The sequence below is a fragment of the Pseudomonas bharatica CSV86 genome, assembly GCF_000319305.2.
GTDB classification, from domain to species: Bacteria; Pseudomonadota; Gammaproteobacteria; order Pseudomonadales; family Pseudomonadaceae; genus Aquipseudomonas; species Aquipseudomonas bharatica.
The window spans coordinates 1,522,338-1,579,608 of record NZ_AMWJ02000001.1 but is presented as its reverse complement, the minus strand read 5'-3'; the positions used below and the strand labels follow the sequence as shown (position 1 = coordinate 1,579,608).

Annotated in this window: 51 protein-coding genes and 2 pseudogenes (2 of these 53 only partly in view); 39 read left to right on the top strand and 14 right to left on the bottom strand. The window is 62.6% G+C overall.

Annotated features, from left to right (window positions below; genetic code table 11):
• The 3 genes from aat to infA form a co-directional block, all read left to right on the top strand.
• A protein-coding gene (gene aat / locus CSV86_RS06970; protein ID WP_009397609.1) for a leucyl/phenylalanyl-tRNA--protein transferase crosses the window boundary here: on the top strand, positions 1-651 show its 3' portion. It extends 45 nt beyond the left edge of the window; the window shows 651 of its 696 coding nt (coding positions 46-696); its start codon lies beyond the left edge, outside the window; the stop codon is at positions 649-651.
• 53 nt (positions 652-704) lie between these two features.
• On the top strand, positions 705-1,412 hold the full coding sequence (locus CSV86_RS06965) for an arginyltransferase (protein WP_009397611.1): 708 nt from the start codon (positions 705-707) through the stop codon (positions 1,410-1,412).
• A 102-nt stretch (positions 1,413-1,514) separates the two neighbouring features.
• Positions 1,515-1,733, top strand: a complete 219-nt coding sequence (gene infA, locus CSV86_RS06960) for a translation initiation factor IF-1 (protein ID WP_002553999.1) — start codon at positions 1,515-1,517, stop codon at positions 1,731-1,733.
• Between the two features lie 106 nt (positions 1,734-1,839).
• Here the strand turns inward: infA and CSV86_RS06955 are convergent, their stop codons facing one another.
• Both CSV86_RS06955 and CSV86_RS06950 read right to left on the bottom strand, forming a co-directional pair.
• Entirely contained in the window at positions 1,840-3,117 is a 1,278-nt protein-coding gene (locus tag CSV86_RS06955) for an ISL3 family transposase (protein WP_000610830.1), read from the bottom strand.
• Positions 3,118-3,129: 12 nt separating this feature from the next.
• Complete coding sequence (locus CSV86_RS06950; RefSeq protein ID WP_040363373.1) at positions 3,130-4,134, bottom strand: permease; 1,005 nt, start codon at positions 4,132-4,134, stop codon at positions 3,130-3,132.
• 141 nt (positions 4,135-4,275) lie between these two features.
• On the opposite strand from CSV86_RS06950, the gene CSV86_RS06945 reads away from it, so the two are divergent.
• A complete protein-coding gene (locus CSV86_RS06945) occupies positions 4,276-4,590 on the top strand; it encodes an ArsR/SmtB family transcription factor (protein WP_000349485.1) in 315 nt (104 codons plus the stop codon).
• Between the two features lie 317 nt (positions 4,591-4,907).
• Here the strand turns inward: CSV86_RS06945 and clpA are convergent, their stop codons facing one another.
• The gene (gene clpA / locus CSV86_RS06940) at positions 4,908-7,178 is read right to left on the bottom strand and encodes an ATP-dependent Clp protease ATP-binding subunit ClpA (RefSeq protein ID WP_009400966.1); all 2,271 of its coding nucleotides are present in this window, start codon (positions 7,176-7,178) and stop codon (positions 4,908-4,910) included.
• A 30-nt stretch (positions 7,179-7,208) separates the two neighbouring features.
• Positions 7,209-7,571: an ATP-dependent Clp protease adapter ClpS gene (gene clpS / locus CSV86_RS06935; protein WP_009400967.1), complete on the bottom strand. Its 363-nt coding sequence runs from the start codon at positions 7,569-7,571 to the stop codon at positions 7,209-7,211.
• 229 nt (positions 7,572-7,800) lie between these two features.
• Here clpS and cspD point away from each other — a divergent pair, with 229 nt between their 5' ends.
• On the top strand, positions 7,801-8,052 hold the full coding sequence (cspD, locus tag CSV86_RS06930) for a cold shock domain-containing protein CspD (protein WP_037060661.1): 252 nt from the start codon (positions 7,801-7,803) through the stop codon (positions 8,050-8,052).
• 58 nt (positions 8,053-8,110) lie between these two features.
• Here the strand turns inward: cspD and icd are convergent, their stop codons facing one another.
• On the bottom strand, positions 8,111-9,367 hold the full coding sequence (gene icd, locus CSV86_RS06925; RefSeq protein ID WP_009400972.1) for an NADP-dependent isocitrate dehydrogenase: 1,257 nt from the start codon (positions 9,365-9,367) through the stop codon (positions 8,111-8,113).
• Between the two features lie 417 nt (positions 9,368-9,784).
• Between icd and CSV86_RS06920 the strand changes: the two genes are divergently transcribed.
• The 23 genes and pseudogenes from CSV86_RS06920 (at position 9,785) to nuoN (ending at position 36,385) form a co-directional block, all read left to right on the top strand.
• The gene (locus tag CSV86_RS06920) at positions 9,785-12,010 is read left to right on the top strand and encodes an NADP-dependent isocitrate dehydrogenase (protein ID WP_009400973.1); all 2,226 of its coding nucleotides are present in this window, start codon (positions 9,785-9,787) and stop codon (positions 12,008-12,010) included.
• A 132-nt stretch (positions 12,011-12,142) separates the two neighbouring features.
• Positions 12,143-12,583 carry an NUDIX hydrolase gene (locus CSV86_RS06915; RefSeq protein ID WP_009400974.1) on the top strand — a complete coding sequence of 147 codons (441 nt, stop codon included), beginning with the start codon at positions 12,143-12,145 and terminating at the stop codon, positions 12,581-12,583.
• Between the two features lie 71 nt (positions 12,584-12,654).
• The gene (gene mnmA, locus CSV86_RS06910) at positions 12,655-13,779 is read left to right on the top strand and encodes a tRNA 2-thiouridine(34) synthase MnmA (protein WP_009400975.1); all 1,125 of its coding nucleotides are present in this window, start codon (positions 12,655-12,657) and stop codon (positions 13,777-13,779) included.
• Positions 13,776-14,396, top strand: coding sequence for a high frequency lysogenization protein HflD (hflD, locus tag CSV86_RS06905; protein ID WP_009400976.1), 621 nt, complete (start codon positions 13,776-13,778; stop codon positions 14,394-14,396). The genes mnmA and hflD overlap by 4 nt, the downstream gene beginning before the upstream one ends.
• Positions 14,397-14,485: 89 nt before the next feature.
• The gene (purB, locus tag CSV86_RS06900; protein ID WP_009400977.1) at positions 14,486-15,856 is read left to right on the top strand and encodes an adenylosuccinate lyase; all 1,371 of its coding nucleotides are present in this window, start codon (positions 14,486-14,488) and stop codon (positions 15,854-15,856) included.
• An 82-nt stretch (positions 15,857-15,938) separates the two neighbouring features.
• Entirely contained in the window at positions 15,939-17,108 is a 1,170-nt protein-coding gene (locus CSV86_RS06895; protein WP_009400978.1) for a ribosomal protein uL16 3-hydroxylase, read from the top strand.
• Positions 17,101-17,532, top strand: coding sequence for a GNAT family N-acetyltransferase (locus CSV86_RS06890; protein ID WP_009400980.1), 432 nt, complete (start codon positions 17,101-17,103; stop codon positions 17,530-17,532). Before CSV86_RS06895 ends, CSV86_RS06890 begins: the two co-directional genes overlap by 8 nt.
• A gap of 128 nt (positions 17,533-17,660) precedes the next feature.
• Positions 17,661-18,425: a secretin N-terminal domain-containing protein gene (locus CSV86_RS06885; RefSeq protein ID WP_080604771.1), complete on the top strand. Its 765-nt coding sequence runs from the start codon at positions 17,661-17,663 to the stop codon at positions 18,423-18,425.
• 525 nt (positions 18,426-18,950) lie between these two features.
• Positions 18,951-20,276: an isocitrate lyase gene (gene aceA / locus CSV86_RS06880; RefSeq protein ID WP_009400984.1), complete on the top strand. Its 1,326-nt coding sequence runs from the start codon at positions 18,951-18,953 to the stop codon at positions 20,274-20,276.
• Between the two features lie 137 nt (positions 20,277-20,413).
• Positions 20,414-21,076: a lysoplasmalogenase gene (locus tag CSV86_RS06875; RefSeq protein ID WP_009400985.1), complete on the top strand. Its 663-nt coding sequence runs from the start codon at positions 20,414-20,416 to the stop codon at positions 21,074-21,076.
• Between the two features lie 355 nt (positions 21,077-21,431).
• A complete protein-coding gene (locus CSV86_RS06870) occupies positions 21,432-21,845 on the top strand; it encodes an NADH-quinone oxidoreductase subunit A (RefSeq protein ID WP_009400986.1) in 414 nt (137 codons plus the stop codon).
• Positions 21,846-21,855: 10 nt separating this feature from the next.
• Positions 21,856-22,533: an NADH-quinone oxidoreductase subunit B gene (locus CSV86_RS06865; RefSeq protein WP_009400987.1), complete on the top strand. Its 678-nt coding sequence runs from the start codon at positions 21,856-21,858 to the stop codon at positions 22,531-22,533.
• A 77-nt stretch (positions 22,534-22,610) separates the two neighbouring features.
• A pseudogene (gene nuoC, locus CSV86_RS06860) lies at positions 22,611-24,391 on the top strand (NADH-quinone oxidoreductase subunit C/D).
• Between the two features lie 2 nt (positions 24,392-24,393).
• A complete protein-coding gene (nuoE, locus tag CSV86_RS06855; protein WP_009400989.1) occupies positions 24,394-24,891 on the top strand; it encodes an NADH-quinone oxidoreductase subunit NuoE in 498 nt (165 codons plus the stop codon).
• Positions 24,888-26,252 carry an NADH-quinone oxidoreductase subunit NuoF gene (gene nuoF, locus CSV86_RS06850; RefSeq protein ID WP_009400990.1) on the top strand — a complete coding sequence of 455 codons (1,365 nt, stop codon included), beginning with the start codon at positions 24,888-24,890 and terminating at the stop codon, positions 26,250-26,252. The genes nuoE and nuoF overlap by 4 nt, the downstream gene beginning before the upstream one ends.
• Positions 26,253-26,385: 133 nt before the next feature.
• On the top strand, positions 26,386-29,100 hold the full coding sequence (gene nuoG / locus CSV86_RS06845; protein WP_009400991.1) for an NADH-quinone oxidoreductase subunit NuoG: 2,715 nt from the start codon (positions 26,386-26,388) through the stop codon (positions 29,098-29,100).
• Positions 29,097-30,103: pseudogene (gene nuoH / locus CSV86_RS06840) on the top strand (NADH-quinone oxidoreductase subunit NuoH). Before nuoG ends, nuoH begins: the two are co-directional and overlap by 4 nt.
• Before the next feature lie 11 nt (positions 30,104-30,114).
• Positions 30,115-30,663, top strand: a complete 549-nt coding sequence (gene nuoI / locus CSV86_RS06835; protein ID WP_009400993.1) for an NADH-quinone oxidoreductase subunit NuoI — start codon at positions 30,115-30,117, stop codon at positions 30,661-30,663.
• Between the two features lie 9 nt (positions 30,664-30,672).
• Positions 30,673-31,173, top strand: a complete 501-nt coding sequence (gene nuoJ, locus CSV86_RS06830; protein ID WP_009400994.1) for an NADH-quinone oxidoreductase subunit J — start codon at positions 30,673-30,675, stop codon at positions 31,171-31,173.
• A gap of 4 nt (positions 31,174-31,177) precedes the next feature.
• Positions 31,178-31,486, top strand: a complete 309-nt coding sequence (gene nuoK, locus CSV86_RS06825; protein ID WP_009400996.1) for an NADH-quinone oxidoreductase subunit NuoK — start codon at positions 31,178-31,180, stop codon at positions 31,484-31,486.
• A complete protein-coding gene (nuoL, locus tag CSV86_RS06820; protein WP_009400997.1) occupies positions 31,483-33,336 on the top strand; it encodes an NADH-quinone oxidoreductase subunit L in 1,854 nt (617 codons plus the stop codon). Before nuoK ends, nuoL begins: the two co-directional genes overlap by 4 nt.
• A gap of 39 nt (positions 33,337-33,375) precedes the next feature.
• The gene (nuoM, locus tag CSV86_RS06815; protein ID WP_009400999.1) at positions 33,376-34,908 is read left to right on the top strand and encodes an NADH-quinone oxidoreductase subunit M; all 1,533 of its coding nucleotides are present in this window, start codon (positions 33,376-33,378) and stop codon (positions 34,906-34,908) included.
• 7 nt (positions 34,909-34,915) lie between these two features.
• Positions 34,916-36,385, top strand: coding sequence for an NADH-quinone oxidoreductase subunit NuoN (nuoN, locus tag CSV86_RS06810; RefSeq protein WP_009401000.1), 1,470 nt, complete (start codon positions 34,916-34,918; stop codon positions 36,383-36,385).
• Between the two features lie 76 nt (positions 36,386-36,461).
• Here the strand turns inward: nuoN and CSV86_RS06805 are convergent, their stop codons facing one another.
• Positions 36,462-36,740 (bottom strand): Ogr/Delta-like zinc finger protein, encoded by a 279-nt coding sequence (locus CSV86_RS06805; protein WP_009401001.1) that lies wholly within the window; start codon positions 36,738-36,740, stop codon positions 36,462-36,464.
• Positions 36,741-36,991: 251 nt separating this feature from the next.
• On the opposite strand from CSV86_RS06805, the gene CSV86_RS06800 reads away from it, so the two are divergent.
• Positions 36,992-37,411 (top strand): helix-turn-helix domain-containing protein, encoded by a 420-nt coding sequence (locus CSV86_RS06800; protein ID WP_080604772.1) that lies wholly within the window; start codon positions 36,992-36,994, stop codon positions 37,409-37,411.
• Here the strand turns inward: CSV86_RS06800 and CSV86_RS06795 are convergent.
• Positions 37,406-37,756 carry a putative holin gene (locus tag CSV86_RS06795; RefSeq protein WP_009401003.1) on the bottom strand — a complete coding sequence of 117 codons (351 nt, stop codon included), beginning with the start codon at positions 37,754-37,756 and terminating at the stop codon, positions 37,406-37,408. The genes CSV86_RS06800 and CSV86_RS06795 overlap by 6 nt on opposite strands.
• A gap of 12 nt (positions 37,757-37,768) precedes the next feature.
• Complete coding sequence (locus CSV86_RS06790; protein WP_080604773.1) at positions 37,769-38,029, bottom strand: helix-turn-helix domain-containing protein; 261 nt, start codon at positions 38,027-38,029, stop codon at positions 37,769-37,771.
• Between the two features lie 228 nt (positions 38,030-38,257).
• On the opposite strand from CSV86_RS06790, the gene CSV86_RS06785 reads away from it, so the two are divergent.
• Positions 38,258-40,348: a TonB-dependent receptor family protein gene (locus CSV86_RS06785; RefSeq protein ID WP_009401005.1), complete on the top strand. Its 2,091-nt coding sequence runs from the start codon at positions 38,258-38,260 to the stop codon at positions 40,346-40,348.
• A 115-nt stretch (positions 40,349-40,463) separates the two neighbouring features.
• Complete coding sequence (locus CSV86_RS06780) at positions 40,464-40,826, top strand: DUF5064 family protein (RefSeq protein WP_009401006.1); 363 nt, start codon at positions 40,464-40,466, stop codon at positions 40,824-40,826.
• Positions 40,827-40,853: 27 nt separating this feature from the next.
• Here CSV86_RS06780 and CSV86_RS06775 read toward each other — a convergent pair whose 3' ends face one another.
• Positions 40,854-41,918: an AI-2E family transporter gene (locus CSV86_RS06775; RefSeq protein WP_009401007.1), complete on the bottom strand. Its 1,065-nt coding sequence runs from the start codon at positions 41,916-41,918 to the stop codon at positions 40,854-40,856.
• A 234-nt stretch (positions 41,919-42,152) separates the two neighbouring features.
• Here CSV86_RS06775 and trhP point away from each other — a divergent pair, with 234 nt between their 5' ends.
• A complete protein-coding gene (gene trhP / locus CSV86_RS06770) occupies positions 42,153-43,469 on the top strand; it encodes a prephenate-dependent tRNA uridine(34) hydroxylase TrhP (protein ID WP_009401009.1) in 1,317 nt (438 codons plus the stop codon).
• Here the strand turns inward: trhP and pvdQ are convergent.
• On the bottom strand, positions 43,459-45,768 hold the full coding sequence (pvdQ, locus tag CSV86_RS06765) for a bifunctional acylase PvdQ (RefSeq protein ID WP_009401011.1): 2,310 nt from the start codon (positions 45,766-45,768) through the stop codon (positions 43,459-43,461). The two genes, trhP and pvdQ, sit on opposite strands and share 11 nt — an antisense overlap.
• A gap of 213 nt (positions 45,769-45,981) precedes the next feature.
• Here pvdQ and CSV86_RS06760 point away from each other — a divergent pair, with 213 nt between their 5' ends.
• Positions 45,982-46,374, top strand: a complete 393-nt coding sequence (locus CSV86_RS06760) for a hypothetical protein (protein WP_009401012.1) — start codon at positions 45,982-45,984, stop codon at positions 46,372-46,374.
• Between the two features lie 41 nt (positions 46,375-46,415).
• Here the strand turns inward: CSV86_RS06760 and CSV86_RS06755 are convergent, their stop codons facing one another.
• Positions 46,416-46,604 carry a hypothetical protein gene (locus CSV86_RS06755; RefSeq protein WP_009401013.1) on the bottom strand — a complete coding sequence of 63 codons (189 nt, stop codon included), beginning with the start codon at positions 46,602-46,604 and terminating at the stop codon, positions 46,416-46,418.
• Between the two features lie 163 nt (positions 46,605-46,767).
• Between CSV86_RS06755 and CSV86_RS06750 the strand changes: the two genes are divergently transcribed.
• From CSV86_RS06750 to CSV86_RS06735, 4 genes are all read left to right on the top strand, one after another.
• A complete protein-coding gene (locus tag CSV86_RS06750; RefSeq protein ID WP_009401014.1) occupies positions 46,768-47,226 on the top strand; it encodes a hypothetical protein in 459 nt (152 codons plus the stop codon).
• Positions 47,227-47,524: 298 nt separating this feature from the next.
• Entirely contained in the window at positions 47,525-47,905 is a 381-nt protein-coding gene (locus CSV86_RS06745) for a Mor transcription activator family protein (RefSeq protein WP_009401015.1), read from the top strand.
• A 76-nt stretch (positions 47,906-47,981) separates the two neighbouring features.
• The gene (locus CSV86_RS06740) at positions 47,982-48,626 is read left to right on the top strand and encodes a DUF2589 domain-containing protein (RefSeq protein ID WP_009401016.1); all 645 of its coding nucleotides are present in this window, start codon (positions 47,982-47,984) and stop codon (positions 48,624-48,626) included.
• 75 nt (positions 48,627-48,701) lie between these two features.
• Positions 48,702-49,265, top strand: a complete 564-nt coding sequence (locus CSV86_RS06735; RefSeq protein WP_009401017.1) for a DUF2589 domain-containing protein — start codon at positions 48,702-48,704, stop codon at positions 49,263-49,265.
• A gap of 1 nt (position 49,266) precedes the next feature.
• On the opposite strand, the gene CSV86_RS06730 is transcribed toward CSV86_RS06735, so the two are convergent.
• From CSV86_RS06730 to CSV86_RS06720, 3 genes are read right to left on the bottom strand one after another with little or no spacing between them, the layout of a single operon-like run.
• Positions 49,267-52,947, bottom strand: a complete 3,681-nt coding sequence (locus CSV86_RS06730; protein ID WP_009401018.1) for a translocation/assembly module TamB domain-containing protein — start codon at positions 52,945-52,947, stop codon at positions 49,267-49,269.
• Positions 52,944-54,686: an autotransporter assembly complex protein TamA gene (locus tag CSV86_RS06725; RefSeq protein WP_037060671.1), complete on the bottom strand. Its 1,743-nt coding sequence runs from the start codon at positions 54,684-54,686 to the stop codon at positions 52,944-52,946. Before CSV86_RS06725 ends, CSV86_RS06730 begins: the two co-directional genes overlap by 4 nt.
• Positions 54,687-54,741: 55 nt before the next feature.
• Positions 54,742-55,392 (bottom strand): GNAT family N-acetyltransferase, encoded by a 651-nt coding sequence (locus CSV86_RS06720; protein WP_009401021.1) that lies wholly within the window; start codon positions 55,390-55,392, stop codon positions 54,742-54,744.
• Positions 55,393-55,605: 213 nt separating this feature from the next.
• Between CSV86_RS06720 and xthA the strand changes: the two genes are divergently transcribed.
• Together xthA and CSV86_RS06710 are read left to right on the top strand one after the other, a co-directional pair.
• On the top strand, positions 55,606-56,418 hold the full coding sequence (xthA, locus tag CSV86_RS06715; protein WP_009401023.1) for an exodeoxyribonuclease III: 813 nt from the start codon (positions 55,606-55,608) through the stop codon (positions 56,416-56,418).
• A gap of 244 nt (positions 56,419-56,662) precedes the next feature.
• Positions 56,663-57,271 carry the 5' end (the start) of a substrate-binding domain-containing protein gene (locus CSV86_RS06710; RefSeq protein ID WP_009401024.1) on the top strand. Its footprint extends 681 nt past the window's final position, so the window shows 609 of its 1,290 coding nt (coding positions 1-609); its start codon is at positions 56,663-56,665; its stop codon lies beyond the right edge, outside the window.

Genomic DNA, 57,271 nt, shown 5'->3' with positions numbered 1-57,271 from the left:
GAAAAGGCCCTGCAGGAACCCAACGGCCTGCTCGCCGCCGGCGGCGACCTGCGCCCCGAGCGCCTGGTCCAGGCCTATCGCCATGGTTGTTTCCCCTGGTACCAGGACGGCCAGCCGATCCTCTGGTGGTCTCCGGATCCGCGCACGGTGATGTTCCCCGACGAGCTGCATATCTCGCGCTCGCTGCGCAAGTTCATCCGCCAAGGGCATTACCAGGTCAGCTTCGACCAGGACTTTCCCGCCGTGATTGCCGCCTGTGCCGCGCCCAGGGCCTATGCCGACGGCACCTGGATCACCGACAGCATGCAGGTGGCCTACGTGGAGCTGCATCGTCAAGGCCTTGCCCACTCCGTGGAAGTACGCCACGACGGTGAACTGGTCGGCGGACTCTATGGCCTGGCCATGGGCCGGCTGTTCTTCGGTGAATCGATGTTCAGCCGGGCAGACAACGCTTCCAAGGTCGGTTTCGTCGCGCTGGTCGAGCACCTGCGCCAGGCCGGTTTCGTCCTGATCGACTGCCAGATGCCTACCGAGCATCTGCACAGCCTGGGTGCTCGCGCCATCTCCAGGGCAACCTTCGCCGACTATCTGCGTCAATATCTGGACCAGCCCAATGACGCCACCTGGACCTGCACCCAGGCCGTTTGCTAGGCGAGTTTCCAGAGCTGGCTTACAATTAGTAAAAATCTGCCGAGGGGTTGATCATGACTGAGCTGGCGCGGTTGAAGTTTTATGCCACTCAACCCCATGCCTGCAGTTACCTGCCTGACGAGCAGGCTACTACGCTGTTTCTTGACCCGAGCCAGCCAATGGACGCCACCGTCTACGCGGACCTGTCGGAAATGGGCTTTCGTCGCAGTGGCGACCACCTGTACCGTCCTCACTGCCAGAACTGCAATGCCTGCGTGCCGGCACGCATTCCGGCTGCGCGCTTCACGCCGAACCGGCAGCAGAAGCGCATCATCAAGCGCAATGCCGACCTGGTGGTGAGCGCTGCCCGCCCCGCCTTCAACGAAGAATACTTCGACCTGTACCGGCGCTATATCGAACAGCGCCACGCCGATGGCGACATGTACCCGCCGAGCCGGGACCAGTTTTCCACCTTCCTGGTCAGGGACCTGCCGTTTTCGCGCTTTTACGAATTCCGTCTGCAGGGGCGACTGGTTGCCGTAGCGGTCACCGACCTGCTGCCAAACGGCCTGTCTGCGGTCTATACATTCTACGAACCGGCCGAAGAGCGACGCAGCCTCGGCCGCTACGCCATCCTCTGGCAGATCGGCGAAACCCTGCGCCTGGGCCTGGACGCCGTGTACCTTGGTTATTGGATCAAGAACTGCAAAAAAATGAACTACAAGACCCAATACCGCCCTATTGAATTGCTGATCAACCAGCGCTGGGTCACCCTGAACTGAAATCCTTGGCTTGACCTCCCTTTTTCGGGCACAATGCACGCCACTTTTTGTAGCCGGGTGCTTCTGTGGCCGGCCATAACTGAACACCGAGGGCTTTACTGCATGTCGAAAGAAGACAGCTTCGAAATGGAAGGCACTGTCGTCGACACCCTGCCCAACACCATGTTCCGCGTGGAGTTGGAAAACGGGCACGTCGTAACCGCGCACATCTCCGGAAAGATGCGCAAGAACTACATCCGTATCCTGACTGGCGACAAGGTCCGCGTCGAACTGACGCCGTACGACCTGAGCAAAGGGCGCATCACCTACCGCGCCCGCTAAAAGTCGATACGAACGAAAAAGCCCGGCATATGCCGGGCTTTTTTGTTTGGGTATACGGATTTAATGGTTGATGGGGCACCTTTACCCCACCAACCTGATACCATTATCAGATGGTTGATAGATCGACTCCGTAGTTGAGTTCCTCTGCGAAGTCCGGCAGTCCGTAACCGATGGTTTTCTTGTAGAAAGGAGAGACCTTCGCAGTCGGTGCCTTCTTCTTGTGCTTCGTGGTGTAGAGCATTCGTGCCCGCATCACCTCGAAGGAGTAACCGCGCCCTTCACGGTTCTTGTCCTTGGCCAGTCGGTTGATGGACTCCGTGTAAGCGTTGGTGACGGGCATGTCCGTCTCGAAGTAGGTCATGGTCTCTTCGCGCCAGTTTCCCACTGCCCTGACCAGATCGCTCCAGACTTCCTTTTGGCCCTTCGGGATGGTGGCTATCCACTCGTCCAGGGCGGCTTCTGCCTGGAGCCGTGTGGTGGCGTCCCAGATGCCGTAGAAGCGCTCCTTGTGCTCGTAGGCGGCCAGCAGTTGCGGGAACGCGCCTGTCCAGGTCTCCATGATGAGGCGCTCCCGGTCTGAGACTTCGTGAGCGCGTTTCAGCAGGATTTTCCGGTCTCCCTTGAGAGTCCGGCTCTGGGACGGTTTCAGCTCCTTTCTGAGGCCCTTGCGCACTCTCTCTAGGGCATCGTTGGCCATGCGCACCACATGGAACTTATCGACCACGATACGGGCCTGGGGCAGCACAGCCTTGACCGCTGCCCGGTAGGGGTTCCACATGTCCATGCTGACGATCTCGACCTTCTGCCGGTCTTTCAGCTTCATCAGGTAGTTGGTCACCACGTCCTGGCGGCGGGTGGCCAGCAGGTCGAGCAGGGTTCGCTCCTCAATGTTGGTCAGAATGCAGCGGTAGCGCTTGTTCAGGTATAGCTCGTCAATGCCCAGGATGCGGGGCGTCTCGAAGCGGTGCCAGCGCCCCAGGAACTCGGCGCGGGCGTTGAAGATGTCGCGCACCGTCTTCTCGTCCAGGCCGGTCTGTGCCGCCACAAAGGTGTAGGGGTGGTTGAAGGATTCCTTCTCCACGTACTCATGCAGCCGCAGTGTCATACGGAATCCGTCCACCATCTCCGGTAGCTGGGGCCTGAATGTTGTCTTGCAGGCCCGGCAGGTGTATCGGCGGCGGACCACCCAGAGAGTGACCCGCTTGCCGTGGATGGGCAGATCACGATAGGGAACGTCACGCTTGCCGAACCGCACGAACTCACCCTGCACGCCGCACCCCTCGCAGGCTACTGGTGTAGGTGCTTCAAGCCGAAAATGTATGTCTTCATTCTGCTCATCAGAATCCACCAACTGGTACCCAGGAAGGCTTAACGAATTAATCATCTCCCGCCTTGATCAGAAAAACAGGTAGGTGGCGTAACCGGCAATCATCGCCATAGCAAAAATGACTGCTAAAAACGCCGCTAAAAGCTTCAGCGTGAACAAAGAGCGCAACAGAATGAGCTCAGTCAGGCTGGCTCCGGCACTGCCGATGATCAACGCTAGCACCGTCCCGGCACCCACGCCTTTGGCCATCAGAGCCGCTGCCAGAGGTATGACGGCTTCAGCGCGAATATACAACGGCACGCCGATGACAGCGGCAACTGGAATGGCAAAGGGATTATCTGGGCCTGCATACTGCTCCAATAAGTCAGTGGGCATGAAACCATAGATCACGCTGCCAATCGCAATACCGATGAGCAGGTAAGGCAACACATCGATAAAGTCCGACCAAGCTTCCCGCCACACACCACTGTACTTCCCTTCTTTCTTAACCGTGACAGTGGGTTGACTGTCACAGCATTCGCTAGACGTAGAGACTGTTGTCTTCCTATCAGCCCCGCAAGAAGCCGTCTTCGGAGTGGTGTCGCAGCTGTTGGTGCCGCAACTCGATGCGGTCGATGTAGCACTGCACGGGCTTGCTGATGAACTACATCCACTGCTCTCTTGTGTCGCCGTCCGGCGCACATAACGCTCGAAGCCAAGCGTGTGAAGCAGCCATCCGGCACCTACCGCGACCACCAAAGCGGCGAGCACATAGATAGCAGTAAGTGTCCATCCAAACGTGGCAACCAGCAGGCCGACGACGATAGGATTCAGCAACGGAGATGAGAAAAGAAACACCATCATCGGCCCAAAACCGGCCCGTGCCCGAATCAACCCTTTCAACATGGGGATAGTCGAGCAACTACAGAAGGGCGTTATAGCTCCTAAACCAGCAGCAAGAAAATAGCCTCGCTTCCCACTGGAAGTCAGTAACGCTTCCACCTTGGATGGTGGGATGTGACGTTGAAGAACTCCGACCAGCAAGCTAATGCCAATGAATAAAACCGATAGCTCGATAGCGAGAAAGGCGAACATGCCTAGAGCGTCTTGGAGTTGAGATGACATTCAATATTACTCCTATATTTCTAGTATTGTCGAAATGATGTACGCAGCCTACTTGCGTTTATCCGACCTGTCAACTATAATTCTAGAAACATCGAATTATTGGGGCGTGCTATGGATCACGAAAAGGTTGCAGCCAGCTTAGCTGAGCTAGGGAATAGTCACCGACTGTCCGTGTTCCGCTTTCTGGTCAAAGCTGGCCATGATGGGGCTTCGGTCGGAGATATCCAGAAGGGGCTGGGTATTCCTGCTTCGACGCTATCACATCACCTTGCGCGCATGGCCAAGGTAGGGCTGATCCGGCAGGAGAAACATAGCCGCACGATTGTCTGTATACCCGAGTATGGGCACCTAGAGAATTTGATCGGTTTCTTACAAGAGGAATGTTGTGCAGGTGTCCGGATTGCGCATGAACCAGAACCGCTTTGACGCTTGCCCAGCTCTCGCTGTCCTCCCTAGTCAGCATCGCTATGAAGACTCAGGCGAAGGTGGAAACAGAAAATTGGCAGTAGAGTAGGCTGAAGAGGATCAATCAGATAATCCGCTGAGAAAGATTTTCTTCTTTACATCTTTGGCATTTTATCAACCAGAAATTCCGGATACCCTTTTGTTTTTGCTGTTTTTGTGGTGAGGCTGATGGCCCTATCGCTGGCAAGCCAGCTCCCACAGGATTGGCGGCGCATTCGAGACCTGTGGGAGCTGGCTTGCCAGCGATGAGGCCGGACCTGCCCCCACAGGATTCGAAGTCAGGCCATCTCCGCCGTGGTCTCGAAGTCGAAGACCAGTTCGCCATCGCGGATATCGACATGAACCACACCGCCATGCTCGGCCAGCTCGCCGAACAGGATCTCCTCGGCCAGTGGCCGCTTGATCTTGTCCTGGATAAGCCGGGCCATCGGCCGGGCGCCCATCTGGGCGTCGTAGCCACCGGTCGCCAGCCAGCTGCGCGCCGCGTCGGACACTTCCAGAAGAACACGCTTGTCCTCCAGTTGCGCCTGCAGTTCGGTGAGGAACTTGTCCACCACGCTCTTGATAGTTTCGTGAGTAAGGCGACCGAACTGGATGATGGTATCCAGGCGGTTGCGGAACTCCGGCGTGAAGCTCTTCTTGATCACTTCCATGGCATCGGAAGAGTGATCCTGGTGGGTAAAGCCGATCGAGGCCCGCGCCGCGGTTTCCGCACCAGCGTTGGTGGTCATGATCAGGATCACGTTGCGGAAGTCCGCCTTGCGCCCGTTGTTGTCAGTCAGGGTGCCGTGGTCCATCACCTGCAACAGCAGGTTGAAGACTTCCGGATGCGCTTTCTCGATCTCGTCGAGCAGCAACACGCAATGCGGCTGCTTGGTGATCGCCTCGGTGAGTAGGCCACCCTGGTCGAAACCGACGTAGCCCGGCGGCGCACCGATCAGGCGGGAGACGGTATGCCGCTCCATGTACTCGGACATGTCGAAGCGCACCAGTTCGACCCCCAGGGCCTTGGCAAGCTGCCGCGCCACCTCGGTCTTGCCGACCCCGGTCGGCCCGGAGAACAGGAAGGAACCGACCGGCTTGTCCGGCGCCTTCAAGCCGGCCCGGGACAGCTTGATTGCCGTGGCCAGCGAGTCGATGGCTGCATCCTGGCCGAACACCGTCAGCTTCAGGTCGCGCTCTAGGTTGCGCAGCAACTCCTTGTCGGAACTGGTGACATGTTTCGGCGGAATGCGCGCGATCTTGGCGACGATGTCCTCGACCTGCGGAACTTCGATGCGTTTGACCCGCGCCTCCACCGGCTGCAGACGCTGGAAGGCGCCCGCCTCGTCGATGACGTCGATGGCCTTGTCCGGCATATGCCGGTCGTTGATGTAGCGGGCTGCCAGCTCAGCAGCGGCACGCAAGGCCTCATCGCTGTATTCGATGCTGTGGTGCGACTCGAAGCGACCCTTGAGCCCGCGCAGGATACCCACGGTGTCTTCCACCGAGGGCTCGCTGACATCGACTTTCTGGAAGCGCCGCGCCAGGGCACGGTCCTTCTCGAAGATGCCACGGAACTCCTGGAAGGTGGTCGAGCCGATGCAGCGGATGTCGCCGGAGGACAGCAGCGGCTTGAGCAGGTTGGACGCATCCATCACCCCACCGGATGCCGCGCCGGCACCGATGATGGTGTGGATTTCGTCGATGAACAGGATCGCCTGGGGACGCTTGCGCAGTTCGCCGAGCAGCGCCTTGAAGCGCTTCTCGAAATCGCCGCGGTACTTGGTACCCGCCAGCAGTGCGCCCAGGTCCAGCGAATAGACGACGCTCTGGGCCAGCAGGTCCGGCACCTGGCCATCGACGATGCGCTTGGCCAGGCCCTCGGCGATGGCCGTCTTGCCGACACCGGCCTCACCTACCAGCAGCGGGTTGTTCTTGCGGCGGCGAGCAAGGATCTGCGCGACGCGCTCGACTTCGGTTTCCCGACCGACCAGCGGATCGATGCGGCCCTGGCGGGCAAGCTCGTTGAGATTGCTGGCATAGGCGTCGAGCGGATTGCTCGAGGAAGAGGTTTCGCCTCCTTCCTCGTCCTGCATCTCCTGCTCGCCATCCTGGTGTTCACCATGACCTGGAACCTTGGAAATGCCGTGGGCGATGTAGTTGACCACATCGATGCGAGCCACGCTTTGCTGCTTGAGCAGGAACACCGCCTGGCTTTCCTGCTCGCTGAAAATGGCCACCAATACATTGGCGCCGGTCACTTCTCGCTTGCCGGAGCTCTGCACATGGAAGACGGCACGCTGCAGTACCCGCTGGAAGCCCAGGGTTGGCTGGGTTTCACGGTCCTCGTCATGAACGGGGATCAATGGCGTGGTGGAGTCGATGAACTCCTGCAGATCGTGTTTGAGCTTGTCGAGATTTGCCCCGCACGCACGCAAAACGGTGGCGGCGGCCTCGTTGTCCAGCAATGCCAGGAGAAGGTGCTCGACCGTCATGAACTCATGACGCTTGGAGCGCGCCTCCTTGAAGGCCAGATTGAGGGTGACTTCGAGCTCGCGGTTTAACATAGCTTCACCTCATACCCAAGTGGTCGGCGATTAACCGTCCTTCTCGATTTCACAGAGTAGCGGATGCTGGCTTTCCCTGGCGTATTGGTTGACCTGCATGGCCTTGGTTTCGGCGATGTCGCGGGTAAACAATCCGCAGACTGCCCGTCCTTCGGTATGGACGGCCAGCATGACCTTGGTCGCCAGCTCGCGGTTCAGGTTAAAGAACACTTCGAGCACTTCGACGACGAAATCCATCGGTGTGTAGTCATCGTTGAACAAAACCACCTTGTACATCGGTGGCGCCTGCAGCGCCGGCTTGGCTTCCTGTACTGCCAACCCGGAGCCATCGTCCTCATGCGATTGCGGGCGATCCTGATTGAATGTTAGTCGAATCTGGCTATGTGCATGCATGGAAAGAATTTCATCATTTCGACAGGTTAAGGTTGTGGGTTGGCCGCTGGAACCGGCGCGGATTACGGCCCGTCGCCTGACCTTGACTATCGGTAAAACGGTGTTACAACCAATAAGAACCCACCGTGGTCAATTAGATCCGCGCAGTCAACCAGGAATTTCGCAGGTTCGTATGCGGATGGAGTGGATGATACTCCAGTGATGGAGTCCTTTGCAGAGGGATATGAGGATGGCAAGCGGTAAAGTCAAGTGGTTCAACAATGCGAAGGGTTACGGCTTCATCAATGAAGACGGCAGCACCGAAGACCTCTTCGCACATTACTCGGCGATCCAGATGGATGGTTACAAGACCCTGAAAGCGGGTCAGTCGGTCATCTTCGAGGTCATCCAGGGCCCCAAGGGCAATCACGCGGTCAACATCCATGCCGCGCCCGTCACTGTGGAGGCCAGGGTCCCGACCAACTTGACCATGAACGCTTGATCCATAGCGGTATTACGAACGAAGGCCCGCCTCATTTATATGAGGCGGGCCTTTTTTCTTACATGTGTTTGATCAGCGCCTCGCCGAAGCCCGACGACGAGACCAGGGTTGCCCCGTCCATCAGCCGCTCGAAGTCATAGGTCACGGTCTTGGCGCGGATCGCACCATTGGTGCCCTTGATGATCAGGTCGGCCGCCTCGGTCCAGCCCAGGTGGCGCAGCATCATTTCCGCGGAAAGAATCACCGAACCCGGGTTGACCTGGTCCTTGCCGGCGTACTTCGGCGCGGTGCCGTGGGTCGCCTCGAACATGGCCACGGTATCGGACAGGTTGGCGCCCGGGGCGATACCGATCCCGCCCACTTCCGCCGCCAGGGCGTCGGACAGGTAGTCTCCGTTGAGGTTGAGGGTGGCGATGACGTCGTACTCCGCCGGGCGCAGCAGGATCTGCTGGAGCATGGCGTCGGCGATGGCGTCCTTGACGATGACTTCACGACCGGTCTTCGGATTCTTGAATTTCATCCACGGGCCGCCATCGAGCAGTTCGGCGCCGAATTCATTCTTGGCGACCTCGTACCCCCAGTCCTTGAAGGCGCCTTCGGTGAATTTCATGATGTTGCCCTTGTGCACGATGGTCAGCGACTTGCGGTCGTTGTCCACCACATACTGCAAGGCCTTGCGCACCAGGCGCTGGGTGCCTTCCTTCGACACCGGCTTCACGCCGATCCCGCAATCCTGGTCGAAACGGATCTTGGTAACGCCCATTTCCTCCTTGAGGAACTTGATGACCTTGTTGGCCTCGGGCGAACCGGCCTTCCATTCGATACCGGCGTAGATGTCCTCGGAGTTCTCGCGGAAGATCACCATATCGACGTCGCCTGGCTTTTTCACCGGGCTGGGCACGCCATCGAACCACACCACCGGGCGCAGGCACACATAGAGATCGAGCTGCTGGCGCAAGGCGACGTTGAGGGAGCGGATGCCGCCACCGACCGGCGTGGTCAGCGGGCCCTTGATGGAAACCACGTAATCCTTCACCGCATCGAGGGTTTCCTGGGGCAGCCAGGTGTCCTGGTCGTACACCTGGGTAGCCTTTTCGCCGGCATAGACCTCCATCCAGGAGATCTTGCGCTTGCCGCCGTAAGCCTTCTCGACCGCAGCGTCGACCACCTTGATCATGACCGGGGTGACATCGACGCCGATGCCGTCGCCTTCGATGAACGGGATGATCGGATTGTCTGGAACATTGAGAGAATGGTCTGCGTTGACGGTGATTTTGTCGCCGACTGCCGGAACCTCGATTTTCTGGTATCCCATGCTGCACTCCGCTTTTTCTTGGTTTGAAGTCATGCAATCCATTGAGCCTAACCCAGTTGGCGAAGAACGGAAACCTTGGCGAAAAAACCGTCACGAAGCCGAAAAAAGCTCTACATCTTTCGTCTATAAATGCTCATCCGCCATGTTCGCCTTGCTGATTAGGACCAAGGAATTGGTATACTGCGCGCCGGTGACCCAAGGGTCACTCGGGGCGAGACGTCCGCCACAGGACCCACGGCCCCGACAAGACTGGACTGTTACAGCAGTGCAGCCGTTTGACACTCGACTGATGCAACCCACCATCACAGCCTGGAATCCTCGACTTTCCGCTTATGGATGTGTCTGAGCGAAGCGCTTACCCTGCGCGCCCTACCGAGATTCCGAGCACGCTCAGCAAAACAGAGAGTTAACCCGAATATGTCCACCCGTTCGAAGATCATCTATACCTTCACCGACGAAGCTCCCGCCCTCGCCACCTTCTCCCTGCTGCCCATCGTCGAAGCCTTCACCGCTACCGCCGAAATCTCGGTAGAAACCCGGGACATCTCTCTCGCCGGCCGCATCCTCTCCGCCTTCCCAGAACAGCTCGGCGCCGACAAGCAAGTGGCCGACCACCTGGCGGAACTGGGCCAACTGGCGACCACGCCCGAAGCCAACATCATCAAGCTGCCGAACATCAGCGCCTCGGTTCCCCAACTGAAAGCCGCGATCAAGGAGCTGCAAGGCAAGGGCTTCAACGTCCCCGACTATCCGGACACCGCGACCACAGACGCCGAGAAGGAAGCCCGCGCTCGCTACGACCGCATCAAGGGCAGCGCCGTGAACCCGGTCCTGCGTGAAGGCAACTCCGACCGCCGCGCCCCGCTGTCGGTCAAGAACTACGCGCGCAAGCATCCGCACAAGATGGGCGCCTGGGCCGCCGATTCGAAGTCCCACGTCGCTCACATGAGCAGCGGCGACTTCTACGGCAGCGAAAAGGCCGCCCTGATCGAAGCCGATGACAGCCTGCGCATCGAACTGCTGGGCAAGGACGGCTCCACCACCGTCCTCAAGGAAAAGACCGCTGTCAAGGCTGGCGAAATCATCGACTGCGCCGTGATGAGCACCAAGGCCCTGCGCGCCTTCGTCGCTGCCGAGATCGAAGATGCCAAGGCCCAGGGCGTGCTGCTGTCGGCGCACCTGAAAGCCACCATGATGAAGGTTTCCGACCCGATCATGTTCGGCCAGATCGTCGCCGAGTACTACGCCGACGCCCTGAACAAGCACGCTGCGGTCCTCGAAGAGATCGGCTTCAACCTGAACAACGGCATCGGCGACCTGTACGCCCGCATCAAGACCCTGCCGGCCGAGCAGCAGGCGCAGATCGAAGCCGACATCCAGGCCGTCTACGCCGTCCGTCCGGCGCTGGCCATGGTCAACTCCGACAAGGGCATCACCAACCTGCACGTGCCGAGCGACGTGATCGTCGACGCCTCGATGCCGGCGATGATCCGCGATTCGGGCAAGATGTGGAACGCCCAGGGCGAGCTGCAGGACACCAAGGCGCTGATCCCGGATCGTTGCTACGCGACCATCTACCAGGCCGTCATCGAAGACTGCAAGAAACACGGTGCCTTCGATCCGACCACCATGGGCAGCGTGCCCAACGTCGGCCTGATGGCACAGAAAGCCGAAGAATACGGTTCCCACGACAAGACCTTCCAGGCCAAGGCCGACGGCACCATCCGCGTCCTGGACAGCAAGGGCAACCTGCTGCTGCAACAGGAAGTGGAAGCGGGCGACATCTTCCGCATGTGCCAGACCAAGGACGCGCCGATCCGCGACTGGGTCAAGCTGGCCGTCAACCGCGCCCGCGCCAGCGCCACCCCGGCGATCTTCTGGCTCGACCCGCAACGCGCCCACGACGGCGTGCTGATCGAGAAAGTGCAGAAGTACCTGCAGGACCACGACACCAGCGGCCTGGACATCCGCGTCCTGGCACCGGTCGAGGCGATGAAGGTTTCCCTGGAGCGCATTCGCGCCGGCAAGGACACCATCTCGGTCACCGGCAACGTGCTGCGCGACTACCTGACCGACCTGTTCCCGATCATGGAGCTGGGCACCAGCGCCAAGATGCTGTCGATCGTTCCGCTGATGAACAACGGCGGCCTGTTCGAAACCGGCGCTGGCGGTTCGGCACCGAAGCACGTCCAGCAACTGGTCGAGGAAAACTTCCTGCGCTGGGACTCGCTGGGTGAATTCCTCGCCCTGGCCGCTTCCCTGGAGCACCTGGGCAACGCCTACGCCAACCCGAAAGCCAAGGTACTGGCTGCCACCCTCGACCAGGCCACCGGCCAGTTCCTGGACAGCAACAAGTCCCCAGCGCGCAAGGTCGGCGGTATCGACAACCGCGGCAGCCACTTCTACCTGACCCTGTACTGGGCCCAGGCACTGGCTGCCCAGACCGAAGACACTGCCCTGCAGGCACGCTTCGCTCCGCTGGCCAAGACCCTGACCGAGAACGAAGCGACCATCGTCGCCGAGCTCAACGCAGTTCAGGGCAAGCCAGCCGAAATCGGTGGTTACTACTTCACCGACGTCGAACTGACCAGCAAGGTGATGCGCCCAAGCCAGACCTTCAACAACGCGATTGCCGCGCTGTAAGAACGCCAGCTTGAAGCAATGAAGGAAAACCCCGGCCACGCACCGGGGTTTTTCTATATCAGCTACACGCCGAACCCTGTGGGAGCTGGCTTGCCAGCTCCCACAGGGTTCGGCGCCATCAAAGGACCGAACATGACCTGGCAACCCCACATCACCGTCGCCACCGTCGTCGAAGACCAGGGCCGCTTCCTCTTCGTCGAGGAGTTCAAGGCCGGCAAGCATGTCTTCAACCAGCCCGCCGGGCACCTGGAGGCCAATGAAACCCTGCTCGAAGCGGCCTTGAGGGAAACCCTCGAAGAAACCGCCTGGGACGTCGAGCTGACCGGCGTGGTCGGCATCTATCTCTACACCGCCCCCAGCAGCGGCGTGACCTACCAGCGCATCTGCTTCGCCGCCAGGCCCGTCAAGCACCACGCCGAACGCGCCCTGGACAGCGATATCGTGCGTGCCGTGTGGCTGACCCGCGAAGAACTCCTGGCCGACCCGCAACGCTGGCGCAGCGAACTGGTGCCGCAATGCCTCGACGACTACCTCGCCGGGCCGTTGCACAGCCTCTCGCTGATCCGTAACTGAGCGCGCCTTTCGCCTTGCAGGGCGCAGCCTGATAGAATCGTCGTCTTTTTCCAGATACGCATCCCATACCTATGTCCGAAACAGCTCTTCCAGCTCCCGAAAAGACGCGCGTCATCGTCGGCATGTCCGGCGGCGTGGACTCTTCCGTTTCCGCCCTCCTGCTGATGGAGCAGGGCTACCAGGTGGAAGGCCTGTTCATGAAGAACTGGGAAGAGGACGACGGGACCGAATACTGCACCGCCCGCGAAGACCTGGCCGACGCCCAGGCCGTGTGCGACCGCATCGGCATCAAGCTGCATACCGCCAACTTCGCCGCCGAGTACTGGGACAACGTCTTCGAACACTTCCTCGAAGAGTACAAGGCCGGACGCACGCCGAACCCGGATATCCTCTGCAACCGGGAAATCAAGTTCAAGGCGTTCCTCGACTACGCGCTGTCCCTTGGCGCCGACATGATAGCTACCGGCCACTACGTGCGCCGCCGCGATATCGATGGCCGCACCGAGCTGCTCAAGGGCCTGGATCCGAACAAGGACCAAAGCTACTTCCTCCATGCCGTCGGCGGCGAGCAGATCGCCCGCACCCTGTTCCCGGTGGGCGAACTGGAGAAGCCGGAAGTCCGCGCCATCGCCGAGAAACACGGCCTGGCCACGGCGAAGAAGAAGGACTCCACCGGCATCTGCTTCATCGGCGAGCGCCGTTTTAGCGATTTCCTCAAGCAATACCTGCCGGCCCAGCCGGGTGAGATCCAGACAACCGAAGGCGAGGTCATCGGCCGCCATCACGGCCTGATGTACCACACCATCGGCCAGCGCCAGGGCTTGGGGATCGGCGGCTTGAAGGATGCCGGCGACGAACCGTGGTACGTGCTGGAAAAGGACCTGGCGCGCAATGTGCTGGTGGTCGGCCAGGGCAATGAACATCCATGGCTGTTCTCCCGCGCCCTGCTCGCCTCGGAAATCTTCTGGGTCAACCCGATCGACCTGTCGGCGCCGCGCCGCCTGACCGCCAAGGTGCGCTACCGCCAGAGCGACCAGGACTGCACCCTGGAGCGCACCGGAACCGGTTATCGGGCGGTATTCGACGAACCGCAGCGGGCCGTCACTCCCGGCCAGTCGGTGGTGTTCTACGACGGCGATATCTGCCTCGGCGGCGGCGTGATCGAAATCGCCGAACCGTGGAGCGCCCGCGGATGAACCAGACCCAGGAGCAACTGATCGCCCTCGGCGGCGTGTTCCAGGCCGCCGTACTGGTGGATCGCATTGCCCGCACCGGCACCGCCAGCGAGGCCGATGTCGGCTGCATGCTTGGCAGCCTGCTGGTACGCGACCCCAAGGACACCCTGGAAGTGTTCGGTGGCGACGACCTGAACCTGCGCGACGGCTACCGCGCCCTGGCCAGCGCCCTGGAGCGCGACCCCGGCAGCCTGCAGCGCGAACCCCTGCGCTACGCCCTGTCGATGCTCGGCCTGGAGCGCCAGTTGGCCAAGCGCGGCGACATGCTGGAAACCATCGGCAACCGCCTGCCGCAGATCCAGGCCCAGGCCGACCACTTCGGCCTGGCTCACGAAAACGTCATCGCCTCCAGCGGCGCGCTGTACCAGGATACCTTGAGCACCCTGCGCCAGCGCATCCAGGTCCATGGCGACATGCGCCACCTGCAGCAGACCAACAATGCTTCGAAGATCCGTGCCCTGCTCCTGGCCGGCATCCGTGCCGCGCGCCTCTGGCGCCAGCTCGGCGGGCATCGCTGGCAACTGGTGTTCAGCCGCCGCAAGCTGTTGCGCGAGCTCTACCCAATGCTTCGCGGCTGATAAATACCTTTTGTCAGCCACCCGACCCGGGCGTGATTTTCATGTATGATATGCGCCCTCTTAAAAGCCTGACTGTCCGAGAACACCCCATGCAGCTCTCCTCGCTCACTGCGGTTTCCCCTGTAGACGGCCGCTACGCCGGCAAAACCCAGGCCCTGCGCCCCATTTTCAGCGAATACGGCCTGATCCGTTTCCGCGCCCTGGTCGAAGTCCGCTGGCTGCAGCGTCTGGCTTCCCACCCGCAGATCGCCGAAGTCCCGGCCTTCTCCGCCGAAGCCAACGCACTGCTCGATGGCCTGGCCAATGAATTCGCCCTTGAGCACGCCGAGCGCGTCAAGGAAATCGAACGCACCACCAACCACGACGTCAAGGCCATCGAATACCTGCTCAAGGAGCAGGCGGCGAAGCTGCCGGAACTGGCCAAGGTCAGCGAGTTCATCCACTTCGCCTGCACCAGCGAGGACATCAACAACCTGTCCCACGCCCTGATGCTGCGCGAAGGCCGCGATACCGTGCTGCTGCCGCTGATGCGCCAGATCGCCCAGTCGATCCGTGAACTGGCCCACCGTTTCGCCGAAGTGCCGATGCTGTCGCGCACCCACGGCCAGCCGGCTTCGCCGACCACCCTGGGCAAGGAACTGGCCAACGTGGTCTACCGCCTGGAGCGTCAGATCGCCCAGGTTGCGGCCGTACCGCTGCTGGGCAAGATCAACGGCGCCGTGGGCAACTACAACGCCCACCTGTCGGCCTACCCGCAGATCGACTGGGAAGCCAACGCCCGCGCCTTCATCGAGGACGAGCTGGGCCTGGTGTTCAACCCCTACACCACCCAGATCGAGCCGCACGACTACATTGCCGAGCTGTTCGACGCCATCGCCCGCTTCAACACCATCCTCATCGACTTCGACCGTGACGTCTGGGGCTACATCTCGCTGGGCTACTTCAAGCAGAAGACCGTTGCCGGCGAAATCGGCTCCTCGACCATGCCGCACAAGGTCAACCCGATCGACTTCGAGAACTCCGAAGGCAACCTGGGCATCGCCAACGCCCTGTTCCAGCACCTGGCCAGCAAACTGCCAGTTTCCCGCTGGCAGCGCGACCTGACCGACTCCACCGTGCTGCGCAACCTCGGTGTCGGCTTCGCCCACAGCGTGATCGCCTACGAAGCCAGCCTGAAAGGCATCGGCAAGCTGGAAATCAACACCGCGCGCATCGCCGACGACCTGGACGCCTGCTGGGAAGTCCTGGCCGAGCCGATCCAGACCGTGATGCGTCGCTACAACATCGAAAACCCCTACGAGAAGCTCAAGGAGTTGACTCGTGGCAAGGGCATCAGCCCGGAAGCCTTGCAGACTTTCATCGAAGGCCTGGACATGCCTGCCGAGGCTCGCGAAGAGCTGAAAAAGCTCACCCCTGCCAGCTACATCGGCAACGCTGCCGAGCAAGCCAAGCGCGTCTGATCCACACCCCGCGTTTTAACGCCCGGCCGAGCCGGGCGTTTTTATTCCTGAAAGAAAATTGTCTTTTTTCAATAGGTTAACCATGAATCCTGATATCCCACTGCAACTTCTCGGCGGTTTGACTGCGCGCCAGTTCATGCGCGACTACTGGCAGAAAAAACCGTTGCTGGTCCGTCAGGCCTTTACCGATTTCGAAAGCCCCATCGATGCCGACGAACTGGCCGGCCTCGCCCTGGAAGAAGAGGTCGAGTCGCGACTGGTGCTTGAACACGGCGAAACCCCGTGGGAGCTGCGCCGTGGCCCGTTCACCGAAGACACCTTCGGCACCCTGCCGGAACGCGACTGGACCCTGCTGGTGCAGTCGGTCGACCAGTTCGTCCCGGAAGTCGCCGAGCTGCTGGAGCACTTCCGCTTCCTGCCGAGCTGGCGCATCGACGACGTGATGATCAGCTTCGCCGCACCAGGCGGCAGTGTCGGCCCCCACTTCGACAACTACGACGTGTTCCTGCTCCAGGGCCACGGCAAACGCAACTGGAAAGTCGGGCAAATGTGCAATAGCGACAGCCCGCTGCTGGAACACGCCGACCTGCGCATCCTCGCCGACTTCGAACAGAGCGACGAATGGGTCCTGGAGCCGGGCGACATGCTCTACCTGCCGCCGCGCCTGGCCCACTACGGCGTTGCCGAAGACAACTGCCTGACCTACTCGGTCGGCTTCCGCGCGCCAAGCGCCGCCGAGGTGCTGACCCACTTCACCGATTTCCTCGGCCAGTTCCTGACCGATGAAGAACGCTACAGCGACGCCGACGCCCAGCCGGTCAGCGACGACCCGCACCAGATCCAGCATGACGCCCTCGGTCGCCTGAAGTCCCTGCTCAACGAACACATGGGCGACGAGCGCCTGCTGCTGACCTGGTTCGGCCAGTTCATGACCGAGCCGCGCTATCCGGAACTGGTCAGCGGTGAAGAACTGAGCGAAGAAGAGCTGGTGGACAGCCTGGAACAGGGCGCGATCATCATCCGCAACCCGAGCGCACGCCTGGCCTGGTCCGAGGTGGACGATAACCTGCTGCTCTTCGCCAGCGGACAGAGCCGCCTGCTGCCGGGCAACCTGCGTGAACTGCTGAAGCTGATCTGCTCGGCCGACGCCTTGCATATCGACAACCTGGCCGACTGGCTGGGCGACGAAGTCGGCCTGGAACTGGTTTGCCAGTTGGTCAAGCAGGGAAGCCTGGGGTTCGCCAATGAATAAGATCAAGGTCCGCCTGGCCGACTGGCACAAGGACAATGCGGACATCCGCCGCATCCGCGAGGCAGTGTTCATCGCCGAGCAGAGCGTACCGCCGGAACTGGAATGGGACTCGGACGACAACCAGGCCATCCACTTCCTGGCCATGGAAGACGACTACGCCATCGGCACCGCCCGCCTGCTGCCAGACGGCCAGATCGGCCGGGTATCGGTACTCAAGGACTGGCGCGGCCTGAAAGTCGGCGATGCGTTGATGCAGGCGGCGATCCTCGAAGCGCAGAACCGCGACCTGCGCCAGCAGATGCTGACGGCCCAGGTGCATGCCACGGCATTCTACGAGCGCCTGGGGTTCCGGGTGGTCAGTGAGGAATTCCTGGAAGCGGGCATTCCTCATGTCGACATGGTGCGTGACTCGAAACCGTTGTGACCCCAATCGCTGGCAAGCCAGCTCCCACAGGGATCGTGTACACCGCACCCTGTGGGAGCTGGCGTTGCCAGCGATGAGGCCCGCAAATCCACAGCAAATCCTCCCGACCGCAAACAATCTTTGCCATCATGTCCACTCCACCCGCGGAGATCATGGACATGCCGCTACGCCCCCTGCTCGCCTCCCTGCTTCTGGCCTTCAGCCTCAACGCTGTCGCTGCCACCGAAGTCCTGCCCCTGAACCACCGCACCAGCGCGGAGATCCTGCCCACGGCCCAGGCCTTCATCGGCAGGGACGGCACGGTCAGCGCCTTCGAGAACAAACTCATCGTCAAGGCCGAACCCGGCAAGATCGACGAACTTCGCACCCTTCTGCGCGATCTGGACACAGCTCCGAAACGCCTGCTGATCAGCGTCGACAACGACGACAGCCATTTTCAGGACAGCCGTGGCGATGCCCGGATAATCCACTACGGCACCACCAATCGCGACGGTGGCCTGCAGCAGGTCCAGGCCAGCGAAGGCACTCCCGCACTGATCCAGATAGGCCAGAGCATCCCCATCACCAGCACCCAGACCGATAGCTACGGCCGCCTGCAAAGCCAGACCGAGTACCGCAACGTCACCCAGGGCTTCTACGTCACCGCCAGCGTCTCGGGTGAAACCGTTCACCTAGCCATCAGCACCAACAATGACCGGATGAGCCAGGAACGTCCCGATGTAGTGAAAGTACAAAGCACCGACACGAAAGTCACCGGCAGGCTGGGTGAGTGGCTTACCCTGGCAGGATTCAATCAGCAGAGTCAGGCCAACCGCTCTGCTTCGGACATCTCCTACTCCACCCAACGCGGTGAAAACATGACTTTGCGGGTAAAAGTCGATGTTCTGGACTGAACCCAGGGAAATCAAGGCCTCGACCAAAGGCCTTGAAACTGACTAAGGAGTCGCATTAGACCAAAGATGTAGTGGAGTGAAAAAACCACTACAAAACATTTGACGCCCTCGGATCGCAGAGGCATGATGGCCCCGCTCCCGCTAATCAGGGGCCCTGGCAAGGGCCTTCGGGTCGCGCTTCGATCTACCCCCGAGGCCGATTCGTGTCTGTACAGCCCACAAGGCGCGTTGGACGTGATCACGACTGGAACGAGGTTGTCCCGAGGGACGGAAGCGCATCAAACGGTACATGGCACACCCTGATCGAAGCAGCACGGCAACCACGAGCCAACCTGCCCGACGGACGCCCGCACCTGCTCACTTCCCCTCCGAGCCCCATCGTTCACCGTCGCGATTTCGCCCGACCGGACTGATTCAACGCCAGCGTCCCTGAGCTGCGAGCATTCGGTGCTGCCCCTGTACGACACAGCGCAGCCGACAGAGCGAACACTTTTCACCAAGACCTATGCGACGAGGTTTATTTCCATGGCACTGACACGCGAACAGCAAATTGCAGCCCTCGAAAAAGACTGGGCCGAGAACCCGCGCTGGAAAGGCGTGACCCGTACCTACACCGCTGCCGATGTCGTCCGTCTGCGTGGTTCGATCCAGCCAGAGCACACCCTGGCTCGCCTGGGTGCGGAAAAACTGTGGAACCTGGTGACCAAGGGCGCACACCCGCCCTTCCGCCCTGAGAAAGATTTCGTCAACTGCATGGGCGCCCTGACCGGCGGCCAGGCAGTACAGCAGGTCAAGGCCGGCATACAGGCCATCTACCTGTCCGGCTGGCAAGTGGCTGCCGACAACAACTCGGCCGAATCCATGTACCCCGACCAGTCGCTGTACCCGGTGGATTCGGTTCCGACCGTGGTCAAGCGCATCAACAACTCGTTCCGTCGCGCCGACCAGATCCAGTGGAAAGCCGGCAAGAACCCGGGCGACGAAGGCTACATCGATTACTTCGCGCCAATCGTGGCTGACGCCGAAGCCGGTTTCGGCGGCGTACTGAACGCCTACGAGCTGATGAAGAACATGATCGAAGCAGGCGCCGCCGGCGTTCACTTCGAAGACCAGCTGGCTTCGGTGAAGAAGTGCGGCCACATGGGCGGCAAGGTACTGGTTCCGACCCAGGAAGCCGTACAGAAGCTGACCGCTGCCCGCCTGGCAGCCGACGTTGCCGGCGTACCGACCATCATCCTGGCCCGTACCGACGCCAACGCCGCTGACCTGCTGACCAGCGACTGCGACCCGTACGACCAGCCGTTCGTAGTCGGCGACCGTACTCCGGAAGGCTTCTACAAAGTCCGCGCCGGCCTGGACCAGGCGATCGCCCGTGGCCTGGCCTACGCTCCATACGCCGACCTGATCTGGTGCGAAACCGCCAAGCCGGACCTGGACGAGGCCCGTCGCTTCGCCGAAGCGATCAAGAAGGAATACCCGGACCAGATCCTGTCCTACAACTGCTCGCCTTCCTTCAACTGGAAGAAGAACCTGGACGACGCGACCATCGCCAAGTTCCAGCGCGAACTGTCGGCCATGGGCTACAAGCACCAGTTCATTACCCTGGCTGGTATCCACAACATGTGGCACGGCATGTTCAACCTGGCGCACGATTACGCCCGCAACGACATGACTGCCTACGTCAAGCTGCAGGAGCAAGAGTTCGCTGACGCTTCGAAGGGCTACACCTTCGTCGCCCACCAGCAGGAAGTCGGCACCGGCTACTTCGACGACATGACCACCGTGATCCAAGGTGGCAAATCTTCGGTAACCGCCCTCACCGGCTCCACCGAAGAAGAGCAGTTCCACTGATCTGACCGATCGGTGACTTTCGGGTAACACCTGCGGCCCGGGACCTGTGATGGGGTTCCGGGCCGCGGCTTTTTGCCTCGCCCCTATGCAAAATTCACGGCTATGCTTGCCCGCACAGCACCGGACAAGGATAGGCCATGACCCGCCCCGCAGCGCTTTGCACCTTTGCCGTAGCCGGCTGCGCTTTCTATATATATGCAGTGAACAGTGGCGCCACCTGGCTGGCCTTCGCGAGCAAGCCGGTGCCCGTGCTGACCATGATCCTCTGGCTTTTCGACGCACCTGCCGGAACCTACCGGCGCTGGATCCTGATCGGCCTGGGCTTTTCGATCCTGGGCGACCTGGCCCTGGCCTGGCCAGCCGACCTGTTCGTCGTCGGTCTCGCCGCCTTCTTTTGTGCGCACCTGGCGTACCTGCGCGCCTACCTGGAAGACCAGCGCAAAACCGCCCCGTGGGCGCTATTGATCGCTGGCACCTGCGGCATCGGGCTATTCACCCTGCTGGCCTGGCACGACCTGGGCGACCTGTTGGTCCCGGTGGCGGCCTATGCCCTGGTCATCAGCGCAATGCTCTGGCGCGCCCTTGCCTGCGCAGGCTTCGCAGCCATTGGCGCCATCAGCTTCGTACTGTCGGACAGCCTGATCGGCATCGACCGTTTCGTCAGGCAGTTCGGCGCAGCGCCCACGCTGATTATCCTGTTCTACTGGCTCGGGCAATGGGCGATCAGCGCTTCGGCGCAGCGCCAGCAATCCACCACACCCTTGACCCATGACCGGACGCCATCGACAAAAAGCGTCTAGAACGCAGATTGCCGATAACTTTCAGGAAGAACGCCGATGAACTTCTTGGTTGACTTGAACAGTAGGAATAACAGCAGACCAACAAATGATATTAATTATCATTTCGAAACTTGCAATTCTTTACAGCCTGCAAGAAACATAATTAACGAAAGCGCGGCGAATCCCCGAAATACAAGGGCTACAGGGAGTTACGAGGTTTTTTTGTTCTTAATCCTACGAATAAATTTGCTGTAGAAATTTTACTTGCACCGGCTTTACCCATAAAATCAGCGCGATAGATCCAGCTGCGACATATCGTCACTGCTCCAACTCTTTTACGCTCAGAGACCACCGTGCTCTGTTAAGGATTCTCAGCATGCCCGATTCGACCGGACTGATCGCCCACAACTGGGGTTTCGCCATTTTCCTGTTGGGTGTCGTCGGCCTCTGCGCCTTCATGCTCGGCCTGTCCAGCCTGCTCGGTAGCAAGGCCTGGGGTCGCAGCAAGAACGAGCCGTTCGAATCCGGCATGCTGCCTACCGGCGGCGCCCGCCTGCGCCTGTCGGCCAAATTCTATCTGGTCGCGATGCTGTTCGTGATCTTCGATATCGAAGCCCTCTTTCTCTTTGCATGGTCTGTGTCCGTCCGCGAAAGCGGCTGGACCGGATTCGTCGAAGCTCTCGTTTTCATAGCAATTCTGTTGGCAGGTCTTGTCTACCTTTGGCGGGTCGGGGCGCTCGATTGGGCTCCCGTGGGTCGCCGCAAGCGGCAAGCGAAGCTGAAACAATGAGGCTTTGGCAATGCAATACAATCTCACCAGAATCGATCCGGACGCGCCCAACGAGCAGTACCCAATCGGAGATCGGGAAACCGTCTCCGATTCGCTGCTAGAGGACCAGGTCCACAAGAACATCTTCATGGGCAAGCTCGAGGATGTGCTCAGTGGTGCGGTCAACTGGGGTCGCAAGAACTCCCTGTGGCCCTACAACTTCGGCCTATCCTGCTGCTACGTGGAGATGACCACGGCGTTCACCGCGCCGCACGACATCGCCCGTTTCGGCGCCGAAGTGATCCGGGCATCTCCGCGTCAGGCCGACTTCATGGTCATCGCCGGCACCTGCTTCATCAAGATGGCGCCGATCATCCAGCGCCTGTATGAGCAGATGCTGGAACCGAAGTGGGTCATTTCCATGGGTTCGTGTGCCAACTCCGGTGGCATGTACGACATCTACTCGGTCGTCCAGGGGGTCGACAAGTTCCTCCCCGTGGATGTCTACGTACCTGGCTGCCCGCCTCGCCCTGAAGCATTCCTGCAAGGCCTGATGCTTCTGCAGGAGTCGATTGGCCAGGAGCGACGCCCTCTTTCCTGGGTCGTTGGCGATCAAGGCGTGTACCGCGCCGAGATGCCGGCCCAGAAAGATCTGCGTCGTGAACAGCGCATGCAGGTGACCAACCTGCGCAGCCCCGACGAAGTCTGATCCAGCGACCTGCCGCCCGTTCCCCGGAACCGGCGGCCTGGCTTCATTCTCTACGTTGACCGAAAGCGACCGAGACCATGACAGCGGACACCGCTATTTACATTCCGCCTTACAAGGCTGACGACCAGGATGTGGTCGTCGAACTGCACAACCGTTTTGGCGCCGAGGCGTTCACCGCCCAGGACACCCGCACCGGCATGCCGGTACTGTGGGTCGACCGCGCCCGCCTGATTGAAATCCTGACGTTCCTGCGCAACGTCGCCAAGCCGTACAGCATGCTGTACGACCTGCACGGCGTCGACGAGCGCCTGCGCACCCAGCGCCGCGGCCTGCCGGGCGCCGACTTCACCGTGTTCTACCACCTGCTCTCGGTGGAACGTAACAGCGACGTGATGATCAAGGTTTCCTTGAGCGAAACCGACCTGAGCGTACCGACCGTCACCGGCATCTGGCCCAACGCCAACTGGTACGAACGCGAAGTCTGGGACATGTTCGGCATCGACTTCCCGGGCCACCCGCACCTGACCCGGATCATGATGCCGCCGACCTGGGAAGGTCACCCGCTGCGCAAGGACTTCCCTGCCCGTGCCACCGAATTCGATCCGTTCACCCTGAACCTCGCCAAGCAGCAACTGGAGGAAGAAGCCGCGCGCTTCAATCCAGAAGCCTGGGGCATGAAGCGCCAGGGTGCAAACGAGGACTACATGTTCCTCAACCTTGGCCCGAACCACCCTTCGGCCCACGGTGCCTTCCGTATCGTCCTGCAACTGGACGGCGAAGAGATCGTCGACTGCGTCCCGGACATCGGCTACCACCACCGTGGCGCCGAGAAGATGGCCGAGCGCCAGTCCTGGCATAGCTTCATCCCGTACACCGACCGTATCGACTACCTCGGCGGGTGATGAACAACCTGCCGTACGTCCTTGCCGTCGAGAAGCTGGCCGGGATCAAGGTGCCGCAGAAGGTCGATACCATCCGCGTCATGCTTGCCGAGTTCTTCCGCATCACCAGCCACCTGCTGTTCCTGGGGACCTACATCCAGGACGTCGGTGCCATGACCCCGGTGTTCTTCACCTTCACCGACCGTCAGCGCGCCTACACCGTGATCGAAGCCATCACCGGCTTCCGCCTGCACCCGGCCTGGTACCGCATCGGTGGCGTCGCCCACGACCTGCCGCGCGGCTGGGACAAACTGGTCAAGGACTTCGTCGAATGGCTGCCCAAGCGCCTGGACGAGTACGAAAAGGCCGCGCTGAAGAACAGCATCCTGAAGGGCCGCACCATCGGCGTTGCCCAGTACAACACCAAGGAAGCACTGGCCTGGGGCGTTACCGGTGCCGGCCTGCGGGCCACCGGCCTGGACTTCGACCTGCGCAAGGCGCGTCCTTACTCCGGCTACGAGAACTTCGAGTTCGAAGTGCCGCTGGCCCACAACGGCGATGCCTATGATCGCTGCATGGTCCGTGTCGAGGAGATGCGCCAGAGTATCCGCATCATCGACCAGTGCCTGCGCAACATGCCGGAAGGCCCGTACAAGGCGGACCATCCGCTGACCACGCCGCCACCGAAAGAGCGCACCCTGCAGCACATCGAAACCCTGATCACCCACTTCCTGCAGGTTTCGTGGGGCCCGGTCATGCCGGCCAACGAATCCTTCCAGATGATCGAGGCGACCAAGGGTATCAACAGTTACTACCTGACGAGCGACGGCGGCACCATGAGCTACCGCACCCGAATTCGCACGCCGAGCTACCCGCACCTGCAGCAGATCCCGTCGGTGATCCGCGGCAGCATGGTCGCGGACCTCATCGCGTACCTGGGCAGTATCGACTTCGTTATGGCTGACGTGGACCGCTAAGCATGAACAGCACGCTTATCCAGACTGACCGTTTCGTCCTGAGCGAAACCGAGCGCTCGGCCATCGAGCACGAGATGCATCACTACGAGGACCCGCGCGCGGCGTCCATCGAAGCCCTGAAGATCGTCCAGAAGCAACGTGGCTGGGTGCCGGACGGCGCCATCCATGCGATCGGCGAGATCCTCGGCATTCCCGCCAGCGACGTCGAGGGCGTGGCCACCTTCTACAGCCAGATCTTCCGCCAGCCTGTCGGCCGCCACATCATCCGCGTGTGCGACAGCATGGTCTGCTACATCGGCGGCCACGAGTCCGTGGTCGGCCAGATCCAGAGCGAGCTGGGCATCGGCCTGGGCCAGACCACCGCCGACGGCCGCTTCACCCTGCTTCCGGTGTGCTGCCTGGGCAACTGCGACAAGGCCCCGGCGCTGATGATCGACGACGACACCTTCGGCGATGTGCAGCCAGCCGGTGTCGCCAAATTGCTGGAGGGTTACGTATGACCATCACTTCCTTCGGCCCGGCCAACCGCATCGCGCGCAGTGCCGAGACCCATCCGCTGACCTGGCGCCTGCGCGACGACGGCGAGCCGGTGTGGCTCGACGAGTACCAGGCCAAGAACGGCTACGCCGCCGCCCGTACCGCACTGGCGCAGATGTCCCAGGACGATATCGTCCAGACGGTCAAGGACTCCGGCCTCAAGGGCCGCGGCGGCGCAGGCTTCCCCACCGGTGTGAAGTGGGGCCTGATGCCGAAAGACGAATCCATGAACATCCGCTACCTGCTGTGCAACGCGGACGAAATGGAGCCCAACACCTGGAAGGACCGCATGCTGATGGAGCAACAGCCCCATCTGCTGGTCGAGGGCATGCTGATCAGCGCCCGCGCCCTCAAGGCCTACCGCGGCTACATCTTCCTGCGTGGCGAATACACCACGGCCGCGCGCAACCTGAACCGCGCCATCGACGAAGCCAAGGCCGCCGGCCTGCTGGGCAAGAACATCCTCGGCAGCGGCTTCGATTTCGAGCTGTTCGTGCACACCGGTGCCGGCCGCTACATCTGCGGTGAAGAAACCGCCCTGATCAACTCGCTGGAAGGCCGCCGCGCCAACCCGCGCTCCAAACCGCCCTTCCCTGCCGCCGTGGGCGTGTGGGGCAAGCCGACCTGCGTCAACAACGTCGAGACCCTGTGCAACGTCCCGGCCATCGTCGGCAACGGCGTCGACTGGTACAAATCGCTGGCCCGCGAGGGCAGCGAAGACCACGGCACCAAGCTGATGGGCTTCTCCGGCAAGGTGAAGAACCCGGGCCTGTGGGAACTGCCATTCGGCGTCACCGCCCGCGAGCTGTTCGAAGACTACGCCGGTGGCATGCGCGACGGTTACACGCTCAAGTGCTGGCAGCCAGGCGGCGCCGGTACCGGCTTCCTGCTTCCCGAACACCTGGATGCACAAATGTATGCCGGCGGCATCGCCAAGGTGGGCACCCGGATGGGTACCGGCCTGGCCATGGCGGTGGACGACAGCATCAGCATGGTCTCCCTGCTGCGCAACATGGAAGAGTTCTTCGCCCGCGAGTCCTGCGGCTGGTGCACCCCGTGCCGCGACGGCCTGCCGTGGAGCGTGAAGATGCTGCGTGCCCTGGAAAAAGGCCAGGGCAAGCGCGAGGACATCGACACCCTGCTGCAACTGGTGAACTTCCTCGGCCCTGGCCGGACCTTCTGTGCTCACGCACCAGGTGCCGTCGAGCCGCTGGGCAGTGCCATCAAATATTTCCGCTCCGAGTTCGAGGCCGGTGTCGCCGCCAATCCTGGTGGCGAAACCCTGCGCCCGAACCTGGCGCAGCCGATTGTGGTCGGCGCATAACAAGATGAAAAAGCGGGTGGTCCGTGCCATCCGCCAGCCACGCAGGCTCGCCCGATCGATTCGCGCGGGCCGCGGGTACACCGATTTCCATTAGCCACACCCGCTCACGCGGGCCAACGAAGAACTTTGAACCATGGCCACTATCCACGTAGACGGCAAAGCGCTCGAAGTCAATGGTGCGGACAACCTGTTACAGGCTTGTCTGTCGCTCGGCCTCGACATCCCCTATTTCTGCTGGCACCCGGCGCTCGGTAGCGTCGGCGCCTGTCGCCAGTGCGCGGTCAAGCAGTACACCGACGAGAACGACACCCGTGGTCGCATCGTCATGTCCTGCATGACCCCCGCCTCCGACGGCACCTGGATTTCCATCGACGACGAAGAGTCCAAGGCGTTCCGCGCCAGCGTCGTCGAATGGCTGATGACCAACCACCCGCACGACTGCCCGGTCTGCGAGGAAGGCGGTCACTGCCACCTGCAGGACATGACGGTAATGACCGGCCACAACGAGCGCCGCTACCGTTTCACCAAGCGTACCCACCAGAACCAGGACCTCGGCCCGTTCATCGCCCACGAGATGAACCGCTGCATCGCCTGCTATCGCTGCGTGCGCTACTACAAGGACTACGCCGGCGGCACCGACCTGGGCGTCTATGGTGCCCATGACAACGTCTATTTCGGACGCGTCGAGGACGGTGTGCTGGAGAGCGAGTTCTCCGGCAACCTGACCGAGGTCTGCCCGACCGGTGTATTCACCGACAAGACCCACTCCGAGCGCTACAACCGCAAGTGGGACATGCAGTTCGCCCCGAGCATCTGCCATGGCTGCTCCAGTGGCTGCAACATCAGCCCCGGCGAACGCTACGGTGAATTGCGCCGCATCGAAAACCGCTTCAACGGCTCGGTGAACCAGTACTTCCTCTGCGACCGCGGCCGCTTCGGCTACGGTTACGTCAACCGTACCGACCGCCCACGCCAGCCGCTGCTGGCCGACGGCACCAAGCTCAGCGTGGACGCCGCCCTGGACAAGGCCGCCGAACTGCTGCGCGGCCGCAACATCGTCGGTATCGGCTCGCCCCGCGCCAGCCTGGAAAGCAACTATGGCCTGCGCGAGCTGGTCGGTGCCGAGCATTTCTACTGCGGCATGGAAGCGTCCGAACTGGAGCGCGTGCGCCTGGTCCTGCAGGTGCTGAACGACAGCCCGCTGCCAGTCCCGACCCTGCGCGACATCGAGGACCACGACGCCGTGTTCGTCCTCGGCGAAGACCTGACCCAGACCGCTGCCCGCGTCGCCCTGGCCGTGCGCCAGGCCACCAAGGGCAAGGCCGAGGCCATGGCCGAAGCGATGAAAGTCCAGCCATGGCTCGATGCCGCGGTGAAGAACATCGGCCAGCACGCCCTGTACCCGCTGTTCATCGCCAGCCTGGCCGAAACCAAGCTCGATGACGTTGCCGAAGAATGCGTGCATGCCGCGCCGGACGACCTGGCCCGCCTCGGTTTCGCCGTGGCCCACGCCATCGACCCGAGCGCCCCGGCGGTCGAAGGCCTGGACAGCGAAGCAGCCGAACTGGCCAAGCGTATCGCCGATGCCCTGGTGGCCGCCAAGCGTCCGCTGGTCGTATCCGGTGGATCGCTCGGTTCCAAGGCGCTGATCGAAGCCGCCGCCAACATCGCCAAGGCCCTCAAGCTGCGTGACAAGGCCGGCTCGCTGAGCCTGGTGGTTCCAGAAGCCAACAGCATCGGCATGGCCATGTTCGGTGGCGACTCGGTGGATGCCGCGCTGGACGCAGTGATCGCCGGCAAGGCCGATGCCATCGTCGTGCTTGAAAACGACCTGTACAGCCGCGTCCCGGCCGCCAAGGTCGATGCCGCCTTCGCCGCGGCCAAGGTGATCATCGTCGCCGACCACTCGAAGACCGCGACCAGCGACCGTGCCCACCTGGTGCTGCCGGCCGCCACCTTCGCCGAAGGCGACGGTACCCTGGTCAGCCAGGAAGGCCGCGCCCAGCGCTTCTTCCAGGTGTTCGATCCAACCTACCTGGACAGCAGCATCCTGGTTCATGAAGGCTGGCGCTGGATGCACGCCCTGCGCGCAACCCTGTTGAACAAGCCGGTGGACTGGACCCAACTGGACCACGTCACCAGCGCCTGTGCCAGCGTCACCCCGCAACTGGCCGGCATCGTCAACGCCGCGCCGTCCGCCGCGTTCCGCATCAAGGGCCTGAAGCTGGCCCGCGAACCGCTGCGCTACTCCGGTCGTACCGCCATGCGCGCCAATATCAGCGTGCACGAACCGCGTACTCCGCAGGACCAGGACACCGCCTTCGCCTTCTCCATGGAAGGCTACTCGGGCTCCGCCGAACCGCGCTCGCAAGTGCCGTTCGCCTGGTCGCCGGGCTGGAACTCGCCGCAAGCCTGGAACAAGTTCCAGGACGAGGTCGGTGGTCACCTGCGCGCAGGCGACCCGGGCACCCGCCTGATCGAGTCCCAGGGCGATCGCCTGCAGTGGTTCGCCAGCGTACCGGGCGCCTTCGCCCCGGCCCGCGGTACCTGGCAGGTGGTGCCGTTCTACCACCTGTTCGGCAGCGAGGAGACCTCCTCCCGCGCGGCGCCGGTGCAAGAGCGCATTCCGCAGCCTTACGTTGCGCTGGCCAAGTCGGAAGCCGACCGCCTGGGTGTCAACGACGGCGCCCTGCTCAGCCTGAACGTAGCCGGGCAGACCCTGCGCCTGCCGCTGCGCATCAATGAAGAACTGGGCGCTGGCCTGGTCGCCTTGCCGAAAGGCCTGGCCGGCATTCCGCCAGCCATCTTCGGTGCATCCGTCGAAGGCCTGCAGGAGGCAGCACAATGACCTGGTTCACCCCGAAGTGATCGATGTGATCATCGCCGTCGTCAAGGCCGTCGTGGTCCTGCTGGCGGTGGTGGTCTGCGGCGCGCTGCTCAGCTTCATCGAGCGGCGCCTGCTGGGCTGGTGGCAGGACCGTTACGGTCCGAACCGCGTCGGCCCGTTCGGCATGTTCCAGATCGCTGCCGACATGCTGAAGATGTTCTTCAAGGAAGACTGGAACCCGCCTTTCGTCGACCGCATGATCTTCACCCTGGCACCGGTGGTAGCGATGAGCGCCCTGCTGATCGCCTTCGTGATCATCCCGATCACCCCGACCTGGGGTGTCGCGGACCTGAACATCGGCCTGCTGTTCTTCTTCGCCATGGCCGGTCTGTCGGTCTACGCCGTGCTCTTCGCCGGCTGGTCGTCGAACAACAAGTACGCCCTGCTCGGCAGCCTGCGCGCCTCGGCCCAGACCGTTTCCTATGAAGTGTTCATGGGCCTGGCGCTGATGGGCGTGGTGGTCCAGGTCGGCTCCTTCAACATGCGCGACATCGTCGAGTACCAGGCGCAGAACCTGTGGTTCATCATTCCGCAGTTCTTCGGCTTCTGTACCTTCTTCATCGCCGGCGTGGCCGTGACCCACCGTCACCCCTTCGACCAGCCGGAAGCGGAACAGGAACTGGCTGACGGCTACCACATCGAGTATGCGGGCATGAAGTGGGGCATGTTCTTCGTCGGCGAGTACATCGGCATCATCCTGGTGTCGGCGCTGCTGGTGACCCTGTTCTTCGGCGGCTGGCACGGCCCGTTCGATCTGCTGCCGCAGGTCCCGTTCCTGTGGTTCGCCCTGAAGACCGGTTTCTTCATCATGCTGTTCATCCTGCTGCGCGCCTCGATCCCGCGCCCGCGCTATGACCAGGTGATGGACTTCAGCTGGAAGTTCTGCCTGCCGCTGACCCTGCTCAATTTGCTGGTGACCGCTGCGATCGTGTTGCTCAACACGCCAGCTGTTGCGGCCCAGTGAGGATCTGACCCATGTTCAAATATATTGGCGACATCGTGAAGGGCACCGGCACCCAGCTGCGCAGCCTGGTGATGGTGTTCTCCCACGGGTTCCGCAAGCGCGACACCCTGCAATACCCGGAAGAGCCGGTCTACCTGCCGCCCCGCTACCGTGGCCGCATCGTCCTGACCCGCGACCCCGATGGCGAAGAGCGCTGCGTAGCGTGCAACCTGTGTGCCGTGGCCTGCCCGGTGGGTTGCATCTCGCTGCAGAAAGCCGAAACGGAAGACGGACGCTGGTATCCGGAGTTCTTCCGCATCAACTTCTCGCGCTGCATTTTCTGCGGCCTCTGCGAGGAAGCCTGCCCGACCACCGCGATCCAGCTCACTCCGGATTTCGAAATGGCCGAGTTCAAACGTCAGGACCTGGTGTACGAGAAAGAAGATCTGCTGATCTCCGGCCCCGGCAAGAATCCCGACTACAACTTCTACCGTGTTGCAGGTATGGCCGTTGCCGGCAAGCCGAAGGGCGCCGCGCAGAACGAAGCCGAGCCGATCAACGTGAAGAGCTTGCTCCCTTAAGGAAGAAAGATGGAATTCGCTTTCTATTTCGCATCCGGCGTTGCCGTGGTGTCCACCCTGCGGGTGATCACCAATACCAACCCCGTGCACGCCCTGCTCTACCTGATCATTTCCCTGATCGCCGTGGCGATGACCTTCTTCGCGCTCGGCGCACCGTTCGCCGGCGCCCTGGAAGTGATCGCCTACGCCGGCGCCATCATGGTGCTGTTCGTCTTCGTGGTGATGATGCTCAACCTGGGCCCGGCGTCGGTCGCCCAGGAGCGCGGCTGGCTGACCCCCGGCATCTGGCTCGGCCCTGTCGTGCTGGCCGGCCTGTTGCTGGCCGAACTGCTCTATGTGCTGTTCAGCACCGAGAGCGGCGCTGCCATCGGCCACACCACCGTCGACGCCAAGGCGGTCGGCGTCAGCCTGTTTGGTCCTTACCTGCTGGTGGTGGAACTGGCCTCCATGCTGCTGCTCGCAGCGGCGGTCACGGCCTTCCACGTCGGCCGCAACGAGGCGAAGGAGTAATCACATGCCTGCAATCCCGTTAGAACACGGCCTGGCCGTCGCCGGCATCCTGTTCAGCCTCGGTCTGGTCGGCCTGATGGTCCGCCGCAACATTCTCTTCGTGCTCATGAGTCTGGAAATCATGATGAACGCCTCGGCACTGGCGTTCATCGTCGCGGGCGCCCGCTGGGCCCAGCCGGATGGACAGGTGATGTTCATCCTGGTGATCAGCCTGGCAGCGGCCGAGGCCAGTATCGGCCTGGCGATCCTGCTGCAGCTGTATCGCCGCTTCCACACTCTCGATATCGATGCAGCCAGTGAGATGCGCGGATGAACCTTCTCTTCCTGACTTTCGTATTCCCCCTGATCGGCTTCCTGCTGCTGTCGTTCTCCCGTGGTCGTTTCTCGGAGAACCTCTCGGCGCTGATCGGTGTCGGTTCGGTCGGCCTGTCGGCAATCGTCGCCGCCTGGGTGATCTGGCAGTTCAACGTGGCGCCGCCGGAAAACGGCGTGTACACCCAACTGCTGTGGCAGTGGATGTCGGTCGACGGCTTCGCCCCGTCCTTCACCCTGCACCTGGACGGCCTGTCGGTGACCATGCTCGGCGTGGTGGTCGGCGTCGGCTTCCTGATCCACCTGTTCGCGTCCTGGTACATGCGTGGTGAAGCGGGCTACTCGCGCTTCTTCTCCTACACCAACCTGTTCATCGCCAGCATGTTGTTCCTGATCCTGGGCGACAACCTGCTGTTCATCTACTTCGGTTGGGAAGGCGTGGGCCTGTGCTCGTACCTGTTGATCGGTTTCTACTACAGCAACCGCAACAACGGTAACGCCGCGCTGAAGGCCTTCATCGTTACCCGTATCGGCGACGTGTTCATGGCCATCGGCCTGTTCATCCTGTTCCAGCAGCTCGGCACCCTGAACATCCAGGAACTGCTGGTGCTGGCCCCGCAGAAGTTCCAGGCGGGCGATACCTGGATGGTCCTGGCGACCCTGATGCTGCTCGGCGGTGCGGTCGGTAAATCCGCCCAGCTGCCGCTGCAGACCTGGCTGGCCGACGCGATGGCCGGTCCGACCCCGGTTTCGGCGCTGATCCACGCCGCGACCATGGTCACCGCGGGCGTCTACCTGATCGCCCGTACCCACGGCCTGTTCCTGCTGGCGCCGGACGTGCTGCACCTGGTCGGCGTGGTCGGCGGTGTCACCCTGGTCCTGGCCGGCTTCGCCGCCCTGGTACAGACCGACATCAAGCGGATCCTCGCCTACTCCACCATGAGCCAGATCGGCTACATGTTCCTCGCCCTCGGCGTTGGTGCATGGGACGCGGCGATCTTCCACCTGATGACCCACGCCTTCTTCAAGGCCCTGCTGTTCCTTGCCTCCGGTGCGGTGATCGTTGCCTGCCACCACGAGCAGAACATCTTCAAGATGGGCGGCCTGTGGAAGAAACTGCCGCTGGCCTATGCCAGCTTCGTGGTCGGTGGTGCCGCCCTGGCCGCCCTGCCGTTGGTCACCGTGGGCTTCTACTCCAAGGACGAGATCCTCTGGGAAGCCTTCGCCAGTGGTAACACCGGCCTGCTGTATGCCGGCCTGGTCGGTGCCTTCATGACCTCGCTGTACACCTTCCGCCTGATCTTCATCGCCTTCCACGGCGAAGCCAAGACCGAGGCCCATGCCGGCCACGGTATCTCCCACTGGCTGCCGCTGGGCGTGCTGATCGTCCTGTCGACCTTCGTCGGTGCCTGGATCCACCCACCGCTGGCCGGCGTACTGCCGGAAAGCGCGGGCCATGCCGGCGGCGAAGCCAAGCACAGCCTGGAAATCGCCTCGGGCGCCATCGCCATCGCCGGTATCCTGCTGTCGGCCCTGCTGTTCCTTGGCAAGCGCCGCTTCGTGACCGCCGTCGCCAACAGCGGCATCGGTCGCCTGCTCTCGGCCTGGTGGTTCGCGGCCTGGGGCTTCGACTGGATCTACGACAAGCTGTTCGTAAAACCCTACCTGCTGATCAGCCACATCCTGCGCAAGGACCCGGTGGACCGCACCATCGGCCTGATCCCGCGCATGGCCCGTGGCGGCCACGCCGCCATGAGCAAGACCGAAACCGGTCAGCTGCGCTGGTACACCGCGTCCATCGCTGTAGGTGCCGTACTGGTACTCGGCGCTGTCCTGATGGCTGCGGTCTGATATGAACCTTGCGACTTTGCGAAAGGAATTGAGCCCGTCATGATTTTGCCTTGGCTGATCCTGATCCCCTTCATCGGCGGCCTGCTGTGCTGGCTGGGTGAGCGCTTCGGCGCCACCCTGCCGCGCTGGATCGCGCTGCTGACCATGTCCCTGCTCCTTGGTATCGGCCTCTGGCTGTGGGCCAACGGGGACTACACCCTCGCCCCTGCCCCGGGCGCCGACCCACAGTGGACCGTCGAGTTCAAGGTCCTCTGGATCGAGCGCTTCGGCATCAGCCTGCACCTGGCCCTCGATGGCCTGTCGCTGCTGATGATCCTGCTGACCGGCCTGCTCGGCGTGCTGTCCGTGCTCTGCTCGTGGAAAGAGATCCAGCGCCACGTCGGCTTCTTCCACCTCAACCTGATGTGGATCCTCGGCGGCGTGGTCGGCGTGTTCCTCGCCCTCGACCTGTTCCTGTTCTTCTTCTTCTGGGAAATGATGCTGGTGCCGATGTATTTCCTCATCGCGCTCTGGGGTCACAGCTCCTCCGACGGCAAGAAGACCCGGATCTACGCTGCAACCAAGTTCTTCATCTTCACCCAGGCCAGCGGCCTGATCATGCTGGTGGCGATCCTTGGCCTGGTGCTGGTCAACTTCAACAACACCGGCGTGATCACCTTCGACTACAGCCAGCTGCTCAAGGCCGAGCTGCCGGCCGGTACCGAGTACCTGCTGATGCTGGGCTTCTTCATCGCCTTCGCGGTGAAGCTGCCGGTGGTGCCGTTCCACTCCTGGCTGCCTGATGCTCACGCCCAGGCCCCGACCGCCGGTTCCGTCGACCTCGCCGGTATCCTGCTGAAGACCGCGGCCTACGGCCTGCTGCGTTTCGCCCTGCCGCTGTTCCCGAATGCCTCGGCGGAGTTCGCGCCGATCGCCATGACCCTGGGCCTGATCGGCATCTTCTACGGCGCCTTCCTGGCCTTCGCCCAGACCGATATCAAGCGCCTGATCGCGTTTTCCAGCGTTTCGCACATGGGCTTCGTGCTGATCGGCATCTACTCCGGCAGCCAGCAGGCCCTGCAGGGCGCGGTGATCCAGATGCTGGCCCACGGCCTGTCGGCCGCCGCGCTGTTCATCCTCAGTGGCCAGCTGTACGAGCGCCTGCACACCCGTGACATGCGCCAGATGGGCGGCCTGTGGCACCGCATCGCCTACCTGCCGGCCATCAGCCTGTTCTTCGCGGCGGCTTCGCTGGGCCTGCCGGGCACCGGCAACTTCGTCGGCGAATTCCTGATCCTGATCGGCAGCTTCGTCAGTGCCCCGTGGGTCACCGTCATCGCGACGTCCGGCCTGGTGTTCGGCTCGGTCTACTCGCTGATCATGATCCATCGCGCGTACTTCGGTCCGGCCAAATCGGAAGAAGTCCTGGCCGGCATGGACAGCCGCGAAATGATCATGGTGCTGGGCCTGGCGGTCCTGCTGATCGTGCTGGGCGTCTACCCGCAGCCGTTCCTCGACACTTCCGCCGCCACCATGAGCGGTGTGCAGCAATGGCTCGGCTCCGCCTTCACTCAACTCGCTTCGGCCCGGTAAGAGCGCTATGGACCTGACGATTCAACACTTTATCGCGCTTGCGCCACTACTGATCACCACCATCACCGTTGTCGTGGTGATGCTGGCGATCGCCTGGCGCCGCAACCACTCGCAAACCTTCCTGCTGTCGACCGTGGGCCTGAACCTGGCCTTGCTGTCGATCCTGCCGGTTCTGAAAGTCGTGCCCCTGGCGGTGACCCCGCTGCTGACCGTGGACAAGTTCGCCTGCCTGTACATGGCGCTGATCCTGGTCGCCACCCTGGCCTGCGTGACCCTGGCCCATGCCTACCTGGGTGACGGCGGCTCCGGCTACCCGGGCAACCGCGAAGAGCTGTACCTGCTGATCCTCATGGCGGCCCTCGGTGGCCTGGTGCTGGTCTGCGCGCAACACCTGGCCGGCCTGTTCATCGGCCTGGAACTGCTCTCGGTACCGGTCTACGGCCTGGTGGCGTATGCCTTCTTCAACAAGCGTTCGCTGGAAGCCGGCATCAAGTACATGGTGCTGTCGGCCGCGGGTTCGGCCTTCCTGCTGTTCGGCATGGCCCTGCTCTACGCGGACGCCGGCAGCCTGGCCTTCGACACCATCGGCAAGGCCCTGGCCGCTACCAGCATGCCAAGCCTGCTGGCCCAGCTGGGCCTGGGGATGATGCTGGTCGGCCTGGCCTTCAAGCTGTCGCTGGTACCGTTCCACCTGTGGACCCCGGATGTATACGAAGGTGCTCCGGCACCGGTCGCCGCCTTCCTGGCCACCGCCAGCAAGGTCGCGGTATTCGCCGTGGTGGTACGCCTGTTCATGCTCTCCCCTGCTGCCAGCAGTGGTGTGCTGGCCACCGTGCTGTCGGTGATCGCCGTGGCTTCGATCCTGGTCGGCAACCTGCTGGCCCTGACCCAGAGTAACCTCAAGCGTCTGCTGGGTTACTCGTCGATCGCCCACTTCGGTTACCTGCTGATCGCCCTGGTGGCGAGCAAGGGCCTGGCCCTGGAAGCAATCGGCGTATACCTGGTCACCTACGTGATCACCAGCCTCGGTGCCTTCGGCGTGATTACCCTGATGTCCTCGCCGTACAACGGCCGTGATGCGGACGCCCTGTACGAGTACCGCGGCCTGTTCTGGCGCCGCCCATACCTGACCGCCGTACTGACCGTGATGATGCTGTCGCTGGCAGGCATCCCGCTGACCGCCGGCTTCATTGGCAAGTTCTACATCATCGCCACCGGCGTCGAATCGCAACTGTGGTGGCTGACCGGTGCGCTGGTCGTGGGCAGCGCCATCGGCGTCTTCTACTACCTGCGCGTGATGGTCACGCTCTACCTGATCGAGCCGAACCTGCGTCGTCACGATGCACCGTTCAACTGGGAGCAACGTACCGGTGGCGTCATGCTGCTGGCCATTGCCATCCTGGCCTTCGTTCTCGGCGTTTATCCGCAGCCACTGCTGGATCTGGTGCAACACGCTGGCCTCCAACTGGTCAGCTGATTCACCTGGCAAGAACACACCCCGCTCCGGCGGGGTGTTTTTTTTCCAGCACAGGCCTTGCCAGCCCGTTTACCGTTCAGGGCTCTCGATTTTCCTGCGCGGGGAGATCGTCCTGTCTTGGGCGCAAAGCGGCGCGCCTCAGATCGCTGTCAGCATGTGGCAAATGAACATCCGGGTTCGGCATGCCACTTGGCGAGAGTTCGTGAGTCATTTCGAATTCTGCACGTACCGACCAGCCACACGCTTCCGTAGTGCATTGCAGGTACGCCACGCGCAGGAAGATATGGCGTCCCTCGCTGGTACGTATGCGCATCCGGCTCTGGCAGTGGGGACATACGAGTTTATAAGTACTCACTGATGACTCCTTGCCGTGACACCGTCCCAAGCCGGAAGCAGCGCACACTGCGGCGATTTCGATAATTCATTCCTATTCCAATCTCCTGTAAGCTCAAAACAGTCAAGCCGAGGAAATTTCCCATGATGCGGCTGGAAATTTCTGACATTTAATTTCCCAAATGAGTAGTGCTCAATAGTGCAAAGAGAGAGAATGCGTTTCGCGTATTTTTTTGCCGAACATTATATCAGCATGCCTTGGGATTACTCGTTATGAGTATTAATGGATTTGCAGCGGTACTGGCTCGCATGAAGCTCGTCACCCAGTCGACCACCGACTCAGGGCTCTCGGCGGCGCTTGGGGTAAGCCCTCAAACCGTTAGCAGCTGGAAGGGTCGCGACAGTATTCCGTATGCGATCTGCGTTGATCTCGCCAATAAACATGGCATTTCCCTTGACTGGTTACTGGTTGGCGAGGGTCCCCGATTTCGCGCCCATACCCATCAGGCCGTGAGCCATAACGCCGACCCTGACTGGGAAACCCAACTGCTCGCCGAAATGCGCCTGCTCAGCCCTCAGGATCAGCGCGCCATTGCTCTGGCCATTCAGGAAAAACAACGCCTGCGTGAACTGGAGCAGCAGCTCGAAGAGGTCAGCAGCCTGCTGTCGCAACTCCAAAATCCGGCTTCATGAGCCGCGCAAACGCTGGATAATGTCGCGCAATTCCGCGCCGTCCAGCCAGATCATCACCTTGATCACGATCGGTATCACCACCACCGCACCGATGAAGGCGGCCTCCCCTCCCGACAGAAACGGCCCGATCGAGCGCATCAGCGGCGTGAACAGATAACCTACCCCCGCCGACAACAGCAGAGACCCGATACGTTGCCAGGCTTTGAGAAAGCCTCGCGTACTTGCTACCAGCCAGGCACCGAGCAGCGCTCCGAACACCATGTCGCCCTCCACCGCCGGCAGGGATGAAGCAAGCCCCAGCCCGATGAACAGGCTGGACAGACTCGAGGTTGTAGGATCACTCATGGATAACACGCCTCAGCTCTCGTCGGATTGGTGCCGGAGGATGCCGTAGCGCAAGGCCTTGATCACGGCGGCTACCCGGGAATGAACTGATAGTTTGCGAAGTACATTGCTGACATGGAAGTTCACCGTAGACTCCTTGCAAGCAAGGATCTGAGAAATTTCCCAAGATGTTTTCCCACACGAACACCAATACAGAATCTCCTTCTCCCTAGGCGTCAGGGTAGGCGGTGCCACGCAGGCAGCAGGCGTGGTAACAGCAGAGGCGGTTGACATCCATAGTCTCCTGTAAAGAGGCACCGGGCTCGCCCGGGCCGGTTGACGATGGGCGAACGATACGGATCAGCCTTGCTGTAGGACCAGTCGTACATCCTGTAGCCAGCGAAGCTACAAATCACAGGACAGGGGTCACGCAAAAACGTCAGAAAAAGATGGTGATTTCAGAGCACGATCGTTCGTCTGACTTCACATTTCCTGTCAGATCAAACACGTTGGAGCTGTAAGATGCCGTCACCGCTGTCCCTGCGCTCTTCTCTGTGCCTGCTGGGCCTGACCCTGGCCGGCAGTGCCGGGGCCCAGCAACCGGAGAGCATCAAACTGGAGAGCATCGAACTGGAGCAAGTACTCATCCAGGAGCAGGACCAGGATGATCTCCAGGTTGCTCGCGAACGCCTGGAGCAGGTGCCCGGCGCTACCAACCTGATAGACATGAAGCGAGTCGGGCAAGGGCGCGTCGCCAGCAACCAGGATGTCCTCGCCTACCAGCCCGGGGTGTTCGCCCAGTCCGCCGGCAATGACGGTATTCGCCTGTCGATCCGGGGCTCGGGAATCAACCGGGCGCCAGGTGCCCACGGCTCCGGGACCTACGTCATGCTCGACGGCCTGCCCCTGACTGGCCCCGGCGGCACGCCCTACGAGCTGTTCGAACCCCTGTGGCTCAATCGCGCGGAAATCCTGCGCGGGGCCAATGGTTTCGACCGTGGCGCCCTGGCCTTGGGCGGAGCCATCAACTACGTGCCCCATACCGGCTACGACGCCGCGCCCTTGCAATTGCGCTATGAAGCCGGCAGCCGCGGCTACCAGAAACGCCATATCAGCTCCGGCCAGGTACTCGGTGACTTCGATTACTACGTGGCCCTGACCGACACCGGGTACGACGGCTACCAGGATCACAGCAGCGGCAGCGGCAAGGGCGTTGCGGCGAACTTCGGCTACCGCTTCAATCCCGATCTGGAAACACGTTTCTACCTGCGTTACCGGGAAACCGACAATGACCTGGCCGGGCGCCTGACCAAGGACCAGATCAAGCATCACCCGCGGGCCGCCAACCCGGCCTACCTGAGCCGCAACGACAGTCGGCCGCAACCCGGGTCGACGTGGCTGGCCAACAAGACCACCTTCTATCTCGACGACGATTCGCAACTGGTCGCGGGCCTGGTCTGGCACGACTATCCGATGGATCTGCGCGAAGGGCCGATGCGTCTGAAGGTGGCCTACGCCGATGTCAGCGGTACCCTGGACTATCAACGCCGACATACGCTGTTCGGCCATGACAGCAAGACCACGGTGGGCTGGCGCACTACCAAGCATTTGCCCAATAGCGGCGCCTCGCAGTATGCACGGGCAAACGACATCGTCGGCGCCAGGACCCGGGACTTTTCCTACCAGGGCTCGGATACCGTGCTGCATATCGGCAATGAACTGGAGCTGGTCCCCAACCTGTGGCTGACCAGCGGCCTGGCGGCGATCTATACCCGCCGGGAAAGCGATGTGACCTACAGCAATGTCACCTCGGGTCCGGGGGGCAAGGTCAGCATGCACGACTGGGACTACGCGCCGCGTATCGGCCTGCGCTATGACGCCAGCCCGAGCCTGCAGCTGTACGGCAACCTGAGCCGTTCGGTGGAACCGCCACACCCGTGGTCGCTGATCTGGAGCGCGCCTACGCAATACCAGCCCATCGAGCTGAAAAACCAGACCGCTACCACGCTCGAGCTGGGCGCCCGTGGCGACTCGGACCTGGGTCGCTGGGACCTGTCCTGGTATTACTCGGCCGTGCGCCATGAACTGCTGATGGTCGAAATCCAGCCACCCATCCGCAGCGAAAGCAACGCCAGCCCGACCATCCACCAGGGTATCGAGGCCAGCCTCGACAGCACGCTATGGCAACGCGGCGATGTCGGTCGGCTATCCCTGCGCCAGGCCTACACCCTCAACGACTTCCACTACCGCAACGACAAGGTCTTCGGCGACAACCGCCTGCCGGGCATCCCGATGCACTACTACCAGGGCGAGCTGCGTTTCGACCTGCCCAGCGGTTTCTACGCCGGGATCAACACCACCATGGCCTCCAAGGTGCAGGTCGATTACGCCAACAGCTACGACGCCGATGCCTACGCGATCCTCGGCGCCACCTTCGGCTACAACGCACCGAAGCAGGACTGGCAGACCTGGCTCGACCTGCGCAACCTGACCAACAAGCGCTACGCTGCGATCGTCGCTCCGGGCTACAACGACAACGGCGCGGATGTGGCCAGGTCGGTGCCCGGCGAAGGCTTCGGGGTCTATGCCGGCGTGTCCTACACCTTCCACTGAGAGTGTCTGAAAACTCTGTGAGGTGGGTCAGGCAAAGCGTGGAATTGTCCACCATACTGGCTGGGTCGCGCTGACCGGGCCATGCCCGAGCGCCCCTTTTCCAGGAGAAACGACGATGGCCACATTCGAGCCCGGGCAACTGCATATCGAACGACATGCGCTGACCCCGAAGGACGTCAGCTACAACCTGAAGATCAGCTACGAGGTCACCCAGGACCCGAAACAAGGCAAGGGCATCCAGTTCAGGATGCACGGCAGCATCCAGGACAAGAACGTGGACGAGACCTTCTGGTTACCCAAGGAGGAAGCCTACAACTTTGCCCGCAACGTCACGCAGATCGCCGAGCGATACGGGATTCCCAAGGAACTGAGCAGCATTGGCTCGCAGCACAAGCACTACGATCTGATGTTCGAAGACATACGCCAGAAGCTGAACATGCAGTCCGGCGATGCGGTGGACGTCCGCCATTTCGAATGACGCCCACCGCAAGGCATGCCCGGCCTGTCAAGGCGGAAGCTGCACCTGCGGCCGGGTATTGGTGAAGATTCCCCAACTGGACACGAACAGCGCGGCGATCAACGGCCCGATGACGAAGCCGTTGAGCCCGAACACCGCCAGGCCGCCGAGGGTCGAGACCAGGATCAGGTAATCCGGCAGGCGCGTGTCCTTGCCCACCAGCAGCGGGCGCAGCAGGTTATCCACCAGCCCGATCACGCAAACGCCGAAGGCGGTCAATACCACGCCCTGCCACACCGCCCCGCTGAACAGGAAATACACCGCCACCGGCGCCCAGACGATTCCCGCGCCCACCGCTGGCAGCAGCGACAGGAAGGCCATCAGCACGCCCCACAGCAGCGGGCTCGGTACATCCAGCACCCAGAAGATCAGGCCGCCCAGCGCACCCTGGGCGATGGCCACCAGCAGGTTGCCCTTGACCGTGGCGCGTACCACCCGGTTGAACTTCAACTGCAGGCGGCGCTTCTGCTGCTCGGCCAGCGGGATCGCCATGCGGATCCGCCGCACCAGCTCCGCACCATCGCGCAGGAAGAAGAACAGCAGGTACAGCATCACACCGAGGCTGACCACCAGGTCGAAGGTGCCCTGGCCGAAGCTGTAGGCCTGGCTGGCGAAGAACTGGCTGCCCTCCATGGCGCCCTTGGCGACCTTGTCGCGCAGGCCGTCGAGGTCTCCGATACCAAGGCGCTCCAGACCATGCTGGACGATGGGCGGCAGCACTTCCTTGAAGCGCTCGACATAACCGGCGATATCCAGCTCGCCACTCTCGATGCGCTTGTAGATCATCCCGCCTTCCTGCACCAGCAGGCCGCTGACGACGATCACCGGCAAAACCACGATCAACAGGCATACGAGCAGGGTGAGCCCGGCGGCCAGGCTGCGTCGCTGGTTAAGGCGCAGCAGCAGGCGCCGCTGCATGGGCGCAAAGAGTACGCCGAGAATGACGGCCCAGAAGATGGCCCCGTAGTACGGCAGGAGGATCCAGAAGAAGGCCACCGTGACCAGGACCAGCAACCCGATGAGGGTTCTTTTTTGCAATGCGGTTTCGCTCATGTCGGTCCTTAGATCAACACCTGTTTATCGGGTGCTGCGGATGGCCTCATCGCTGGCAAGCCAGCTCCCACGGATATACGCGGCCCCTGTGGGAGCTGGCTTGCCAGCGATGAGGCCGCCAGCAGCACTGAACATTAGTGCTCTGCGCCACGCAGAAAGTGCCGTTGCTCCAGATCAATAAATCGAAACCGCCCCTGCCGTAGCATCCGCGCCTTTTGCCCCGGTGCACCGACCATGACCAAGCCCGAACTGCTCGCCCCCGCCGGCACCCTGAAAAACATGCGCTACGCCTTCGCCTATGGCGCCGATGCGGTCTATGCCGGCCAGCCGCGCTACAGCCTGCGGGTGCGCAACAACGAGTTCGACCACGCCAACCTCGCCCTCGGCATCAAGGAAGCCCAGGCTCAGGGCAAACGGTTCTACGTGGTGGTCAACATCGCGCCGCACAATGCCAAGCTCAAGACCTTCCTCAAGGACCTGGAGCCGGTGATCGCCATGGCCCCGGATGCGCTGATCATGTCCGACCCGGGGCTGATCATGCTGGTGCGCGAGCATTTTCCGCAGATGCCGATCCACCTTTCGGTGCAGGCCAATACGGTGAACTGGGCCAGCGTGAAGTTCTGGAAGGGCCTGGGCCTGACCCGGGTGATTCTGTCGCGCGAGCTGTCCCTGGAAGAGATCGAGGAAATCCGCCAGCAGGTACCAGAGATGGAGCTGGAAGTGTTCGTCCATGGCGCACTGTGCATGGCCTATTCGGGGCGCTGCCTGCTGTCCGGCTACCTCAACCGCCGCGACGCCAACCAGGGCAGCTGCACCAACGCCTGTCGCTGGAAATACACTGCCAGCGAGGCCACCGAGAACGAAACCGGAGATATCGTCCGCGCCTTCGAGCCGGAACCGACCCTCGGTCTCGGCGCCCCCACCGAGCAGGTTTTCCTGCTTCGGGAAAGCAATCGCCCGGACGAAGACATGCCGGCCTTCGAGGACGAGCACGGCACCTACATCATGAATGCCAAGGACCTGCGCGCCGTGCAGCATGTCGAGCGCCTGGCGCGCATGGGCGTGCATTCGCTGAAGATCGAGGGACGGACCAAGTCGCATTTCTACTGCGCGCGCACCACCCAGGTGTACCGCCAGGCCATCGACGATGCGGTGGCCGGACGCGAATTCGACCGCTCGCTGATGCTCGACCTCGAATCCCTGGCCCAGCGCGGCTACACCGAAGGCTTCCTGCGTCGCCATGTGCATGACGAATACCAGAACTACCAGCGCGGCAACTCGGTGTCGGAGCGCCAGCAGTTCGTGGGCGAACTGACCGGTGAGCGGGTCGACGGGCTGGCGCAAGTCCTGGTGAAGAACCGCTTCGCCCTGGGCGATCACCTGGAGCTGATGACCCCGGGTGGTAACTTCCACTTCGACCTGGCCGAACTGCGCGACTCCCACGGCAAACCGCTGCAGGTCGCCCCCGGTGACGGCCATGTGGTCTACCTGCCAGTACCCGAACAGGCAGACCTGGCCTTCGGCCTGCTGATGCGGGATGTCAACGGCTGAAGGCGGCCTCGCTCGGCAGCGGTTCGCGGATCGACTGCGTGCGGTACTGCGGATCGGCCTTGATCTGCGCTTCGGTGAAGGGTGTCGGGTGCCACTGCCCGGCCGAGAACGCCCGGGTCTGGTCGCTGGCATGCGGCGAAGCGGCCTCGCTGGACTGCGAGAACACCAGCAGGCCCTCGGCCTGCGGCCCCTTGTCGTCGAACGTCACCAGTTGCAGATAGCTGGTGCCGCTGACCACCCGGCGCTTGCCCGGCGCACCGTCGACGCTCTGGATCGCGTTGTACACACCAAGATTGGCCGGGCCGCCGTGGATCGGCGTGCCGTCGGCGGCCTGCTGGATCTGGCCCCAGCGGGTTGCTTCGTCGGCACCGGCCACCCGCGCCGCCGAGGCCAGCGCTGCTTCGCGCAACATCTTCGCCACTGCGGCACGCTCCCAGGCCAGGCCGCGCGGAGTGTGCATCGGATCGGCAGGACTGAACGCGACCCGCCAGAAGCCGCCTTTCTCCTGCAACGCCTGCATGATGATCTGGAAATGCACCAGCCCAAGGCCGCTGTCCAGGCCAGCCCGGCCATCCCATCTGGCCAGCGAGGCACAGACGCTTCGCAGATTGGGGTCGTCCTCCACCCCGGAACACCACTTGAGCAGATCCGGCAGCAACATCTCGGCCAGGTAGACCTGGTCGCCCATCACCATCTGCTTGAGGTCCTCGGCTCCGAGCTTGCCCGGTTGCTGAAGACGGCTCAGGGCGAAGCGTGCGCGCGGGCCGAGGGGAATCCCGTCCCGACTGATCAGCGGCGAAAAACCGGTCAACGGCTGTGCCGGATTGACCAGCCAGGCACTGTCGTTGGCGTGCTGGACGAAATCCCCGCGGCTTAACTGCGGCTGCATCTGCGCCGGGAAGATTCCCGGTTGCACGGCACGGGCGTCGACCTTCCAGTCGCAGGCGCTGCGCGAGCCGTCGAGCACGATCATCTCGGCGCCGGCCTTCGGGTCGCTGCAGCGGCCCAGCAGTTCGGCGTCAACGTAGGGCACCACCGACTGGTTGAGGTACAGGGTGCGGCCACCGGCATCGGTGGCCAGGGTGTTGACCCACGGAATACCTTGCAAACGCTGCACCGACGCCTGCAGGGCCGCGAGACTGTCGGCCTGGTTGAGCGCATGCCATTGCTGCAGCACCCGGGTGTTGCCGAGGTTGGCGTCCTGCACGCTGAAGGCCACGCCGGGCGTCCAGTCCAGGCGTCCCGGCCACTGCACCACAGGGCCGAAACGGGTGCTGAACAGTTCGCGGCTGATCTCGCGCAACTCCCCGTCCTCGCCCTTGACCGTGACCTTCAGCGTCTGCCGATCCATCGGCAACGAGCGACCATCAAACAGATAACGGGTCGGATCCGCCGGATCGAGTTGCAGGCGATGCAGGGTGAAATGTCGCGAGGCGTCCACGGTGTGGGTCCAGGCCAAATGACGGTTGAAGCCGATATTCACCAGCGGCAGGCCAGGTAGCGCCGCGCCCATGACGTCGAGCTGGCCCGGGATGGTCAGGTGCATCTGGTAGAAGCGCATGCCGCCATTCCAGGGGAAATGCGGATTGGCCAGGAGCATGCCGTGCCCCGTGCGCGATCGCTCGCTGCCCAGGGCAATGGCATTGCTGCCGCGCTCAAGGGCGAAGCGGCGCTGGTTTTCCAGGGCGACGCGCAGATCCTTAGGGTCGAACCGGGCAACCGTGCCCGGCGGCGTGGCACCTGCCACTGCTTCGGCGAACTGGCCGACCCCGCCCTCCACCAGCAAACGCCGGGTCAACCTGACCAGATCGAACGCAGTGATGGGGCGCAGCCACTCGGCTTTCTGACATTCAGCCGGCAGGCCCTGTTCGCGACGCTCGGCCAGCGCACGGTTGAAGCCTTGGGCATAACCTTCCAGCAATGCCTGGATAGGCGCCGGCTGTGCTTGCCAGAACGCCGACACGGACTGCGGCGTATTCAGCCAGGTGAAGAACAGATCGCTGGAGAGATTGCGCCGCTGTTCCAGGGTCCGCTGCTGCGGCCCGAACCAGCGCGAACGCTGGCCGTTGACCGTGACGACCTCGTTGGCCAGCAGGCACAGGTTGTCCTGCCCGTAGGCATAGCCGATGCCATAGCCGAGGCCGCGCTCGTCGCGGGCGAGGATATGCGGCACACCGAAGGTGGTACGGCGGATTTCGGCGGAAACCGCCCCGGGGTTGTCCCGGGCCTGGGCACACAGGCCGATACCAGCCAGCAGCAGGGCCAGGCAGAGCCTGGAGGAAGGGGAAATGGCGATCACGGGAACTCCTGCCGGAATCAGGCATAGCAAGGACATCCTGATAGAACGAAGTCCGGATGAAAAATTTACGGTAAAGGGGTGGCTGCTTCGTTACAGGTAGAAAGGCGGAATTTTTTTCCGCTCCAATTGCAGATTTATCGCGCTCATTCGTCTTATAGGTTGGGAGCGTCATTTGAACGCAGGACAGACAGGCTCTGAAAAGGGAGTTTTTGCATGTACGACCAGCAACCGCAACCGCCCCAGCCACTTCGCTTCAGACGCAGGACGAACGCCACGCTGCCGGCCAGGAACGAGGCAGCGGAAACCGAGGAACGTGCCGGCAACGAGCAGATCCGCGAGTTGCTGCGGGTATTCGGCCTGCGCACCAGCCTGATCCGCCTCAAGGTGATCGATGCCTTGCACACGGCCGATCGCGAAGGGCGCGCCATTGGTGTGCGCGGCATCCACAGTCAATTGGAAAGGCTCGATATCCCGCTGTCGTTCCTGAGCGTTCGCGAGGTGCTCAAGCGCCTTTGCATCGAAGGCGTGATCAGCATGGGCAGCGACAAATGCTACAGCCTCAACCCCCAGGCCCGCGCCGTTCTGGAGCAGGTCCCTTCGCGTTGAGCGACCGGCCGGCGTTGCGCCGGCCGCCCTGCTCTGCTCGGTCAGGGCTTGACCTTGCGCCGCAGGATGCCATTGATGACCACGAAAACCACGGCCAGGCCCATGGCGATGTACTGGAACATCTGCTCGGTGATCACCCCCTGCTTCTGCAGCCACGACAGGCCCAGCATGGCGGCCAGCAAGACCAGGGTCATCAGGATCGAGTATTTCAGGCGTTGCCCTTGCGTCATTGGAAAATCCTTGCAGCAGCGATGGTGAAGGCCGATGAGCGGCCGGGCGCAATGATACATCGCAGCCTCGCTCCGGAGGATCTTTTCCCTGTTTTTTCCGCAGGCACCAGCTGAAACCATGCTCGGCTCCGGGCCCAGGCCCTTACCCGCGAGCCTTCATATCATGTCCTTGCGCACCCTTCTCGGCAGCCTGGTGCTGTCTACCTGCCTCGGCGCCCAGGCGCTGGAAACCGAAAACCGCAGCGAAACCGAGCTGATCGCCCTGGCCAGCAGCCTGGCGCAGAATGCCGGCAGCAGCCAGTGGCAGTTGCTTTGGCAGCGCAGCCGCGAAGCCGGGCACCTGACGCCAGGCAAGACGGCGCATTTCGTCGTATCCCAGCAACGCATCGATGAACTGACCCGGGCCACCCTGTCCCGTCCCGATTCTGCCAGTGCGCAAAACCTGACGCGCGTGCAATACCGGCGCGACTTCCAGCCGCTGGTGGTCGGCAAGCTAGGCGGCACAGATCTTAGCGCCCTATGCCTGACGGTCGACTGGCGCACCTTCCCCGAGGTCACTCGCGGTGACCCCGGGCCATGGATGGGCCAGGTCAGCCTGCTGGTCAGCCAACCCTGCCCTTGAGTCAGCCTTGAGCAACCACGCGCCCCTCGTTCCGAGGGGCGCGCGAAGGGTCAAGGGCTGCCGGCTGATCAGCAGGTTTCTGCCTACTTGATGTAATCACGATACTTACAGTGCTTTGACTTCTTGGCTACCGCTCCTGACCTGCTTGCTACCTAGCGACCACTGCAAGGCTGGTCGAGAATCGATCCCACGCCACCTGGCCAGCCCAGTGCTCGCTACCCATCCTGCACAACGCTCAAGCCTCGCCTGGCCCAGACAGAGACCCTTTTGCTCACGCCAGAAAAACAAGGACGTCAACATGCAATCATGTGACCTGAAGCGAATCGATATCGAGCAGCTCCCTCAATCCCTGCAGATGCTCATCGAGTGCATCGGCATCGAACATGCCTACCGCCTGACCTATATCTACGGCGGTCGACCCAAGTACATACCCAAGCATCGCGAACGCACTTCGCTGGCCGAGATCCTCCCGGCCGACGCGCTGGAAGCCCTGATCAAGCGCTATGCCGGCATGGCCCTGGAAATTCCCAAGTGCGACCACTTCAACCGCCAGTTGCGCAACCAGCAGATCCAGGAGGAAAGCTCCAACGGCTTGTCACGCAGCGTACTGGCCAATAAATACGGCCTGAGCCTGCGCCAGATCGGCAACATCCGTCGCCAGGAAGCGCACTCACGCTAAGGAGCCCTTGCGGGGCACACCCTCGTGCCTCGCAGCCACCGCGCACTTTCGCGCAAGCAAGAGAAGGAATTCTTGAATGTCCATCGATAGCAGCCTTATCGGCTCGGTAATCAATGCACTGCCCCTGGACCGGATGATCTCCGGCCCCCTGCAAGCCATGATCCAGGCCCAGGTCACCGCCAGCAAAAGCTACGCGGACTTCCTCCTGGGCGTCTGTATCAAGGACGGCAAGGCGGTCTCGATCCAGTTCGACTATGACGAAGCCATCACCGATGAACAGGGTGTCTACAAAGGCACCATGTCGCGCAAGATGCAGATCCCGCTGCTGGCGGCGGTCGCTCATCCGAACATCGTGATCGAGGAAGGCACCATCGACTTCGAGCTGACCATCAGCCAGAGCGCCGAAGACACCAAGGAAACCGCCGGTTCCGCGGAGTTCGGCGCGTCCCTGGGCTGGGGCCCGTTCAAGCTCGAGGTCAAGGGCCAGGTCAGCCACAAGTCGGCGCAGACCCGCAAGACAGACACCCGGGCCCGCTATGCAATCAGCACCCGCATCGCCCGCCAGGATCCACCGGAAGCGCTGATGCGGGTGATCGACTTCCTCACCGAGGCGGCGACCAAACCGATCACCTTGCCCAACAGCGAGACCAGCAACCCGGACGCACCGCCAACCGACAATGCGCTGCCTGATCCGAAGACCCAGGCCGCGCCGCCTGCCTGATCAGCGTTCCCCAAGCACGCCCTACCGCCCCGCCTCGTGCGGGGCAACCTTTCACCCGGATAAGGAATGCCGCCCGTGGACCAGACGCCCCCGAAGGAACCGATCGCCACCAGTGACCTCTGCGATATCACCCGCGGCCTGCAGGAAGCCGCTTCCGCCACCACCGGGCTGATCGCCCAGCAGTACATCAGGCTGTTCGACCAGTTTTTCGATTACGACAGCCAGCAACTGGGCGCGCCGATGAAGGCGAAGATGGTCGAAGTGGCAATGGATGACCGGCACACCCTGAAGATCCCGCTGATCGCCCTGGTTGCACCACGGGGACTGGCGCTGGAGCGGATGCAGGTGGACCTGTCGGTGAAAATCCAGAATACCCGCCCTGCCCCTGGCCAGTGCAGCGACTCCGCGCACCAGCGCTTCTTCGTCAAGGTCGGCCAGCAGAACCGCCGCCAGGGCGAGGCGCGCGATCCGGACGAGGTACAGATCCGCATGCAGTTCCAGGCCTGCGAACCACCCGAAGCGCTGAACCGACTGATCGAGGAGTACACCAACCTGATCTCGCCGTTCCGCCAGTCCGCCCCTGCCGACGGTCCTCCAACCTCCAGCAACGAGTTCATAGACGCCGCCACCGTGCGCTGAGCTAGAAATCCCGCTTGTAGAACAGGTCCAGGGAGCTGGCCACACCACTGGCCGCTTCCAGGTACAGGCGCTTGCTCAGCAGATACCGCAGGGCAATGGTGTTGGCCGGCTCGAACACGCCCACGCCGTAGCGCAGGCTCAATTTATCGGTCAGGTTGCCGCTGGCCACCACGGCGGTGCTCTGGCCGCTGCCTTCGGTATCCAGCTGGAAGTCCTCGATGCCGAGGCTCGATGCCAGGCTGCCGGTGATCCCCGCGCTTCCCGCCAGGCCAAGCCCCAACGCCGCTTGCGCCAGCATATTGTTGTCCTCGCCGGTGGTGCTTAGCGGACGCCCCAGCACCAGGTACGACAGCGCCTGCTCCTGGCTCATCGCCGGTTCCGAGAACACCGTAGTGGTGGGCTGCTCGGCGCTGCCGGTGAGGCGGATGCCGGCGATGATATCGTCGGTCTTGCGGATCGCTTCGATGTCCAGGTAGGGCTGGTCGATAGGGCCGGCGAACAGCAGCCGGGCACGGCGGATGGTCAGGCGCTGGCCGTAGGCACGATAGCGACCGTCGGCCAGGCTCAGTTCGCCACGGGTATCGAGGTTATCGCCGATATGCACCTGGCCAAGCAGGTTGGCGGTGAGGCCGAAGCCGCTGAAAGCCAGCTTGTCCTGGCCGACCTGCACGTCGATATCCATCGCCACCTGCATCGGCGCCTTGCCTTCCTCGGTCTGCTGGCCAACGATCACCGTGTCCTCCGACACCTTGACCGTCGAGGGCGGCAGCTCGCGCACGGTGATAGTGCCCTTGGGTACCAGCACCTTGCCGCTGACCGCCAGACGCTCGCCCTGCAGGCTGATCTTCAGGTCCGGCGCCACTTCCAGCGCCGCATAGGGCTCGACGCTGATCGGCAGGCGCTGGCCTTGCAGGGCCAGGTTGACCCTCAACACCTGGCCCCAGCCGATCTCGCCACCCAGGCGGCCCTGGCCCAGCTCGCCGCTTTTCCAGTCGCCATTCAATTGCACCTGCTCGCCGGCGATCTGCGCCCGTACGCTCAGGTCACGCAGGCTGAGCGGCAGCTCGGCCCCTGCCACTTCGCCTCCCGACAGCACCAGGTTGCCATTGACCAGCGGCGCCAGCAGCGTGCCGGAAATCCGCCCGCTGCCATTCAATTGCCCGGCCAGGCGCTCGACCATCGGCACGAAGGGCCGCGCCACCGCGAGGTCAAGGCCGCTGAGGTTGAAATCGCCGCTCAACGGTTTGTTGCGCGCCAGCGGATCGATGCGCGCATTCAGGCTCAGCTCGCCCAGGCGACCGCCACGGAAGTCCACCCGGGTATCGACCCGGCGCGGGCCAAGGGTGCTGTCCAGGCGCAGGGCCTGGTAAGGGAAATCGACCCACTGGCCCTTCTCGCGGATGCGCAGGGTGCCACCGCTGGCATCCACCTGCACCGAGCCTTTCGGGCCACTGGTCGGCAAGTCGAGATTGATATCGGCATTCAACCGGCCCTGCCAGGCGAAGTCCTGCGGCAGCCATTGCGCCAGGCTCTCCAGCGGGAATTCCTTGAGGTGATAGCGAATCCGCGGCTCCGGTGCCAGACGCTGCGGATCGCCACACAGGCTGGCCGGCCCGGAGCGCCAGCAGTGGGCACCGAAATCGATCTGCCCGTTGGCCAGGCGCTGCAAGGTGGCCGGCGCCTGCAGTCGCCAGTCCTGACCGCCGGCCTTGATTTCGCCGCTGGCCAGGCGTCCGCGCCAGTCGCCTTTTTTCTGGTCCAGTTGCCCGTCCAGGGCAAGGTCGAGCTTGAGTTGCGGACCATCGAGGGCCAGTTGCAACCGTTGCTGGCGGATATCGCCCTGGCCCTTGGCGGTCAGGGTGCCCAGTGCCGTTTCGCCGGCACGGATGCCGCTGGCATCGAGGTTGATCAGGGCTTTTTGTGCGCCATCAAGTCGGGCATCGAGATCGAGGGATTGCAGACGGTTTTCTGCCTGGGCCAGTTGCGTGCCTTGCAGTTTCAGCTGACCTTGCGGCGCCTTGAGGGTGCCGGAGACATCCAGCCGCCCCTTGACCAGCCCTTGCAGTTGCGGCCAGAGCTGGCCGAGGCGCGGCAGGTTCAGGTCGATCTGTCCGGCGAGGCGCTGTTGCAGGCTGCCGCTGCCATTGATCCGGTTGTCGCCCAGGCGTACCTGCAAGGTGCCCAGGGTCCACTGCTCACCCGCGCCTTCGGCCTTGAGCTGCAGCAGCGCAGGCTGGCCGCGCAGGCGTCCCTTGAGGTCGAGGTCAGCGTTCAGCGAGAGTTTTTCGTTCTTCAGTTCGCCCTTGCTGCGCAGCGGGCCGGCGAGCGTGCCGGGCATCTCCTTGAGCCAATAGGCCGGGTCGAGGTTGGACAAATCCAATGCCGCGTCCCAGGCCACGCCATCCGCGAAGGCCACGCTGACACTGCCGGCGGCCTTGCCCTGCCCCGCGTCCAGCACCAGTTGCGGCAGGCTGATGCGGCCAAGGTCGCCGTTGAACGGACTGCGCAGGGTGAAGGCACCTGCCGGCCCGTCGAGATCGCCACTGAAATCGCCTTCATAGCTGCCATCGCGGTACTGCACCTGGGCCTTCAGACGATGCAGCACTACTTGCGGCGCCTCGTCCAGCGGATAAAGGCGCAGCCAGGGGAAATCCTGCCAGTCGAGGGTGGCCGTGGCAGCGAGGGCGTTTTCCCAATTGGCCGTGGCGGTCAGGGCCAGGCGCTGCTCGGCGCTGGCGGTCAGGTCCAGCCCGGCCACTTCGGCGCCCTTGGCATCGACCCGGCCACGCAGGGCCAGGTTGATCGGGCCGTCCCGAGCGGCGAGATTGCCAGCGCCAACCAACTGGTAGCCGGCCTTGAGATCACCATGGGCAGTCAGTTCGAGCTGCTGGAACAGCAAGGTGTCCGGCAGGCTGGCAACGGCCTTGAAGTCCTTGGCGCTGAGATGGACCTGGGCCGGCAGGTTTTCCGCCAGCGGTTGCAACTGGCCGCTCAGGCGGCCTTGCAGATAGCCACTGCTGTCGGCCTGCAGGTCGAGGCTCTTCTGCAGATCGCCCTTGACCTGCAACGCCAGTTGCCAGGCCTGGCCGTCCACCGCCGGCAACTGCAATTGTCCCTCGGCCTGCAACGGCCAGTCGCCGCTGGGTTGCAGCAGGCCTTGCAGGGTCAGGTGCAGGTCTTCGCGCTTGAGGTCGAGGTTGTCGATCTTCAGGCCTTCGCGGGTCCAGTGGGCCGCAAGGGTCAAGCCACTAAGCTGCTCGGCGCCGTCCAGGCGCAACACACCGACCTGGACTTCACCCAGTTCGATAGCCAGCGGCAGATCGAGGTCCGGCAGTTTCAGCGGACCGCTGTCCGGATCGGTTTCGGTGGGCGCGAAGGCCAGCTCGATCTGCGCGGCGTGCAGCTTGTCGATGCACAGGGTGCGACGCAGCAGGCAGCCGGGCGTCCACTCCAGCAAAGGTGCAGTCAGCTCGACGCGATCCTGGCCGGACTGCCACACCAGTTTCTCAGCCTGCCACAGTCCGGCGAGCCGTCCCTGGAAGCCATCCACCTGCAAGCCGGGCACCAGGCCAAGTGCCCAGCGGCTGCCGGCTTGGGTACCCAGCACCAGGCCCAGGGCCAGTGCTACCAGAACCAACACTGCGAACAGGCTGATCGCAATCCATTTCGCTAGCCGTTTCACAGCTCAGGTCCCATCGAGAAGTGCAGTCGAATCCCGCCGTCGTCGTCCAGCGCCTTGGCCAGGTCGAGACGCAGGGGCCCTACCGGGGAAATCCAGCGCACGCCGAAGCCGACCCCGGTCTTGAGGCTTGGAAGCTCGAGATTGTTGAAGGAATTGCCCTGGTCGACGAAGGTCGCCAAGCGCCATTTATCGGCGATCTGGTACTGGTATTCGGCACTGGCCGCAACCATGTAGCGCCCGCCAATGCGGTCGCCGTCGCTGTTGGTCGGCGACAGGGTCTGGTAGTCGTAGCCGCGCACGCTCTGGTCGCCACCGGCGAAGAAGCGCAGGGACGGCGGTACGGATTTGTAACCGTTGGTGGCGCTGCCACCGAACTGGGCACGGCCGAGGAAACGGTGCTTGTCCGCAAGGGTGGTCAGGCCCTTGACCAGTACCGTGCCGTTAAGCAGGTTGGTGTCGGACATCAGCCCTTCCTTGGCCACCCGCGCATCGAATTGCAGGCGGTAGCCGTTGTGCGGGTCGATGCGGTTGTCGCTGCGCAGGTAGCTGTAGCTGACGCCGGGCATCAGCAGCGTACTGAGCCCGGAATCGTCACCCAGGCGGTATTCCTCGCGCTGCCATTTCAGCGACAGCACGCGCTGCCAGCCGCTGGGCAGCTTGCTGTGCCATTCCGGGCCGACGGTGAGCAATTTACTCAAGGTATCGGTGCCGGCGATCTCTTCATATTGATAGCCGCCGGCATAGCGCAGCTTGTCGGTCAGCGGCGGGTCGAGGGGCACGTCGTACCACAGGCCGATATTTTGCCGGGGAGCCGACACTTCGCTTTCGATCCCGTAGCTGTGGCCTTGCGGGTTGACCCAGTGGCGAGTCCAGTTGGCCTTCACCCGCGGCCCGACGTCGGTCGAATAGCCAAGGCCGAGGCCCATGGTCCGCGGCTTGCGCGCCTGCACATCGACGGCCACCGGGATACTCTGGCCTTGCGCCGCCGTGGGCGCGGCATCGACCCGCACGCCTTCGAAATAACCACTGGATTGCAGGGCGTTGTTCAGTTCGGCGATCAGCTCGGAGTCGTAGGGCGTGCCTTCCTTGAACGGCACCATGCGTTGCAGAAGGTCTTCATCGAAGGGCGAGTCGCCGTCGAACGTTACCTTGCCCAGGCTATAGCGCGGACCGCTGTCGTAGACCAGTTCGATATCGGCGACCCCGGCAGCGGGGTCCACCGCCAGGCGATTGCTGGTGAAGTGGCCCTTGAAGAAGCCATAGCGCGAGGCCTGGTTCTGGATCAGGCGCTTGGCGTCCTCGTAGCTGCCATGATTGAGCACCGCGCCGCTGCGCAGCGCCTTGCTGTCGGGGATGCGAAAGGCCTTGAGCTGGCTGGCCGGACCGTCGATGCGCACCTTGACGTTGCGCAGGTGAATGGGTTCGCCGGGTTCGATGGTCAGGCGCAGGCGTGGCCCCTTGTCCTCGTCGCGAGGCGGCAGCACCTCGCTGTCGATCCGGGCCTGGTAGTAACCCAGGGCCTGGGCGGCCTTGCGCGCCTGCTCCTCGGCGCCACGACTGAAGCGCAGCAGCGCCTCTTCGTCACGCTCGCCGAGGCTTCCGATATAACCCTCGACATTGGCCTTGAGTGCGGTGTTGGCGGGCTTGATGCGAACGACCAGTTCGCTCTGTGCGGCGGCGGCGACACTGCTGGCCAGGCACAGGATCAAACCCAGGGAAAAGCGTCCTGAATACGTCATGGGCACGGATGCTACCAGAGGCGGCTGACGGCTTGCATGTCGAAAGCCGTCCGGATCAGGCCGGAGCCAGGGCGATCCTTTGCGGAGCGGGATGGAAAAACACATGCTCGCGAATCGGCCCGACGGCCACTTCACCGATTTCCAGGTAGCCCTGGCGGCGGTAGAAATCCAGGTAGTGCTCGTTGCCGGTGTCGAGTACCACGCCGCGGGAACTTTCGTCTGCGGCGCACCAATCGTGCACCGCCGCCAGCAATTGTTCGCCATAGTGCCGGCCCTGGAACTGCGGATGGATACCCAGCAGCGGCAGGATATGCACGGCATCGCCGGGCAGGCAGGCGAGCAAGGCCGCGCGGTATTCGAGGTAGCGGCGGGTACAACGCACTCCGGCCGACAGCATCATGCGCAGGCGCCAGGCCCAGCTCTCGGTCACGCCGAGGCGACGGACCGGCGGGGAGATCAGGGCGATGCCGATCAGGCGGTCGTCCACCAGCAGGCCAAGGGCGGGCAGGTCCTGCAGGAAATGCTGGCGCACCCGCTCACGAACCAGGGCGCGCACGCGTTGCTCGAAACCCGGGCGCTCGGCTTCGAACAGGTAGGCGTAGGTGGGTTCGTGGCGGTAGGCGTGGTAGAGCAGAGAACGCGCTTCACGGCTGTAACCGCCGTCGAGCAGACGCACTTCGGCCGGCGCGGGGGTCGATTGGGGCATGGTCGCGGATCTCCTGATGGCAGTTGGGCATTGCTCTTTGAGGGGTGGGCTGCGCCAACGTTCCTTCCTGATGGGGTTGGAGTATAGGAGGGAATCACAAGGTGCTCAGGGACGGAGTCGGGTGTGATGACGATGCTCTTCCAGTGCCCTCGAGGCTGGCCCCTGCCGCCCGACTCAGCTAGCATCCTGCCTTTTCCCCAGGATTGCCCTTCCATGAAGATCGTCTCGTTCAACATCAACGGCCTGCGCGCCCGGCCCCATCAGTTGGCGGCGTTGATCGACAAGCACCAGCCGGATGTGATCGGCCTGCAGGAAACCAAGGTCTCCGACGATCAGTTCCCGCTCGCCGAGGTGCAGGCCCTCGGTTACCACGTGCATTACCACGGCCAGAAAGGCCATTACGGCGTCGCCCTGCTGTCGCGCCAGGCGCCGCTGAGCCTGGTCAAGGGCTTCTCCACCGATGAAGAAGATGCCCAGCGCCGCTTCATCTGGGGCACCTTCGCCGATGACCAGGGCAACCCGGTGACCATCATGAACGGTTACTTCCCTCAGGGCGAAAGCCGCGACCACCCCACCAAGTTCCCGGCCAAGCAGCGTTTCTATGCCGACCTGCAGAACCTGCTGGAAAGCGAGTTCAAGAACGACCAGCCGCTGATCGTGATGGGCGACGTGAATATCTCCCCGGAGGACTGCGACATCGGCATCGGCCCGGACAACGCCAAGCGCTGGTTGAAGACCGGCAAATGCAGCTTCCTGCCGGAAGAACGCGAGTGGATGGCCAGGCTCAAGGGCTGGGGCCTGACCGACAGCTTCCGTCACCTGCACCCGGAGGTGGTCGATCAGTTCAGCTGGTTCGACTATCGCAGCCGGGGCTTCGAGGATGAACCGAAACGCGGGCTGCGCATCGACCTGATCCTCACCTCCGATGCGCTGTTGCCGCGGGTCAAGGCGGCGGGTGTGGACTATGAACTGCGCGGGATGGAAAAGCCGTCCGACCATGCGCCGATCTGGCTTGAATTGAGCTGACAACACGGTTCGAATGTGGGAGCGGGTTTACCCGCGATTACGGTAGTGAATTCACCGACGCTATCGCGGGTGAACCCGCTCCCACAGAGTCCGAGTCTTACTTTAGAAGTATTCTCTAGCGTGACAGCGCAGCCTGAAAGGCCGGGCCGACTCCACAAGGTCCCACGCCACAGCCGTCATTTTTATTTCATCTTCCTGTCTTAATCTGCCGCCACCTTCGTCCATTCGAGAGTGCCCTCCGGCAATGATCCGCGCCTGCGCCCTGCTCCTCGCCCTGCTCGCCCCCCTGGCGGTTGCCGATACCCTGCGCATCCAGGGTTCCAACACCATCGGCGCAGCCCTGGCCCCGGCACTGGTACGCGGACTCCTGGAGAGCCGGGACATCAGCGATATCCGCACGGAGCCCGGCGCCCGGGCCAATGAAGTGCGCATCAGCGCCGGCGATATACAGGTGGACATCGCCGCCCACGGCACCAGCACCGGTTTCGCCGCACTCAAGGCCGGCAGCGCCGACCTGGCGGCTGCCTCGCGCCCGATCAAGGACAGCGAGCAGGCCGAACTCCAGGCTCTTGGCAACCTGACCAGTGCCGAAGCCGAGCAGGTCATCGGCCTCGACGGCGTCGCGGTGCTGGTCCACCCTGACAACCCTCTGCCGCAACTGACCATCGAGCAACTGGCGAAGATCTTTTCCGGGCAGATCACCACCTGGGAAGCACTCGGCGTCGGCGGCGGGCCGATCCGCCTGTATGCCCGTGACGACCGCTCCGGCACCTGGGAAACCTTCAAGAGCCTGGTACTCGATCCGCACCAGCAGGTCCTGGCCGAGAACACCCGGCGCTTCGAGTCCGGCGAA

Excerpts from the sequence above, each read along its gene's own strand:
- CSV86_RS06965 (WP_009397611.1), top strand. The coding sequence starts at position 705 with ATGACTGAGCTGGCGCGGTTGAAGTTTTATGCCACTCAACCCCATGCC.
- infA (WP_002553999.1), top strand. The coding sequence starts at position 1,515 with ATGTCGAAAGAAGACAGCTTCGAAATGGAAGGCACTGTCGTCGACACC.
- CSV86_RS06955 (WP_000610830.1), bottom strand. The coding sequence starts at position 3,117 with ATGATTAATTCGTTAAGCCTTCCTGGGTACCAGTTGGTGGATTCTGAT.
- CSV86_RS06950 (WP_040363373.1), bottom strand. The coding sequence starts at position 4,134 with ATGTTCGCCTTTCTCGCTATCGAGCTATCGGTTTTATTCATTGGCATT.
- CSV86_RS06945 (WP_000349485.1), top strand. The coding sequence starts at position 4,276 with ATGGATCACGAAAAGGTTGCAGCCAGCTTAGCTGAGCTAGGGAATAGT.
- clpA (WP_009400966.1), bottom strand. The coding sequence starts at position 7,178 with ATGTTAAACCGCGAGCTCGAAGTCACCCTCAATCTGGCCTTCAAGGAG.
- clpS (WP_009400967.1), bottom strand. The coding sequence starts at position 7,571 with ATGCATGCACATAGCCAGATTCGACTAACATTCAATCAGGATCGCCCG.
- cspD (WP_037060661.1), top strand. The coding sequence starts at position 7,801 with ATGGCAAGCGGTAAAGTCAAGTGGTTCAACAATGCGAAGGGTTACGGC.
- icd (WP_009400972.1), bottom strand. The coding sequence starts at position 9,367 with ATGGGATACCAGAAAATCGAGGTTCCGGCAGTCGGCGACAAAATCACC.
- CSV86_RS06920 (WP_009400973.1), top strand. The coding sequence starts at position 9,785 with ATGTCCACCCGTTCGAAGATCATCTATACCTTCACCGACGAAGCTCCC.
- CSV86_RS06915 (WP_009400974.1), top strand. The coding sequence starts at position 12,143 with ATGACCTGGCAACCCCACATCACCGTCGCCACCGTCGTCGAAGACCAG.
- mnmA (WP_009400975.1), top strand. The coding sequence starts at position 12,655 with ATGTCCGAAACAGCTCTTCCAGCTCCCGAAAAGACGCGCGTCATCGTC.
- hflD (WP_009400976.1), top strand. The coding sequence starts at position 13,776 with ATGAACCAGACCCAGGAGCAACTGATCGCCCTCGGCGGCGTGTTCCAG.
- purB (WP_009400977.1), top strand. The coding sequence starts at position 14,486 with ATGCAGCTCTCCTCGCTCACTGCGGTTTCCCCTGTAGACGGCCGCTAC.
- CSV86_RS06895 (WP_009400978.1), top strand. The coding sequence starts at position 15,939 with ATGAATCCTGATATCCCACTGCAACTTCTCGGCGGTTTGACTGCGCGC.
- CSV86_RS06890 (WP_009400980.1), top strand. The coding sequence starts at position 17,101 with ATGAATAAGATCAAGGTCCGCCTGGCCGACTGGCACAAGGACAATGCG.
- CSV86_RS06885 (WP_080604771.1), top strand. The coding sequence starts at position 17,661 with ATGTCCACTCCACCCGCGGAGATCATGGACATGCCGCTACGCCCCCTG.
- aceA (WP_009400984.1), top strand. The coding sequence starts at position 18,951 with ATGGCACTGACACGCGAACAGCAAATTGCAGCCCTCGAAAAAGACTGG.
- CSV86_RS06875 (WP_009400985.1), top strand. The coding sequence starts at position 20,414 with ATGACCCGCCCCGCAGCGCTTTGCACCTTTGCCGTAGCCGGCTGCGCT.
- CSV86_RS06870 (WP_009400986.1), top strand. The coding sequence starts at position 21,432 with ATGCCCGATTCGACCGGACTGATCGCCCACAACTGGGGTTTCGCCATT.
- CSV86_RS06865 (WP_009400987.1), top strand. The coding sequence starts at position 21,856 with ATGCAATACAATCTCACCAGAATCGATCCGGACGCGCCCAACGAGCAG.
- nuoE (WP_009400989.1), top strand. The coding sequence starts at position 24,394 with ATGAACAGCACGCTTATCCAGACTGACCGTTTCGTCCTGAGCGAAACC.
- nuoF (WP_009400990.1), top strand. The coding sequence starts at position 24,888 with ATGACCATCACTTCCTTCGGCCCGGCCAACCGCATCGCGCGCAGTGCC.
- nuoG (WP_009400991.1), top strand. The coding sequence starts at position 26,386 with ATGGCCACTATCCACGTAGACGGCAAAGCGCTCGAAGTCAATGGTGCG.
- nuoI (WP_009400993.1), top strand. The coding sequence starts at position 30,115 with ATGTTCAAATATATTGGCGACATCGTGAAGGGCACCGGCACCCAGCTG.
- nuoJ (WP_009400994.1), top strand. The coding sequence starts at position 30,673 with ATGGAATTCGCTTTCTATTTCGCATCCGGCGTTGCCGTGGTGTCCACC.
- nuoK (WP_009400996.1), top strand. The coding sequence starts at position 31,178 with ATGCCTGCAATCCCGTTAGAACACGGCCTGGCCGTCGCCGGCATCCTG.
- nuoL (WP_009400997.1), top strand. The coding sequence starts at position 31,483 with ATGAACCTTCTCTTCCTGACTTTCGTATTCCCCCTGATCGGCTTCCTG.
- nuoM (WP_009400999.1), top strand. The coding sequence starts at position 33,376 with ATGATTTTGCCTTGGCTGATCCTGATCCCCTTCATCGGCGGCCTGCTG.
- nuoN (WP_009401000.1), top strand. The coding sequence starts at position 34,916 with ATGGACCTGACGATTCAACACTTTATCGCGCTTGCGCCACTACTGATC.
- CSV86_RS06800 (WP_080604772.1), top strand. The coding sequence starts at position 36,992 with ATGAGTATTAATGGATTTGCAGCGGTACTGGCTCGCATGAAGCTCGTC.
- CSV86_RS06795 (WP_009401003.1), bottom strand. The coding sequence starts at position 37,756 with ATGAGTGATCCTACAACCTCGAGTCTGTCCAGCCTGTTCATCGGGCTG.
- CSV86_RS06790 (WP_080604773.1), bottom strand. The coding sequence starts at position 38,029 with ATGTCAACCGCCTCTGCTGTTACCACGCCTGCTGCCTGCGTGGCACCG.
- CSV86_RS06785 (WP_009401005.1), top strand. The coding sequence starts at position 38,258 with ATGCCGTCACCGCTGTCCCTGCGCTCTTCTCTGTGCCTGCTGGGCCTG.
- CSV86_RS06780 (WP_009401006.1), top strand. The coding sequence starts at position 40,464 with ATGGCCACATTCGAGCCCGGGCAACTGCATATCGAACGACATGCGCTG.
- CSV86_RS06775 (WP_009401007.1), bottom strand. The coding sequence starts at position 41,918 with ATGAGCGAAACCGCATTGCAAAAAAGAACCCTCATCGGGTTGCTGGTC.
- trhP (WP_009401009.1), top strand. The coding sequence starts at position 42,153 with ATGACCAAGCCCGAACTGCTCGCCCCCGCCGGCACCCTGAAAAACATG.
- CSV86_RS06760 (WP_009401012.1), top strand. The coding sequence starts at position 45,982 with ATGTACGACCAGCAACCGCAACCGCCCCAGCCACTTCGCTTCAGACGC.
- CSV86_RS06755 (WP_009401013.1), bottom strand. The coding sequence starts at position 46,604 with ATGACGCAAGGGCAACGCCTGAAATACTCGATCCTGATGACCCTGGTC.
- CSV86_RS06750 (WP_009401014.1), top strand. The coding sequence starts at position 46,768 with ATGTCCTTGCGCACCCTTCTCGGCAGCCTGGTGCTGTCTACCTGCCTC.
- CSV86_RS06745 (WP_009401015.1), top strand. The coding sequence starts at position 47,525 with ATGCAATCATGTGACCTGAAGCGAATCGATATCGAGCAGCTCCCTCAA.
- CSV86_RS06740 (WP_009401016.1), top strand. The coding sequence starts at position 47,982 with ATGTCCATCGATAGCAGCCTTATCGGCTCGGTAATCAATGCACTGCCC.
- CSV86_RS06725 (WP_037060671.1), bottom strand. The coding sequence starts at position 54,686 with ATGACGTATTCAGGACGCTTTTCCCTGGGTTTGATCCTGTGCCTGGCC.
- CSV86_RS06720 (WP_009401021.1), bottom strand. The coding sequence starts at position 55,392 with ATGCCCCAATCGACCCCCGCGCCGGCCGAAGTGCGTCTGCTCGACGGC.
- xthA (WP_009401023.1), top strand. The coding sequence starts at position 55,606 with ATGAAGATCGTCTCGTTCAACATCAACGGCCTGCGCGCCCGGCCCCAT.